The following is a 57199-nucleotide window of genomic DNA, read 5'->3' as shown; positions in this document are numbered from 1 at the left end:
GCGCCTGTATTCCAACACGATCAAGTTCAGTCTGAAAGTGTGCCCACGCTCTCTCATCTTTCGACGGCAAGCCTAGATGATCTTCGATGGATCCCTTTTTCCAGAGCCAGATCCCCTGTCCAAGGAGGAGATTGTGAAGCGCGTCGATGTGCGGGGCAGCATCCACCTCCCGTGCAAGAATGGCGTAAGCCTCTGCCGCTTTCACAACCCCTTTCATCGGAAGGCCACTTTGGTCAAGGGTTATTCGATTCGCTGCCGCAAGACGTGCGAGAATTTGCTTAATGGCAGCAACATCTGCATTTCCTTGTGGAACAAATCCATGGATATGGCCACCTTTGAACGCATAGTCAAGATCAACTATTGCCTTCGATGGAAGATCCATTTCTTGAAGTATTTGCATTGATTTCTTGGTGTCGTTTACACCACTCTGCGCAATCAGAGCGATCTTATTCTGCCCAAGCGTTCTATTATTGAGGTGTTCAAATATTACTGGAAGCAGGCGAAGTTCTGTTTTTCCCTCGGTTAGCAAAACCTTATCTGAAAAAAGCATTTGGCTTGCATGCGCAAGCGTGAATAACTGTTCCATAGCATGCGCTGAATCTGGAACCACTATCTGAATAGCGTCACGTAAACGCTGACGCGCAAACGTTCCGTTAGCGGGTGATTTCCGGATAAGTAGAGCATCTTGAGCATCTTTAGCCTTCACCATTTGCGCAGAGTGCGTTGATACGATGATCTGGTATCCATTCTCAGAGAGAGTTTTCAGTGCTTCCCGAATGTGCTCAATTGCAAAAGGATGAAGATATAGCTCAGGCTCATCTATCAGAAGCAGTGTGCTCCCATCCGCCTGCCCAGCGCCACGCTTTACTTCTGCCAAGTGTCTCACTAGCGTCATTTGAATGGCTCTTTGCGCACCATGCCCATACGACGAGAAGCCACGCGCAACCCCCGCGTCTTCATAAACCTTTACGGTTCCGGCCTTGATCAGATCGTCCAAGGTAGGGGTAGGAAAATGCAGCTTTACGCCAACTCCAGGGAACAGATCGTTTATCTTCTGATTTATGGAATCATCAATTGCATTGAACTCTGCAAGCCTTGAGGTCCCGTCTGCTGAGAGCTGTTGCTCGACCTGGCCTAAGTGCTGGTTTATCTCTGCCTCATGAGCCTGCCGGACCGGCTCAATGAATTCAGCGAGTAGCTTTCCAATTGTCGTCGTGGTTTTTGACTTCGCAGAGTCTTCGGCGGCATCTTCCATTGCACCAATTCGGATGGGTTCTGGTAGTAGTGACGAAATTGCGTTATCGATGCCAGTTGGATTTGCCGCCCATTGGGAATTGGTCGGATTTAACACATGCAACTTAATATCTGCCGCCTTGCCTCCGGGGGACGGCTGAACGCGCTTTAGCGTTAGAACCTCATTATCAATGTACGGCCGAATCTTCTGTTGCTGCTCGGCGGTTAAGACGCTTAGCGCTTCCTCAGAGACGCCAACTACTCGCCCGACAACCTCCAAAGGTCGTTCCGTGTCATTGAACGATCCTTCATCCAACACCGATTTTCGTAATAACCACTGGATTGCCGAAATGATATTGGACTTGCCTGAGTTGTTGTATCCAATCAGCGGTGTAAACCGCTCCAGCTGAATCTTTGTTTCCTTGCACGACTTGTAGTTCCGAATTTCTACCATTTCGAGTAGAGCCGACATACGCCCTCCATGGTGGGGTTAACCTTGCTCGTGAAATCTAGCGCCCAGCATCAGCGGCGGCGCGCAGCGCGGTACGCTGGATGCTGTTGTTAGGCGCTATAGGGTGCTCTCTGTCGTAATTCAGGCTCGTGGCTAGGTTTGCCTCGATGGCGATCGACTTCACCGCCGCAGTGGCCGGCAGCTGTCGCTGGGCAAGACGCCCGGCGAGTTCGCGCGAGCGCGAGGGCCATAGATTAAGGTGCAGGGACATCGGTAGCTGGGGAATCGGAGTTGGGGCCCAGTTTACACGCTTGTGTACTAATTGGTCGTCTACGAACCAGCGGATCTCGTCAGGGCCCCACTCAATGGCGAAGCGGTGGGGCGACTCCGACGCGTCAAAACCGAGGCCGATAGTGGTCGGCGAACCTCGGTATCCGTAGTCGAACCTCGCGCCTTCAGCGCCAGGATTATAGAAAACGTTTACCAGGAGACAGTTGGAGCGCTTGCCTACGATCTCCACGTCGATCTCCTGCCTGGGTGAGTCGCGGTGTAAGAAGAACCCAGTTATCACGCCGGGCACCTTTGATGCCTGTAGCGTCGTTTCGAATCTACCGTATAGGAACCGGTCGCGGCTAGAAATTGACGCGGCGCTGAAGTCGCGGACACCAAGCCTCTCGCGCCTCACGCTGAGCACGGCCCCGATCCCATCCCGGCATGCAACATTGGCAGGACGGAAAAGGCCAAGGTTCCCCGGGAAGGTGTCGTCCCTCACCAGCCAGCGCTCGCTGTCAAGGCTCTCCAAGGGGTCATCGAAGACCATGCGCGCAGCTATACTTGCGGGCGAACAAGCGTGGATACCACGCCACATGGAACGAGACTCGATCACCCAGGGCGACATATCGCGCCGCTGCTCGCTCGGCAGTTTTACAGCAGACATCTCTTTGGCATCCTCGTCCAGGAGTGGCCTTTGGCCGAGATCGGCAACCTCGGGGAAGGCGGCTACCGGCGGGGCGCATCTCAGGTGCTCGCAGACGGTCTTCCACTTGTCGACAGCGTTCAGGTGCAGCACGGTGACCTCTGCGTCGCTCAGTTCGCCAGGCAGGCTGCCCCCTTTGTCCTTCGAGGCCGTGTCATTGCAGGTGGTGACGATAAACTTGGCCTCAGGATAGCACTCCCTCAGCGTCGCGGCACTCGCCATCAGAGCCCCAATGTTCACGTAAGCATCAAATACCCGGTCGCTCGATCCCGAGAGGAGTTGCACCCGCTCCTCTTCAGGAAGGTCCTGGAGGTCGGAGCAGCATCGATAACCAAGCATCGAAAGTGCCATCGCAAGCGAAGTTAAGCCCGAGCCCTCCTCGCCGAAGGCAAATACCGGCCTTTGCTGCGGCCGGTTTTGGAATACCGACGGCCCTTCGCAGTCCAAGACGCCGATTCGGGTCAGGGCCGGCAGAATCGAATATGAATTGGCCGAGCCCCAGTCGGATCGCTGACTAACTATTGACCGCCGCGTCGCCCGCACTTCGAGCGCGTCGAACCGGTGGTTTATCCAAAGGTCGACCGGTCCCTGGCAGGGCAGCATTCGAATCAGCTTTCGCGCCCCCTCGCGTGAAAGGACGTAGCCCGAGAGGTACCAGAGACCCCGTACCGGTCGGAACACACTAGCTGAAAGAAGAGTTTTCTGGGCGCCACCCTTCACCTCCTTGTAGGAGAGGTAGAGCAAATCGAAGGGGCCAGTGCTATTGCGGTCGCGCGCAAGTTCATGCCAAGTCTGGTCGGCGTATCGGCCGAACCCACAGTCGAAACAAGCGTCGTCCTCAAGCACAAGCGCGTAGGCGTCTTCACCTGTCGCGATCTGGCGCCATACGGCGACATGGGAGCGGGCGACTGCGACTTCTTGCCAACTCATCTGGATCGGGCGATCGAGGTCGAGCCGGTGCGGCAGTATACGCGGTTGGGGCTCGACGAAGAGCTGATCTCGAAGGGTGTAAATCGGATCTACTTCGTCGTCCGCCTTGGGTGAACCCGCAAAGCTCCTCGCGTCGCAGGCAGGAAAGCGCACGGTCCGCTCCGAGAGAGCGTTCCCCGAGCAGTCCAGTATCTGATCTAGCTCGCGCTTTATAGCGGCCCAGCGGTCGGGCTGGCGATCGAGGTTGATGACGTAAATCCGCTCAACTCGCCCGTCTGGGTGGGCAGGCCCGAAAGCGTGGCACCGCTGCCTCGGCAATAGCCGCCGCGCCTGAAGCTTGAGGCGGTAAAAGAACCTGTTCAATGCGAACATGGGTTTGGTCAGGTTCATGGGCAATCTTGCTTCGGAGGCTGGTATTTCCGGCAGTTCGAGAGCCGCCAGTTCCTCCTGTCGCTTCGGTAGCTGAGAGGCCACCGGCTGCTCGCGACGTTCTCCCAGTCATGTAGCACGTGGAGTGTGCTCACCGTTGTTGACACCGTCCCATCGTCCTGCTGCGCAAGATCGAAGATGGAGCGGGTAAGGTTGCCCGGGCCTGTTGTAGATTGGATCTCTGGCAGCTCACCGTCAGTCATTCGCTCGATTGCTGTGGTCGCGTTCGCAAGGGCTTGCTCGATGATGGGGTGCCCGGGGGCTGCCAGCAACGGGTTGTTGTTGAAATAGAAGATCCAAGTCGGAGCGTCTGCTCCCGGCTTGGTAAATATCTCGGGCGGGACCATTCGGTCGGTCGCGACGTCATAGCAAAGCGGCTGGATCTTCAACCGACCGTCATCGAATAGGCTCTCGACACTAGGGCCGTTGTGGGCATCGTCCGCGTCAATGTAACAGCCGCCTTCCACAAGGATGTAGCAGAGCCGGAAGTAATCAGATTGCATCGCGGGATGATAGCACTTCCGGTATACGTTCTCGTGACGCCGACCCAGATGGTTTGCAATGAACTCTATGGCTCCGTTGCTATCGAATAGGAAAACGTCGAAGCCCTTCGTCTGCAGCGGTTTCCACGACTCAATACACTCACCAACATCAACGGGAAGGCGCTCTAGGTCGTCCCAAAACATTACGATTGACCGTCGCGGTCTGCTAGAGAACGCCAGGGGCAAGGAATCGGGCTCTCCAGTGCGTTGTATCAATTGCCGCACAAAGGCGGAGCGCGCCCGGTGGTCTTCTACATCGGATTCTCTCGCCGTCATTCTCACTCTCCAGATCCCAGCACCCAACTTCGACTACTCATCCTCGTTCGCCTAACGCGGAGCCCACCGGTAGCCTTTACAGTGCGAAGCGGCGTAACGGCCACCTGAGTGACACAAATTGTTAGCCCTTTTTCCACCATCGCTTCGTCAGTAGGGAATAGCTTTTCATTGGTTCTTCAAAGCAGGGTCGAGTTACAGCATCCAGTCTTTGCTGAATACTCTGAAGTTGTGTTCTTATTTCATCGTTATCATTCATTCGGTCCCAAAATACGCCCTCATGCTCATGCATTTCGTCTAAGTGTCGTCGAAATTCATCATCAGCCATTTGAACTCTGCCTTGGCGCTGCCAATAGTGAGTAGCGAGCATTTGCGCAGAAACAAAGATGCTATTAATAGTTTTCGATGTATCGTTGAAAATCTCTTCCGTCTCTGCTCCAAACGCAGCCATAAAGCGGTATTTTAGGGTGTTGAACTTGACGAAGATTTCTTTCTTCGCGTTGTATCGCTCGTAGACGATATAGCCCCGATCTAATAACTCTGACTCTTCTTTCGTTTCATTTTCGGCTCGTTGCCTTGTCTTACCCTCATTCCCGCTAGAGAATGGGCTTCTCATGTAGGCAATCGCATCTTTAACCTCAAAAAACGAAGCTAAGACTTCTTCCGCCAGTTCAATTTTGCGTTTTCCTATGAACTCACGCTTCCAAGCTCCAACGCCGGAAATGATTGCCCAGCATGCAGCTATAATCGCTACAGCTTCTCCAATTTTTGCTATGTCTTCCATAATCATCTCGTGGGGCTAACACGATTAGGCAGCGCGCTTTATCATTGCAGAAATTTGACTGCGTCATTATCACTGACGTCGAACCATCAATCGCGCTCCACATAAATTAATAAAACAATAGCTTAGCCAAGCATGGCCATCTCTGCCACGTAATCATTCAGCGTCTGCAATTTTCTCCGCCAATCATACTGGATGAAATGGCTGTGATTAGCCGGGAGGCTCTGGAGGCAAGCCCTGACTCGAATGTTCGCTTATGTTTAAGTGCGAACTACATTCCGGGGCCGGCTGCAACCCCCCAACGTACAATGCCCAACAGCAACCCGTCTGTGCGACAGAGCGGTCATATCACAATGATGTGGCGGGTCTGGCTAACATTTTGGTATTACCGGGTTGCCAGTCATCATTATAAGGTCACAGGGCCGTGACCTTTTAAACCCCATCTCAAGCCGAAGCACTTGATAGCCTCTGGTTTTGCTTTCCAACAGGACCATGCATCCATGTTCTCCACGAAACGTGCTTATCTGATTCTCTTACTGGAAGGTCTCGCCAGCAGCGGTGTTCAAATGGTCACGATACGACAGACCGTCGCGTTCGTAGGCAGCTCGGTACTGTGCACGTCGATCATCATCAGTTGTTTCCTGGGTGCGTTGGCCCTTGGCTACTTCTTTGGCGGCAAGACCGCGCCTGAAAAGTTTTCCCGGGCACTGCTTTTCAACCTGGTTGGCGCCATCGCGTTGTTTGGTATTGGCCTCTCCTACCCCTTTGTTAGCATGTTTTTTCTGTCAATTGCCGACATCAGTTTTGGGCTGCCAATCCTGGGGAATCCCCTGGTCCATCTCTTCGCGTTCTGTTTCTTGGTCATGTCGCCATTGGTATTTTTGCTGGGGCAGACGGTCCCCCTGTTGTTGAACACTGCAGATCAGGAGACTCGCAAAAGCGAGGCTGCGGGGAGTGCGACTGCGATCAGTACCGTGGGCAACGTCGTCGGGTGTCTTCTGACTTCACTGGTGCTGATGTATTTCTTGGGCGTCGGGTATTCCATTCTGGTGAACTGCATGATCCTAAGCTTCTGTGTCTTGCTTGTGTTGCGTCCAGAAAAAACCGTCCTGAAGCCAATGCTGCTGAGCATCACGAGTCTGTCACTGGCGGTGGCGTTCGTCGCCAACGTCCGGATGCCAAACCAGCTTTTTGCCGCTACTACCCCATACAGCGATATCCGGGTCGAAGCCACAGACGGGGGTAAAAGGTTGGTGATCAACCGCAGCTCCGCTTCATTCATCGACGCCGAGACACGCCAGGGCTGGCCATACATTGAAATGATGAAATCGGCGATATTTGCAGACGACGTAGCTGGCAAAGACATCCTCGTCCTGGGCGCCGGCGGATTCACCTTGTCTGCCGAAGACACCAAAGGCGCAAACTTCACCTACTTGGACATCGATCCGATGCTGAAATCCGTGGCAGAGGGCGACTTCCTAGGCGAGCCCATCAAAGGAGACTTCGTTACCCAGGATGCAAGAGCGTTCCTGCTCACCAATGAAAAGCGATGGGATGTCATTGTGGTTGATCTCTACACCAATGCGGCCACTATTCCCATGCACACAGCCACCTTTGAATTTTTCAGCTTGGTGTCCGAGCGCCTAACCGAAAACGGGAAAGCTGTTCTGAATATTGCTGCCAATCCGCGGCTTACGGATCGCTATTCCCAGACGATGGATAATACAGTCCGGCTGGCTTTCTCACGGTGTGTCACTGACATCACCAGCTATGACGACTCCCTGCAGAACCTGGTGTATTTGTGCGGAAAGCGGTCGTCCGGCGTGGACAGAGTTGCCCGTGCTTATTTTGATGATACAACAAGGGTAACCGTCGACGGATACCTGTCGGCACTTCATGGATCGGCGAGATAAGCGATGCGCCACGATAAATCAAAGAGAAAATCCGAGTGGATTTCAGCCTCAGACGTAGGCCGGAGCGAGTTTTGCCCGAATTCAGTCGCACTGAAATACGCCGGCGCCAAACCTTCGCGAAGGGCCGTAGCCGCTCAGGATCGGGGCAATCTGAAGCACGAGCAGTTTAATCGCCAGATCAGCATAGACAAACGCTGTTACGTGGCCTCTTACCTCTACGGAATGGAGGATCAGCGCACGGAAACTCTCCGCCAGTTTCGTGACAACACACTGGATTACATGCCCGGCGGCCGGATCCTGATTGCAGTCTATTACCGGCTGTCTCCGATGGTCATCGAAATCAGCAAAAGGTCTTCCTGGATTGACCTGCTGCTGAGGCGGATCGTGGACAGGCTTGTTCTGTGGGTTGAACTGCGAGGAAAAAGCCATGTTTCATGAGCTGCTCATTTTTATTGCGGTAGTGGCTGTACTGGTCATCGTTTGGCGACGGCGCCGTAACAGCCTCGTTGACGAGCTGGGCATTGAGGGCGACTTGATATGGATCGACGACGGCCGCCACACCAAACCCTTCTTCAATGGAGCCTTCAAGGTCTTTGGGAAGCCGGATGCGCTGTATCGGACTCGCACCGGTGTTCTTTCTGTTGAGTACAAGAGCCGAAACGGTCCAGTGTTTGAGAGCGATGTCACCCAAGCCTTTTGCGCGGCCCTGGCTGCCCGGGGAGATGGGTACAGGGTGAATCAGGTACTGATCAAGACCTCCGCCATTCAGGAAGTGTTTAAGCTTCCTTCTTCCGACAAGGCGTTGTTCGATCGGATTCAGCCCGCCGTCGTCCATGCCCGACAAGCAAAGTTCGGTCATGCGGTACCGAGCCGGCCCGAGCTTAAGAAATGTCGCAGCTGTGGCTTCCGCGGGGACTGCGACGATTCGGCAGCCTGAACCCGAGAAAAAGAGGTGCAGCTCTCAAAATCGCTGAGGAAATTCGTTCAACATCAGGTTAATTGATAGCAGATACCTTTAGCCAGGGTGATCCCGCCAATAACCGTCGCGACTTTGCCCTCAACGTTAATCTTAACTCCAACTATCAATAGCGAGAAGTTGATAGCTTCAGGGAAGCAGTGGTTCTGAATTTCAAGGGAAGGACTGATGAAACGATTACTCAACTCAAGCTTGCTTGCCTGCTGTTTGATTGCGCCAATAGCCCAGGCCAGCAATTGCCAGGTTCATTTCACGATCGTAGATGGCAATGTCCAGAGGGCACTAACCATTGGATCAACACTCCCTCAGTGGCAAGCCCGCGAGCAGATGTGCGAACGGCTAAATTCATTCGGTGGTGCGATCAACGTTGCGGGCGGATTCTCCACGGGAGCGGGAACAGTCTCGTACTTCGTCCATTTAACCGTCGGCGAACGAGTGACTGGTTTCAGCATTCCCGACCATGGCATCAATTTCGTCATGTCAGGACGTTTTCCCGACGCGAAAACGGAATCCGAACTCATAGACATCGCAATCCCGGCGTTCAGAGGTACAACAAAAAAGCTGCTACAAAACTGGTACGAATCGGGAGGGTTTGAAAAGGCTGTGGAAGCGTTTTTGAATAGCCGAAACATACTCAATCGACGCTGAAACAATGGAAAATAAGAGGCCATCAACTCCGTTGAGCTACAAGCTCATGACAATACCAATCGTCGTTTTCGCCGGGCCTCAAGTTCTGACCAGCTGGTATTCAATCTCATCGCAATGGCATTGAATTCACCAACTGTCCTCACGTCCCTCAATTTGGTTTGGATATCGCACCTGTCAGATGGGTAGTCACGACCCTCATTGATCGTGGCAACGCCCAGTGCAATTTCAATCGCCCAGGCGAGCTCGGACTTGTCGGAACAGGTGCTGATCAACAGAGGTGACATCAATTGAGCTGCAGCGAACCGGTGAACGTTGTGCACTTGTTCGGTTCTTCGTCCAGGCATGCCACATAGAGCACGTCGGCACTCTTGGGAATCACGTTCAGAAACGCGGAGGTGTCGACGGGCAGATCGTTGATGCCGTTGGTGCGGCCTACGGGAATGCTCGAGCAGGAAATCACATTTTGATTGCCTGGCGCGTAATCACAATCGAACGAGGCAAACTGCCCGCAGGCGTAGTCCGAGTCCGATGGCCACATGCAGGAAATGCTGAAGAGCTCGAGGTCATCTTCTTGTTGGAAAGCACCGTCTTCACTCAGGTAGACCGACGCCGTATACGGAAAGGATTCATTGAATTCCGGGACGGACTGATCATCGTAGTACACCTCCATCTTCCAGGTGATGCTGATCGTCTCGTTCGGTGAAAAATGATCCTCAGGATCACCAGTGCCAGCAGCAATATTGAATACGGTTGGCTCTAACGGGGCCTCAGAGAATTCGAACACCAACTCTCTCTCTTCAACATCCGGTGCCTGCGCCGAGGGACCAGAGCTTGATGAAGATCCCCCTCCCTCGCAAGCAACGAGGGTCGAGCAGGCCAGAATCAGACAGAGCGATTGTTTTGTTTTCATGGTGATATCCGAGTCAAAAACCAGATCTTAGGCCTGGCTCATGCCGCGGATGAGATTTAAAAAGTCAGTGACCTATGACCGTTTAGAATGCGGGAACAAAAAAAAGCCTCCCCGCATGCGGAAAGGCCAACCCTCACTCTCTCTCACCCAGGAGCCACGCTCGCTAGTGATTTCAAGATCTCATGGAAATCTTCGCGGGCAACCCCCGGGAAAGAAGAATTTTCAGGTTTATTTCCGACCCAGAATATCTTTACCAGGTTTCCGTCGAAGCATTGGCTGTTTGCGATCCATCACGCCCAACACTGAGGATGAGTCTCCGAGACAAATGCCCACCATATACACCCCGGGCCCCAGGCGCTGATAAGGTTCAAGCAAGTGGCGGCGCCAAGACTCAATATCCAGAAGTACGGGACGGACCGAAGGTAGCTGCCGAACCACTTCACGATCAGCAATACCGATCCAATTACCTATCTCAATGCCATCAGCCGTGCAAAACCCAATCGGTTCGCAGCTCGCGAAGGCCCCGAGTTCTTTGTATACACAATTGTGGCGGCGTCTGAATTCCATGAAATATATACTGTTTGAATATACAGCATTATTGCAGATGGACTGCCTTCCAGGCTAACCAGAAAAAGATCAACATTTTGTTGCGGACGTGTTTAGAGTCAGGGATGACCCATTACCGGACAACTGAGGAGGTCAACACGATGAATGCAACAACCAAGCAAGGTGAAGTAATCGGCCGGCTCTGCGGAGTCCACATCCGAGACAAAAACGGAGAAGTTCTCTATTCCTTTACGAACATTCGCAATGGTGAAGTTTTCGGGCGAATACCTGCGGATGAGACCCCGTGCGGAAAGCGCGACCTCTGGGTAAGCGCAGGAACTCTGGAAGACGGAACCGCAACAAGCGATGAAGGAGAGGTGCTGTTCAGGCTGGTCTGATTCGCTGACCAGAAAAGGGATCGGTGGTGGGATTTCATGTCCACCGTCGACCCAAAATCGACGTTCAAAAAAGGTATTGCGTATGGCTATGGAATGACTCTATAAAATAGCTATATTATTGTTATAAATAGTGTTTTCAGGGGTTGGCCGTGGCCATTTCCGTGAGATTTTAAGAGTGAACACCAACGATATTCACTCAGAGGAATCACGAAATGGAAACTCAAATCTCTCTCAAGAATCTGACCCTGTCACCGCTCAACGTCCGGAAAGTTAAAACATCAGCGGAAGAAGATGCGCAGCTCCGCGCTCTGATAGAGTCGCAGGGTGTTCTGCAGAATCTCATTGTCATTCCGTCACCCGATGCCGAGGGACGGTATGAGGTTATTGCCGGTGGACGCCGACTCAGCGCCTTAAACCACCTTCTTGCCGAAGGAAAGATCGATGCCGAATTTCCAGTCCGGTGCGTCGTGAAGACGGAATCTGAAGCCATCGAAGCCAGTCTGGCCGAGAACTATCGCTCGGATATGCATCCCGCTGATCGCTTTGTTGCCTACAAGGCCATGCTGGATGCAGGACGATCCATCGAGGACATCGCGAAACGATTCGGTAAGCCTGTCACCGAAGTTAAGAAACTCCTGAAACTTGGGGCTGTCTCCCCGGTGATTCTGGACGCCTTCCGATCACAAGAGATGAACTTTGACATGGTCATGGCCTTTACCGTCACGGACGATCAGAAGGCTCAGGATTCCGTCTTCGCAGAGGTAAAAGAGCAGTATCACCCTTCTCCCCGGTTCGTGCGGCAAAAGCTGCTCAACACCGATGTTACGACTGAGGACACCACCTTTAAATTTGTCGGGCAAGAGGCTTACGAGGCCGCCGGTGGCACGTTGTCCGAAGACTTGTTCGCGGACAGCCAATACGTCAACGACGTCGACCTCCTGAATCGTCTGGCCGATGAAAAGCTCGAAAAGCTACAAGAGTCTTTCAAGGCAGAAGGCTGGGGCTTCGTGGAGGCTACGCTGGATGGCGGATACAGCCACCCACTTCGATTTGCACCGTGTATCGATGGTGAAATCATCACAGCACCAGACTCTGTGGTGCATGAGTTTGAAGCGAAGGAACGGGAGCTTGAGGGACTGATGGAAGCGGTCTCAGACCACGAGGATGAAGAAGCCAATGAACGGTTCCGTCAACTGAACGAGGAATTAAGTGACCTGAAGGAAACTATCGACACCTCACGAGAATTTTCCGACGAGCAGAAGCAGTCAACAGGGGTCCTTCTTTCCGTGGACTTCCGAACAGGTGAGCTGGTGACAAAAGTTGGCATCGCTCTGCCTAAGAAGCAGTCAGAAAAAGCGCAAAACGAAGATGGCACTGTAGTCGAGGCACCCCAACCGACCGAGAGCAACGCGCTTAAAAGCGATCTTGAGGCATACCGGCTCCAGGCTCTTGAGGCTGCGGTGATGCAGAAAGCAGAAATCTGTCTGGACATGACCGTTTTCACAATGGCCAAGACAGTGCTTGCGGGTTCAACGTGGTACCGGAGACCCCTTGGAATCGATCTGGATGTGAACACCTTCTCTGCCACCAAAGACATTGAGGAAACCTCCGCTGCTGCTGAAATTCGGAAGCATCGTGATGCCTTAGAACTGAACTGGCTGGCCCAAGAAGGAGACTTGGAACAGTTCAAAACATTCCAAAAACTATCCAGAGCGAGCAAATTGAACATCCTCGCCCATTGCAGTGCTCAAACGCTCCGCTGCGCGACCAATGAAGTTGAGCAATACGTTGCTGAACAGATCAAGTTCGACCTGAGTAAGCACTGGCAACCGACGAAGGCGAATTACTTCAACAGGATCAGGAAAGGCAAGCTCATCGAAATCCTGAAAGACCTGAAAGGCGATGAGTTCGCTTTGTCTCAGGCTGACGCCAAGAAAGGCGATCTGGCGACGATTCTGGATGAACTGGATGAAACGAAAGGTTGGCTCCCCGACTCACTCACCAAAGCAGCATAGGGGCGCAATCAGAGTGAAAAAAGGGAGCCGGAATCAGGCTCCCTTTTTGTTTCGGGCTTGCCAGTGAAGCATAGTCGTGTATACCTAAGGACTACAGCGGAAAAAAGTCATGACTTGCATAACCATAAACTGGCTTTGCAACCGAATGGATCGGCGACTTTTCCACAAATTCTGTGGATAACCTTATTGATAAAGTGCGCTGTCGGTCGTCCAGCGCAGACCTTACTTGGACCTGTCACAATCGATCATTTTTTGAGCGGGATTCAGCGTCATGGACAAGACAATCGTTCACAACGGAATAGCACGAAAGTGTAGCCTTGGCGCGGGCGTCGCGCTGCTGTTTCTGGTCAGCCTATCTGCCGGTGATGGTGTTTCATTCAAAGAGACTTGGGGATGGATTTGCGGTGGCATACTGTGCGGATTTGCTGCGATTCACCCAATTTCAAAGGTCTACGAGCGGTCTGTCCAGAAGTACGGCGAATACTGGTGGTTCAAAGTTATGGTGTGGCTGGTCAGCATGGCTTTTGCCCTCGTTCTGGCTATAATCTCGATTATCTGGCGAATACTGCGCGGTGACGGGTCGGAGCCATATGACGATCACAGAGCGCCTGGCTCTGTATTCAAAGAGCCGCTGCACCCCACCGATGCTGTTTACGACCAGTCTCACGATGTTTACTACGGCAACGAGCCTCCTAGATAGCCTCTTAGCATAGATCGCCGTAACGTAGCCGCCTATAAGAAACAGGGCGGCCAGTCGGCCGCCCTATAGCTCTGGCTCTATGCTTATTTCCTGCCTCGGCTTCCGCCGCCTTGGTTACCGCCTCTGCCTGGTAAAAGACCTCTGGTGTTCCGCATAGTCCCAGCCATGCCGCCAGCAAAGGCCGAGCTTCCGGCAGCCATACCGCCGCCTACACCGCCACCACCCATGCCTCGAAGCATTGAACTTCCGGCCATGGCCATGATGGACAGCCAGATCATTGGCAGAATAAAGATGGAGCTCATGCTGACAATCCGGATCAGAAGGCTATTGGTCATCTCATCAAACCAGCCTGCGTTGGTCGCATAGATCTGTAGGATCCGGTTGTCGAACCAGTAAGCTGCCGCCCAGATGGCATTGATAAATTCCAGGCTGAACCAGGTAACCGCCAATGCGAAAAAGGAGCTGAAGCCATAGCTTCCAAAAATCATTACGAAAGGAGCCGCGATGACCACGATCATCTGGAACATAACCAACAACATGGGCCCGGCCACTTTGAACATCTGCTGTATAGCGTTGGCCTGCAGAAATTCGTTGGCTGACGTCAGAACGTTGCCCAGCTGAGTCGCGTTATCCCACATCTGGGACCAGAAGCCTTTATTCGCGTCAAAGTTATTGCTCATGTCCAGCTGAGTAGCTGCTGACAGATCACTGTGGTTATTTTCAAGAATCAGCTTCAGGATCATGTCTTCTTTGACCTGGTCCGGCTCGGTCTGTTTGCTGAAAACGCCAGCACCCCAAGTCTTCCAGTCATCAACAATGTCCCCGACTTCATCGTCAGGAATGTCGTCAAGAATCCTCTCTCGCAACCCATCGCCGCCATTGTTGAACCATCCCGCAGCATTTCTCTCGCCAAGCCAGACTTCTTCGCAATATGGATAGACACCGGTTTGATGGGCTGCGTCAGAATCTCGCCATGTAGGTTGTCGGGAGAATCCCTTGTTCTCATAGTTCGCAACGTATAGCTCTTTGTCCCGGTAATAGGCATCGGCGTAGCCCAACAGAATGCGACTGCCCATCCAATCAATATCCTCCCAGGGTTCAACGTTGGTCAAAACCATGGGATTGCCTGTCACCGGATCGACCGGCGGATTGGCCTTGTACTTGTTCACGGCCGGCTTATAGCAGGCTTCGTAGAAGTTCTGGATGTCCTTACGTAGGGTTTCATCCTGGATGGTGATATTGGATATGCGCATCAACATGAACTCGTAGTTGTTCACGCAGGTCATGGATTTGATGGAAGTGTGCGTAATGGCCGTTGAAACGGTTTCGACCAGCGTCCAGGCAACCGGTTTGTGAACCTGCCACGTCTGGAGATCACTCATAGCAGAATCAAAGCCCGTTTGGGTATTGTCTCCGGTCCCTGACGCAGTGCTGGAGGGTGTATTGGTGTTCGAGGCCGTTCCACAATCCTGAACCGTCACCTCGTAGCGAACGCCAGAAAGCGTCGTGGACATGCTTTTATAGGGAATGACGCACAACATGAGCACCAGGATCATTCCGAGCAGCGTTGTTTCCATGCTCTTGATCGTCTCACTGGCATTGCCGGCGGAATAGTTTTCCTTAAATGTACTCACGACAGCAACAATGAAAGGAATCAGAGCCACCCCGGTTCCGACGAGGACATCCCAAATGGCCTCGTACATATTCCACCCAAACATCATTGTGTAAATTTCGAGGTAGGTATTGGCGACCATTCCGGCTATCTCCCTATGCCGAACTGTTGGATAAGTACGATCTCGACAAACGCCAGCAACAGAGCAATTTTCCACCACTGCGATCGCATGAACTTAAAGTCCGCGGCATGCTTTTTTTCCAGCGCAAGCCACTTTTCGTTCGACGTTTCGCCGCGATGCGGCAAACGGGTGGCGTAGCGAGAAATCGCTGGCCACGCGGCCACTATGGCGACAAAAAACGCGACTCTGTACCAGGTCAATTCGGCTATTAAGTCGAGGGATTTCACCTCCTCTGCCGAAGTATCCGTCAAAGCCGCGACAACCATGCCGATGATCATCAGGGCAGCGACGCCGCCCATAGAAACCATCAGAAACTTCCGGGTTTTTTGCATCACTGAACTCCAAAACTGTTCAGGCCGGACGGTTTGTTGCCTGACGGTAGGTTTGTGTTTTGGTAGATCCGCTCTTCGGTGCCCAGCAAATGGCCAATTGTTCTCTCTGCTACCGCCTCGCGGGTCTCAATTTCCTGGTCGAGCTGGGCCAACTCAACGTTCAGGTGATCAATCGCGTTATCGATAATGGCGATCGCGGTGTCCATGTTGGCAACGTTCGGCTCTTTGACGCCCGAACGGAGCATTTGAGTTAGGAAGCGACCCTGCTCAACAAGACGTGTATACGCAATTTCGCTCGACAATTTGCGCAGCATCTCTTCCTGAGCGGTTGGATTGCGCTTTCGGATGGCTTTGATGACAAGATCGGTCACACGGACCCCAGGAGGCGCGGAAACCCGATTCAGGTTTTGCCAACTGAGAGCCGTAGTTCCGTCCACCAAGTCTTCGAGGTCATCGTAAAGATCCTGTTCCATGTCACGATGACGGTAGGCTAGACCTTTGCCAGGGCGGGAAGTGATTTTTTTACAGTTATCGCAGGTTCGGATTTCAGAATCGCCAACCACGGATACTGCCCAATCGGCGGCCTGAATCGGACCGTTCCAGTATTCCCAAAGCGCGTTGCCCTGCCCGTCTGCAACGGACACCGACGCCGAGTCACAGCTGTCGTTGCGATCAAACAGGACGTTGTAGCCCACCATCACAACGTCTCTTAAGGCACGGATTGGCGGCTGTCCGGCTCCACCTTTTTTGCTGTTGCAGACCCATTCTGAGCCCGCATCGCCGTGGTTAGAGCCATCCACGTTCTCTTTTGCTGCCACGGCATCACCACCAGTAGCCCCAATATTCCAGGACCAGTCCGCCACCTTGGCGTTCATCTTGAACTTTTCCCATGGGTAATCGGTGGAATCGCCCATCATCAGATTCGCCATTTCCTGACAGGACGATTCGGCGAATTCAAAGTCCATCTTGCCCTGCAGAATGCCCTGCTGAAGAAGGTCATAGAGTCCAGGATCGGCTTTTTGAATGGCCAACGCCGGCAGGGAGGCAACCGCAGCTGTCGCGCTGTTAATGACGTTGTCCATCATGTTTTTAAAACCGTCCGTGAGCCCGTTCAACTGGTTTTTCACCGTCATTTTTGGATCAAACTCACCACATGCCATGTTCAAATCCCAGCCCGCACCAAAACTCAAAATCGGGATCGAGTGAATTTTGGTTGGCGGTCCAGAAATAAGCCCTCCCCCAATCTGATAGTCCATCAGTGTGTTCAGCCGGGGCGACGTTGTTTCCATCGCATTCGCGCTAGCCGCCAACGATCCCGCAAGCACCACGCCAATCCATTGATTACGATTTTTCATTGCCTTAAATCCTTATAAATCTTTTGATGACGGTCGGTTTGGAACCACTTCAGCCAGAGTGCCAAATCAAAGAGGATCCCCGTCGTTGACAGCACTTGTATGCTCGCCAGAAATTCCAGACATAAGAATCGTCGTCGGAACGCTTACTCGTTGACGGTGTGGCGCCATAGGGAAACTTTTGGCATGAGCTTTCATCCTGCGGATACAACATCTGGAAGACACCGGTATCTTTATCGTTCTGATTCAGTGGACCGGGCGGCCAATATCCGTCTTCACTGGGCTGACCGATGGTGAAATAAAGGTGAGGCTCGTTCGGGCGGGTCACGAAGTGCATGGCGCGAAAAGCGGTAAGAACACCAGATTTAAGACCGTCCGCTTGGGTCAGAAACCCGCTTCTGGGAAATACACCGCCATAACTGTTGTGGCCAGATCCGAGTCTATCCATGCCGACCGACCACGAAATCGGGTAGAAAAATTCCGGCAGGTGCCAGCGCCAGGCGATGGAGTCCAGGTTTGAGATGAAATAGGGATAAAACGGGAAGGTACGTCCTGCACAGACCATTCCAAATAGGCCCTGGGCTAGCGTGTTATAAGCCACCAGCGCAGGATTCCCGTATGAATCCACCAATTTGAAATCGAGGTTTACATGGTCATAACGGGTAGCTTCATTGGAGCGGCCGCCTTCTACCTTGTCGACGTTGTGGTTCGTGACCCATCCAATCATGGTTGTCACCCATGAGGAATCGTTCTCAGCCATTGAGATCTGGTTTATGTCCTGGGATTCGGTCCATGGCTCCCCGGCAGCGCGGTCATAAGACTGCACCACCAGGTCCGGTACAAAGTTTTTGACCTTGATGGACGTGTCTACCCAGCAGACAAAGGCGGCACAGGTCATCCAGATGCAAGCACCACGGATTTCCCAGTCCATACAGCTCAGAGCTGCGGACATGGTCTGATCGACGATTTCAAAGGTATCGATGACGCCATCGTAGGTGTCGTTCAGCTCGCCATGACAGGCGATACATTCCACCTGGCCATCACGTTCTTCCAGGCGGTTCTGGGTGTCCGTAATGGTCGCGTCCCTGACTGCGTCCAAATCGCCCGGGTCGTAGTTCGTCCACTCGCTCGGGTAGGCAAAAGCGTTCCCGGCACTGCCAATCAACACCAGAAACACCAGAGAAATGAACGTCCGCATGTCAGTGGTTCTCCCTGCTATAGACGGCCAGAGCCGCCTTTAATGAACGCTCGCCGTAAACCACTTGGCGGTCGTTGAAAACGATGGCCGGAAGCTTTTCGATGCCAAAGCGCATTGCGGCTTCAATGGCCCGGGCTCCTGCTTGTATTTCCTGATTGATCGCTGGCCAGTGGGAGCTGTTAAGCACCTGGCTGAAAGCGTCCCGATAAGCTTTCTCGACCTTGGAGGGTTGGATCTTCTTCGGGACCAAGGCACGCATCCGTTGATTGAGCTGCTTGGTTGCGCGATTTTTGGAGTCCATGTCGTACACCTCAATCTGCACCCGGTCAGACAAGCGCTTGTCCTGCAGGACAAACTGATCATTGGTTTCAAATATCCGGATGGTCTGTATGGAGTCAGCCGCGAGCGTTGAGGCACTAGCAAGCACTGTAACGACAAAACCCAAGGATTGAAGCAGATGACGATTCATCAGTTGTCCTCCTCCGCAACGGTCGCACGAAGGGTTTCCATGACTTCTTTGGCAACAACCTGCTGGCCCTGCTCACTCTGGAGTTTCTCAAGGCGCTCGAGAGTGACCCGGGCTTGAGACATGGGATTATTCGCCGCCGGTACCGGATCGGCCGGTTTCGGAGCGATGCCACGGTAAAAGTCGATCATCTTGCCGACATACTCCGCAGCTTCCACTTCCGTGATGCCGAACTTGCGCATGTATTTGGCACGCTCGGTTTTTTCATCTTTTTCCGTGCCCGCCAAGGACAGGTAAAGCGAGGGTGGGACGTTCCGAAACAGGGCTTCCATGTTTTCGGACAGAACAACGCCCTCGGTGTACTTCTTGGGCTCTTTCCGAGCAGATAGCATGAGCTGTTTTTGCTCAATACTGAGGTTTTTGAAACGCGCAATTTCCTCGATTTCATCCTGAGGCATGACCAGGGCAATCCACCACTCGATCATGTTAAGCATCTTGCGGGCGGAGTTGGGGAAGTCCCCCATGTTCTGAGTCGCCACCCACCACCAGGCACCAAGCTTTCGCCACATCTTCACGACTTTGACCACGAACGGCGCCAGCAATGGATTTGTGGTGATAATGTGCCCTTCGTCTGTCAGCATCACGATCGGACGCTCGTCGTGCTGATGCTTCTCGGCAAGGTTGTTGATCCGCATCATTATTGAGGTGTAGGCGATGGCCAGCTGAGCGTTGTAGCCCTCCCGGGCGAACGTCGCCAGGTCTACGATTGTCACATCGGTATCCGGCCAGCCGTCTCCATCTGTATTGAAGACCTCTCCCTCGAACCCATCACAGAACATCCGTAGGGATTCCCCCATTTCGAAGGCACGGGACTGACGGTGTTCCGGGTAGGCCGGATCTTTGGTGATCATCCGGAATCCTTCCGAGACATCCGAAGTCATAGTGCGGCGGCCTTCTGACCTGGCGAGCTTCGCGCCATTGAGAATCGCATCCCGGATCATCCGCCGGTCTGCACGGGTTAGCTTTTTCGCCTCCTCCTCTTCACCACCGGTGATCATCAGTGTGGCGACAATTTCCATCTCACCCATAATGTCCCGCTGCTCGTCACCCTCGTCGTCCGAGCCCGAGTCCTCATCCATCATCATGTCGGCCAGAACGTCCATGGCCGCACGGGCGCGAACATCCTTGCGCTCTGCTTCGGTCAGTTCGTCATAGGACTTGGTGATGTCACCGATGCGGATTTTCGCGGGGATGTGTGCGATCAAGTCGTCTTCGCCAACCAATGCAGAATCAGAGACGATTCGCGAACCAAGCAGATCTTCCTCATCTTTGGACAGCATCTGATCGGCGTCGACGAAAGGCGGCAGCGATACCCCTGCCCCGGGCTTGAGCTGAATCTTATTTACAGACAGGCCCTGGGAGGCGAAATAATCAGCCAGCAGACCAAAGCTGTTACCGGCCTCAACAATGAACAGCCGCGGGCGCTGGAGTGCCATGATCTGGGCCGACATGTTGGTGATGTGTGCCGACTTGCCGGCACCCGTCGGGCCAAGAATGAGGCCATGCGCATTCTTCTTGCGGTCATTCCCGTTAAACGGGTCGTAAGACACCGGCTCGCCACCGCGATTAAAGGCGGTCTGCCCCGGATTACCGGTACCGCGATGCCGCCCGAAAAGGGAGGCAAGGTTTGCCAGGTGTTGGGCCCAAACCGGACGGGTCGCCTTGAAATTGGCGTCCATGCTGGGCTCGTAAACCATGGGCAGGTTGTAAATGTACGCATCGAGGCCGAGGGATTCGTCTTCTTCCCGAACCGGCGCGAGCTGATTCGTCAGCAGAATCGTACTGGCCGCGTTGGTTTTTTTGCGCAGGTCTTTCAGGTTTTCGCCACGCAGGTAAACACACATCATCGAGCGATAGATCTTGTGCTTGTTACCCATAAGAGACTTGGCAACTTCGCAGTCTTCGCGCGTCATCGTTGCGTCGACGGACTCACCCTTGGATTTGTCCTGAATCCGGTTGATATGGTTCTGAACTTCGTCCTGAGGCGTGACGATAATGGTCGTTGCGATCATAGTGCCTGGCGGCATCTTATCCATCATGCAGGAAGCTTTGCCGGTTGATAGGCCGTCCGGAGTGGTCGCACTTACTTCGCCGGCGATCTGGCCGATCTTGGGCGTCCGACGAATCTTGTGCACTCGCAAACAGCGGTGTGGGAGGCCATCAAACCACCAGGTTTGTGACGGGGCATCAGACTTTGGCAAAGCAAAGAACAGGCTTTCAGCGAAATCATCACCGGCCGGCAAACTTTCCTCGTCTGGGTAGGAGGCCAGTTCAACGAACTTCTGGCGATCTCCGTCGGTAAGCTCCGGACGCGGATTGAACCACTTCAACAGCCATTCATAGACTTCCTTTCCGCCATTACGAACCAGGCCAATTCCGGCATCCCTGAAAGCAGCATCCAGCTTTTCGATGGTGTCATTGAGCTCTTCTTCCGGCGTCATGCCCGCGTAGGATTTCCACTTCTCGGGCAGTCTCCGGTAGACAGCGAGTTTGATCCGGCGCTGGCCGCCACTCCAGGGCGCATCGAGAACTTCTTTATCCTCGAACAGTCCGCCTTCCTTACAGATTCCGCGCAGATGGGTTTCCATCGTTCTCAGCCATTCCTGAGTGAACGACGAATCCCGGCAGTAGTGCTTCGGGTAGAGACGCAATTTCTGGATGTAATCTTCCAGGTTGTCGTCATCATAGGTGTACTGCTGGATGATCCAGGGCCCTGCCGTCATTTCCTCGAAGCAGTCCTGAAGGGCGTCCTGAATCATATCCCGCCGATTCTGCAACCAGTTGTAGGAACGACCTTCTGTGGCAATCGGGATGATGTCGAAAACAGCACCTACGCTTTTCCCGTCATCTAACAGCATCGTTTGAGACTCGCTTTGGAATTCATACCAAGGCAGTTTCTCAACGAACGATGAGGGGCGGCGGTAAATGCGCTTTACCGCAGTTTTCGTGAGTGGTTTGCGCTGCCCTTCCCCGTCATTACTGGCAGTTTGGATTTCGACGTCCGGTTTCACCGGTTTCTTCGGTGCCGGTACCATAATGTCTTTAATTGCCTTGGCTAGGTCCACGGATTACGCCTCCTGTCCTTGCGCTATCTCGGGTGCAGGGCTATCAGCCGTGGCTGGGAAGGCGGCCTTATCACCTTTCCGATCCCACACCCGTCCCTGAATCAAATATGCGGTTTTCGTTCTGCTTGTCTGCGGAAGACCTGCTTTCACTGTGTTTGGGTTTCCGGCTCTCACCCTTCAGTCTCCGAATCGGTTCCCAAGATCAGAAAGCTCTCCGGGAAGCGCATAATGGTCCTTTTCCCACATCCTGAATTCGGTCAAATAACCCGGAATTGGAACTTCGTCCTGGGTCGCCAGATGCGGACCAACGAACATGTACATTTTCGGGTTCGGCAGCATTCTGAACTTGCTCTGCAATTGGGTTTTCTCGGTGCGAACGTAGTCACTGAGCTCCACATCGCCCTCGATCATCGGGCGGCGAATTAGCGACCGGGTATCAATGAGCTTGCCATTCCCAATTCCGCTCATGTGCTGGCCATAAACGGTTGCCATGTCCCGGTCGGGCTGCGGAATGAAGTTGTCCTTGTTGGCGCAACCTGCCAACGAGAGGCTAATCAAGCTGGTAATCAGAACGGCGCGAGAGGTCTGCATAGTGATTTACCTTTCTTCCTTCAGGGTCATAGTCGATAGCGATTTGCTCAGTCACATGCACAACAATCTCAGTGCCTGGTTCTACATAAATCGCGTCAAAAGAATTGCTCTGGCGCTCGTCCAGCCAGTCCGTGACTTCATCCAGACCGCTGGCAATGGCATCGTTTCGGGCGACAACAGTCGGGTCCCCTGTCAAAGCCTGGGTAGAGCCGCCAAAGGCATTGGTTTGTGTGGCAAATTCGGCGTCAGCTTTCGCCTTTGAGTAGGAACTGGCCGCTGTGAGCCCGATTCGCTGTGCGAGGTAACTGGGTGCGTTTGTGATGCGCTTGCCGGTTACACAGGGGATGCCATACTTGTCAGAGAACCAAGCGATAGGCTCAGCGCCGGAGGCGCCTGCTTCAGGAAAGGTCACCAGAGTGCCGTCCTGAAATGTGAACGTCATGCTCTCGATCTGGCCGCTGACGCAGGATAGAGTCCAGTCGCCCTTGGCAATGCCGGACATTTTGATGCCGTTAAGGCCGGGGATTTTGATTCCGTTCGAGGACAGGTTTTCTGGTCCCACCATGATCTTAAAGGGGTATGGATCAACTACCTGCCCTCCCACCGGAATCCGGCCCAGCATCGCAGTCATGGAAATTGATCCGAGCAGAGTCGCGTTGTCCGGAATCGTGTAAGCCTTGATTGACCGCTCTTCCTTACTCTTTTCAGTTGCGTTCCGCGCGATGCCTGCGGCCGGCGTCGGCAATTCATCTGGGTTCAGCGAGAAATCGGGCAAAGAAATTTTCGACGGATCCGTAGGATCGACTGTTGCTTCGAGCGGGTTCGTCCACACCACCTGGTCATAATCCACCGGGGATCCGGTTTGATCGTATCCCAGGCCCGTCGGGATGCCCGCTGAATTGATGTCATAGCCATTGGCAGAGGTCTGGCTGCTTTCCTCCTGGCCTTGCAACTCTTCAAGACGCTTCTCCAGGCGAGCAACAAGGCCGCGGGTTAGATCTTGTGTGTGCTCAAGCTCACGTTGCTTTGCTTCGGCGTCACGTTCAGCGTTCTGAAACCGATTTTCGATGCGCCCTTTAAGGTTGCCTTCCATCTTGAGCAACTTAGAGATTTCCTGCTTCAGGCGCTCGTTTTCTTTCTGTAGCTTGATCGAATCTTCGCGGACAGCGCGCGTCTCTTTCGTCAGTGTTCTCATGGTTTCAACCGGCGTATCGACGTCCACCCCGAATTCATCTTTCAGGTAATCGTCAGCCAGCGGATCTACTGAAAGCCCGTTGTCGACCATGCCTGGGCCCGATTCAATGGCGGATAGACCGTCCAGTTCAGAAGCTGAGGCAACCGCACCGGCCCGAGCCTCGTCGGATTTACCACCTTTCATGATCACCACGAACAGGACGGCAACAACGACAACCGCAAGACCTTTGATCACAATGTTTGCATTCATGTCGTGTCCTCAGTTCGTTGCGTTGATGATGGCCTGAGTTTCCTGGCGCAAATCCTGGTAATGCGTCCACGGATACAGGGTTTCCTTCAGCGGCCGCTCTGAAATCAGGTAGAGGATGGTGCTGTCTCCCGGAGTACCATTTGGCTCCAGCGAGTGATGCTGGAAGGTGGCATGGGAGAACGGGAGATTCAGATCCAGGTAATCGAGTCCAATGGCACGGTCGGAAATATTGCGGACGTACATCGCGGCGAGGTAATAGCCGCCACCGCTGTAACCAAGGACGGGCTTGGAAACCGTGGCGTAACGCGCGTCACCTTTGAAAATGCGAACCGCTCCTTTCACGCCAAGCGTGGTCTCGGAGATCCCGGCGCGATCCCGGTGTAGTCGAGTCGGACCATAAAGGCGCTGCGCGGCATGGCGTGTCAGATCGATCGGAGTGACTCGCTCCACTGGCTCAGGCATCGCCGCTTCAGCTTCCGGCTCCGGAACCTCGTTGTCCGTTTCCAGAACAATGCGTATTTCCTCAAGCTTTTCCGCGTTTTCGGGCGCTTCGGTCGAGATCAGGTCGAGCAGAATGACCTGACCGTCGGCCATGCGACGGACCTGGACCCGCTGCTTGTCGAATTCCTCATACGGTTTGAAGTGAACAGCACCTTGGGCCGACTGGACGCGGAACAGCTGCTTCATCTGCTGCCCTTTTGTCACTCCAACCTGGACATGTGAACCGAACTGGATCGACCGTTCCTGGCCTTTATGCAGCTCGATCGTGACCGGCAGGTTTTGGTAATGAATGATCTCTGTTGCCGTGACCGACCCGGCCATGAAAAAAAAGATTAGGGATTTCAGGATGTACTTACGCATGTCACTCACCCAATTCTGGAGATGTAGTGTTGGTGTTCTGGACGTCGTCGTTCTCGACAATGGCTCCCTCAAGACGACGCGGTTTTTTGTAGAAACCGTCCAAGGCAAGGCCCCAAAGATTGCATTCGGGGTCAACATCCCAGCGAACCAAGCGGATTGGGTAACGGACAAAGATGTCTTTCACGATTTCTGAACGGAAGGTTTCCTTTACGTTGACGTCGTAGAAGGCCACCCAACTGTCTTTGGATTCGGTGTACACACGCTTGGGCGTGTATGGGCGATCGGGCATTTCCTGCAGTGCCCGGGTGCGGGTCAATTCATGATCGAGCCGGCGTTGCTCATAATCGCGCTCGAGTTCACCTTTAAACCGGGGGGTGATGTAGCAGCTCAGTCGTTCAATCTGCTGCTTGTAATCGTCCTTGCCATCAACAGGCCAGTTATTCATCTGCTGCCAGATGTAATAGCCGAATGCGTAGACGTTGAACGGATGCCGCTCGTTGATGCCACGAGTGGAACCAGAGCGCAGGTCAGGCGGAATATCAATCTTGATCCGCTCCGGGGCTTCTTTCCATCCGAGGATGCTGTAAATCAGGGCGATCGCGAGAATCCCGACAAAGATTCGCAGTGTCAGAATGTGAGCATCCCGTCCGTCGAGAGCCTTTTTTAAACGCGCCACTCTCAGTCCTCCGTTTTGGTTTTAACTTTCACTACCGTTCTCTCGCGGCGTATGTCCCAGGCCTGAGAGGTCTCGATGTAGTCGAAATTGATAAAGCTGAATTTTTGCTGTGCGATCTTTTTGAGATAGACGATGTGCAAACCATCTGGCCGGCGGCGCTTCAGCCCTGTGAGGTATCTACCAACCAGCAAAAGCGAGACGATGGCCATACCAACACCGATACCGACTCCGAAAAGTCCCCATCCAAATGGCAAAAGAAGAAGAACGGAAACGGGGATCCAGAAGACCAGGCCGGCGATTATCAGCACGATCACTTCCGTGTCCGTCAGGCCCCTGAAAACGACCGGCTCTTCAATGAGCCGGTCTGGGATGAAGTCGATTTCCCGACCCTTCATACCGATCTTTTCCATTAGAAAATCACGGTAGCCGCTTGCGTCAGGAGATAGACCACGAAGACGAGCAATAAGACGCCCATGCCACCGTGCATGCCCATGTCGCCCCAAGTCTTCTTGCCTTCGCCGATCTCGTTGTAGGTCGCAATCATATTTTTGGCGACGGCCAGGAACGCGATCGTACCCAGGATCAGACCAAGCACGATGGCGATATCAAAGGCATAACCTTTCAGCAGGCCGATGTAATCGCCCTGAGCCGGTGCGTTGGTGGGGTTAGCGGTAGCCGGCAGAGCTGCCTGAACCTGAGTGCCGAATGACAGGAATGCCATTGCCGCTGCTGCTTTCATTGCCGTGTACTTCTGCGTTGCTTGTTTCATTCTGGATTTCTCCTAGTTTTTGGGGATGGTGCTTTTGGGTACTGCTAGGGTTACTGCACTGGTCAGTTGATGATCAGGAAGAGCATCACGAGTAGAACGAAGACTGCCCGCGCCCAAATGAAGATCATTTGTCCGGATTTAATCTCCTCATTCGCCCAGTTTTCGTAGGCCTGCATGCAGGTCCAGGCGATGAACGTAATCACTGCGACAACGGCAATCATTTGGGCCAAGGTCAGAAGGTTCGCTGCTGTCATCCAGCAAGAGGCGGCACCATTGCAACCAGAGCCATCCTGAAACCATTGATGCTGATCAGGACTCATTGCTTGTGCTCGGTGTAGTTGACGCTGAGAGCGTCGATGGTTGACGGAACCACTGGCTCCATGGGTACTGTCAGGTGATGCGTAATGCCGTGCTGGATCTTTCGCAGGTCACTCAACAGAATCTCGTAGTCAAACTGCGTCCGGTCAGAAGCATTGCTTCGGGCGCGAGCGTTCAGAACCAGCGCCTCCAGAGCCGCCAACTCGGACTGGATGTTTGAGAGCGCTTCACGCTCCGCCCAGACGTCCGCAGCTGCATTTGTGCTGGTCGCAATCAGGCTGGAAAAAAGAATCGTTTTGAAAACTCTCATCGTGATCTCTTATCTGGTGAGTTCTGATGAGAGCGATTTAATCAGGCACACTTGTAAAAAGGCTGATCAAAAGGTCACAGGTTGGTGACCTTTTAAAAGGGGAGGAAACGTGTGTGAACGTTGATCGGAATTGCGCCCATCGATGGGCTAATTGTGCGTATTAAGTGGATCTTCAAAGGTAAGAAACGCTCGATATGAGCGGGAGTTTCGAGAAAAACCCCTCGTAATGAGGGGCGAGGCTTGCAGAGATTCAAACAATACTCAGAGGTACTTTTTGAATTTCGAGCTCATCACCATTAAACACAGTCCAAACAGGACAGCGAATGGTGTGATCATATAGTTCGGATGGATGGAACTGGGAATCGCAAGGTATAGAATCCACGCGAGGGCAAGAGTCGGAATCGCAAACTTTTTCGCCCAGTGATAAACATAGCCAGACTCATTTCCACCGCGCCACCGCCTTAAGTCACGCTGCATCAGTCCGTCACAGACGCCAACGACCCCGAATAGCACGAAAGCCGGCATAGAGAGCATTAGCACCGCAATCCGGACGAAGAACATGATCAGGATATATATGGCCGCCATCAGGTACTCATAATATTCGGCGATCACGCCCTTCATCATCAGAATAATCTGACCGTCGTTGGCGTCGGGTGTTCTCACCGACTGCAAACTGTCCAGCAGGCCAGAATCGACAAATAGAAAGCTGACCACTTTGGTAATGGTCGAGCTTGCGGAATTCAAAGCGCCCTCATTTGTTTGGTCTTTCGAGTTCAGCGATTCACTCAGATAGCCGATCTCCTGGAACATCATCTCTTCCGCATTTTTGTAGGTGGGCTCATCCTGGAAGAAACCCATGTTGACCCACTCTATGACGATCGACATGAACGCACTGAACAACAGCAGGCCAATGACTTTCAGAATCAGATCGATTGATTTGCCGACAAAGCCACGCTTCTGAGCGGGATGTTCCGATTTACCCTCTGGCATTTGTCAGTTCCACCATTGCTCAGCTGTATGATAGTTCCGATCCATTTCCCGGGTCAGAGCCTGCATGTTTTCCGGCATATCATCGTCATCGTCCTCAACGGGTAACGGAAAACGAACCTTCCAGAGTTGACCGCCATCCAGAAGACAAAATGCCTGACCTTTTGGCAGCGCCGTAATGTGACCGGGCTCGAGCATCGGGACCCGCAGCATCGAAATCCGGTCCTGGGTGCTTGAGGTGAAGTCGACGCTTGAGTCTGTGTCGGACGAGTCATTGGCACCAGAGACCGTCATAATCTGGGCAATTTCGACTTCAGGCAGTTGATTCGTCAGCAGCTCGGCCGTGTCCTTTTCCTTTACCCTAAGCATAATCAGGTTGTTGAAGTTGCCCTCAACCTGCCGTGCCTTGGCGACATTTCCGAGTCTAGCTTCGAGGTCTTGCCGAGACTGAGAATAAGCAGTGATCTGCATACCCGATCCACCGGACTTGTTGACCATCGGCAGAAACTCATCTCCTATCAGGTCAGAGAATTCGTCGGCGTGAAGACAAACCTTTGGAAGTGAATTGGCCTGACCCTCAAGCATTCCGTGTTCAAAACCATGCTTGTAGATATGGCCACAGGTGCTTACCAGGTCCGAGAACATGGAATTCCCCACCGCGGAGGAAACTTCCGTATCGCTCATGGCATCCAGCCCAACGTACACGATACCTCGCTTCCGTATGATCTGGGTCCAGTCGAAAATGGGCCGCTCGTCGGTAACGTCGAAATAATCAGGGGCGAGCAGCTTCCCGATTTTGCCGGTCGTCAGCTTTTCGAGAAGCGGCAGAAGACTGGCCACGAGCTTGTCGAAGTAGGTTTTGTCGTACCGCAAGGCGGATAGAAGGCCGTGAAGTACGGGATCGCTGACGTGCAACTGTTCAACGTACTGCCTCAGGGCCTCTGTTCGGGGATTGGCGTGCTTTGCAAGTCGGGGGTTGGCCTTGTATTTCTTCTCGGCGTCGCCTGCCATCGCGTTGATGTCCTCGATCCAGCCTTCTTCACCATTCCTGGGCAACCACCAGTCCATGTATTCGCAGAACAGCGGTTCAATGTCCGTCACGTACCGAAGAATGTTGTTGTAATCCGGACGCTGCCCCAGGCTTACCAATGCCCGGGCGACAATGTTAATGAAGCGCCATGCGAACTCTTTAAACGCGGCACTGTTACCCTCGGCTGAAAGCTGGCCAGAGATACGACCTGCGATCTCAGTGATTCTCGAAAAATTTCCGACTGCGTTGTAACGGGCGGAAGAGTCCGGAAACCCAAGGTGGAACATATAGAAATCGTCTTCCCGACCTGCCCTCTTGGCAGCCATATACATTCGCGTGAGTAGTCCGGCGTCAGATTTCGGATCCAGCAGAATTACTGGCCCGTCGTTCCTGCGAATGTCCTGCTCGATCAGGATTTCAGCCAGCCGACTTTTACCGACTCGCGTGGTTCCCAGGCAAAGGGTGTGTCCCACCCGCTCTGACATCGCCAGCAATACCTGCTTTTCTTCAAGCTCGACGGCGTGGGTTACGGGATTGCCACCCACGGCCGGGTATGGGCGAACAGGATTCAGAGGGTGATCTTTACTGGTCAGATCTGCGATCCATTGGAGCTTCGACCCTTCCAGTTTGCGCTCAAGCTCACGCGCGAAGTTGTTTATCCGGGACGGACGGATGTACTTGGCCGAGATGGGCGCCATGGTGTCCTTCAAACGCTGGGTATGCGTCTGGGTCCAGCGAAAACCTTGTCCGAGGTAAAGGTGGTTTTTGAAGCAAGGGATCTGGTCAGAAGACATGGCGAAACGCGGCAACCGCCTCAGATTCCGCTGATACTTGATGACGCTGGACCCCTGGTAAAAGCGATAGAGTCCAAAGACAACCAGAATGACAGCAGAAGTGTAGGCAACGCTCGGAGTCATCATCAGTAATGAGGGGGCGACCAGGCAAATGCCGGCCGCACATACGCTGACTGTTCCGGAATAGAATTCAACCGGCGGGCGAAGCAAAGCCTCGAGCGTCTGGGTGGCCATCAGCGCATCACTCCATTCTGATCAACAAAGAACGGGTAGTGCCGTAGGTTGATGGCTTTTGCCATCTGCTCGCCATTGGTCGCCTGTAGCAAGATTCCCTCACCTGCAACGGACTGCAAATGATTCATCTCTTCGACAGTCGCTACGTTCACCACCAAGCCAATAGCCCGCTTCTCTTTCAGGAAACGCCGGTTCTGCTTGAGCCAGTTAATGGAAACGGAGTCGTAACCGATAATGAACATGGGCCGGCTCAACATGTCATACCGAATCCCAGCAGCCTCTTGAGGACCCACCCTGCCCACAGTCAATGAGGGTGACGAAACAGGAAGATTCGAGACCAAAAATCTTTTGCCACGGCGTTCATCCTTCAGTTTCTGCAGTTGCTCTTTAAAATCGGAATCTGTAGGAAGGAATGGTTCTGCGGACTGGCCGCCAAAATCACCAATAATCTCGAGTTCATAGAATCCCTTGAGCTGCTCTTTCATGGTTCCAGCATGGACCGGAAGAACAAGTGCTGAGGCCAAGGCAATGCCTATAGCTGCTTTTTTCAGATATTGGCCCATAAGCGTATGACTCTCTCTCTGTATGCATTGGCGATTTGTTTGTCTTTCGGGCGCTGCGCTGGCCGGTGATAGCAACCAATGGCCAACTCCCATGATGAGCATTCCGGTCGTTCGAATTGTTCACGAAGATGTTGAGCCGCTGCCGTGAGATTCAGGTAGGGATCAAAAGCGTCCCAAAGTGAGCGGAACCTTTCTTTATGCCAGCGCCAGTTCATCTGGCCCAAGCCCACGTCAAAGTGGTAATCCCCCGCCTTGACCAGGCCGTCTGCAAATCGGAAAGCCGCTTCGCGTGTTTTGAAGAAGTGCGCCTTTCCACGATGGTTGATCGTCCACGGCCAAGGCAGTGTTCGGTTTGCATGATCAGTCCGAGTTCTGGACTCATTCAAAACTATGGCGAAGAAAAGTTTTGCCGGTACCTTCTGCTCCTGACTGACTAACTGATACATCGGTGGAATTTGGGAGGCATGAACGTCCCCCCACAAACCGGCACCGATCAGAAACGCCAAAAGGTATTTCACCGCCCTACCCTCACTCGCCGTATTCGGTGATGTCGCCCGATGCGACATTGAAGGTTCGAACCGCAGGGAGGTTGTCGAGATCAACGCCAAACTCTTCAGCCTTCCCAGACTCGAAGTTGAGCGTGACTTTCCGCGCTCGGACAATTTCCGGATCGATCTTCATGTGGCGTGCCCACTTGGAAATTGACTCCGCTGAAGCACCATCATTGAAAAAAATGTCCAGACGAGAGTTTCGCGACACAGATTTTCTAACTTCGCTGACCAGGTCTTCGCAATCTTCGAGGCAGAAGTCGTTTACAAACAGAGCAACGTGAGTCGTGGTCGCGTTGTACTTCTCATTCCACTCCTGCTCCCAATGAGGAGCATCAATCACAACGGGGTTTTCGCCGAACAAGTCCTTGGCCGCTTTCATGCGTTCCACTTCGAAGGCCAATTCCAGTTCCATGCGCCGAGATTCGACCTTCATCCAGATCATGGCGTAGCGTTCACGCTCAGCAGGGTCCGTCTCGGAAACGCCGAGAGCCGTGAGTGGATCGAGTCCCGGAGACCAAATGCCTCGCGGACCCGACATGATCTTTCTATACTTGATCCAGTCAGACTCTTTGAGCATCCACTGCTTAGCCAGAGACCGTTCTTCATCCGTCAGTTGCATGCCGGACTTCTGATCGAGACTCGATTGCGCGTGAGAGGAAACATTCCCCATCGAGCGCGTGTCTGTCGGAGTCTGTGCTATCGCAATGTCAGCCGTTACCACGCTGACCAGAAGAGAAGCCAAGAGGGTTTTGCGAATCATGAATTACCCCTCGCAATCGACAATGACTGTCGAGACTTCCCGTACTCCCGTTGATCGGGGCTGACTCAGGTCGGCGACCAGGACCGGCTGATCGCATCCCTCTACTTCCATCGGTTCCGATGAAAGATTCGAAATGTAGTAACCACGATCTGTTGGAATAAAAATGCCCCGGGCAAAACTCGTGCTCTCGGAAGCAACCTCAGGAACGTTTTCGGCTTGTGGTGCTGTGTCCTCATGCATTTGCTGATCAGCAGCGTTGAAATACATACCCCCGCCAACAGCCACAACAAAAAGACCTGCCAATGTGATTGGTTCCATCTCTTAACCCTCCACGCTCAGGCGTCGAACTTTCGAGCCGGCTTTGAAAACCGCCTCACCATTCACTGCACCCTGAAGTTTCCATCCGCGGTAATAGTCACCAACTTTGAGGGGTACCCAACCACCTGATGAGTCTTGAAGAACCACGTAAGGCTCGACACCCCACATGTCGATGCTGGCAACAGTGGCACCTTCCAGTGTCTGGACTTCTGAAATGGGCTGGGGTGCTGGCGCCGGTACTGTCTTAACGACAGTCCTTGCCGGACGCTCACTGAGGGTTTTGACTTCCTTGCTGACGACATCGATATCGAGTCGGTGCTCATCGAGGATTTTCCGATGATCTGACAACGTGGTCTTGATACCGCCCAGTTCGTTTTGGATGCTGTCCAGCACAGTTGACAGGGTTGCAAGGTCAGAACGGAATTGTTCGATGTCGGAGATGCGGGCCGTGTTCTCTGTAACAGCAGACTGTGTCTGGGCCAGACTCTGAGAAATCTCGCCATCCTGAGTCACCAGGTCCGAGATTGATTCTTGAAGGCCAAAAACTGTTTGACGGATCTGACTATCGCTTTCGAGCTGATTAAAGCCAATCACTCCCGCGACGCTGAGAGCCAGCAATGAAACCACCAGAGCTGATCCACCCAGCAATTTTCCACCTCCACCTGCCGTTTTCGGTGCTTTCTTTTTAGAGGTTTTGGACTTCACGGGGATTGGTTCCGGCTCAATTTCTGATTCGCCCTCGGAGCCGACAGCTCCCCTGGACTCGGACACCGGAAGATCCAGATCGAAATTCTCCAGTTCATCTTCGGATTGTTTGGCGCCAGGATCACGAAGTTCATTTGTCGCGACTCCAGCTTCCTCGAATGCGTCATGAGCCTCGCTCAACGCTACTTGCTCAGGCTCCCTGTTCATTGCGGCCGGTGAAATGCTCTGAACGATACCCTTTTGCAGCTTGCTCATGACTCGCCTCCCAGCTTTTCAGACAGCTCGAAGGCAACCTTTCGATGAACAGGATCTACGATCAGCTCGAAGGCTTCGCCAGAGAGCGTGTTCAAAGCGCGGTCCAAGGTCATCGGCCCAATAGTGCGATGAATGGCTGGGAGAGGAAGATCCAGGAGCACCTTAGCCTCTTCACTCAGCACAGAGGCATCAGCCAGAACGTAGCCTGAGCGTGCCAGCAGAAATTCCACGGTTTGTCCGACGGAATTGATTGATTGAGGAACCCGAGTGCGAATCACTACCTTCAATGGATTCAGCTGATCAACTGGCGGGATGTTTTGAACAAACGAATACCGACCAGTTTGCATCCGCTCCACTTGCTCACGTTCTGCCTGGTCAGAAGGGATGACTGATTCTGCGTATGCTGAGACTGAGAGGCAGCACAGCAAAGCAAGGGGTAAAACTTTCATGGCAAAAACCTCTGAATAGAATTCAGGGGTAGCCTATGGGGTTTCCCTATTTAATTGCGGTTTAAAAGGTCACGGGTCGATGACCGTTTATTCGTGCCCTCCGCAGAAAAGAAAAAAGCACCCCAGTGGGTGCTTCGCTGTATTCGAGGACGGGTATAGCGAAACCCGAATTTGAGGCTGATCCGGAAATGGGGCGGTGGGATCGTTGTTCCCCCAATATTTTCGTGCGTGCTTATAGCGATCGCACGGCATGGCTAAAAACCACACAAAAGCCACTCGTCTGGCGTCCTATCATCACTGCAAGATTTGCTTGCCGGCTAACCGAGTCATTAACACAGATGAGGCTAGGCCGTGAACGCTAACCGGAATGCCCTGGAAGTTATCCAAGGCTTTCGGGATAGCGAGCGCGGCCCAAGGTTGGCAAAGAGGAACCCTTACCTGGTCAGCTCACAGTTTCTGAATTGAGGAGTAGAGATTAGCAAAGGGGAAAACTTTGCAGCTGAGCCCGGGGGCTTGGTTATGCTTGAATTCTTGCAGGTCGCCGAGTATTTCGCAACTAGAACTCTGCCACCCTCAAATCGACCAGTTCTGATTCCGATTGCTCGATCGCATCAATAAAACCTTTCAAGAGTCGGAGGTTTGCATTCAGGTAGATCAATTCCTCTTCGATGTCTTTGAGGTGTAGCACCTGGTTCGGATCGAAGACCTTGAGATAGTCCTTCACGGTCTTAGCATGAAGGCGAACGTATTTCCGGTCTCGCTTGGATGACCGAAATCGCCAGAAATATTTGGTAGTGGTTCCATCCGATCTACCAGCAATAGTCAGCTCGAAATCCTCCCCGAAATTTGAAATCAAATCGTCTCTGAGTTCAGCCGCTCTGGCTTCAAGCTGATCGCGAAATCGTTCGATATCCTTGCGGTACAAGTTTCGCCTCGCGCCCTCATTATCCTTAAAAGGTATTAGTAAATTTATATTTAAAGGGATGGTCACCGAAATTCCTCTCCTGATCCAAGCAGTAATAACCGGTTCTGATCCAGCACTGCTGCTGGTTTCGATCCAAGTTTCGGCCGGTTATGATCCATGCGTGAAACAAAAAAAGGGCGCCACCTTGGGCACCCAGTGATGTCGCCTAACACACTCCCCGGGAAATCAGGCTTCTGTTTCCGCTTCTGCTTCGGCTTTTGCCAGCACGCTGTCCAGCTTTGACTCCAGGTCTGCATTTACCTGCTTCGACGAACCGGCCTTTTTCTCTGATTTTGACAGATCTGCGCCCAGGGTATTCAGTCGTGTTTGGGGGAGAGAGGGTGCGTTTGGCGATCTGGTTGTGCCTTCCAAATAACCCTGCTCCAATTCACCCATAAGCTCTTTTGCTTTCTGAGCTCGCTGATTGTTGGCCGCCATGTCGTCGCGGCTGACCCCGGTGTGTCGGTACTTGTAAACCAGGTGCAGAACTCCTCTGACACGTTTCTCTACTCGAGCCAAAGTCTGAAACTTGGTTTTAGTCTCAATAAGGCCGATGTGACTAGCCAGCAAAATCTTCAGAACAATCTGATCCACCTTTAGGAGCTGGTAAACAAGCTGAAAACCGAGACGTGAAGCAAAGCGGACTGGAACTACCACAGGATTTTTCGAAGCCACATTTGGAAGCCTCATCGCTGATGGGACGTTTTCCTTGATGAATTCTTCGATATCAGCCAATTCAGCATCGAGATCCTCAGACAAATGCTCAATGCCCTCTTCAATTTGAGCAAAGTGGAAGTCCGCGTAGGGATCGTCTTCTCGTATTGCCTGTTCGAGCGAGCGTACTCGCGAACAGAATCCAGGAAGCCCAAGAATTCCATGCTTCTTTTCAGTTTTTTCCCGACCTTGCCAAAGCCTTAGCGCAGGTCGTGTTGCCAATTCGATCTCAATGTCCTGTGTAGGAGCAATTGATGCCATTTTTGATGTTTTATCGGTCATTTTCTGCTCCTTAGAATGCGACTTGTAGGTTACGAGTTTGAACTGGAATCGAGGCGTTGTTCTTTGACTGATTCATTACCTGCTCAATTTCTTTGATCTCCCGATAGATCATCGAAAGAGGCAGGTTCGTGCGGCGAGCGACCTCAAGCAAGCGGTGACGAATATCGGTAACCTCAATGAGATTCAGCCATTCTTCATAGATCCGGCATTGTTCTTCATGTGTTGGAACTACCAACCGTCCCCGAACAGTTGGAATACCCAAGATCCGTTTTCTGGTCGAGACGTGGGTTGTCCTCAACCCGAAGAATTCCTTCATGAGATTAAGACACGCTCCACGCATCAACATCTCATCAATCATCGCATGCTGTTCGGACTCGGAAGCCTCTACTTCGAGCAGCTTTGAAATCCTGGCTGCATTGATAGGGAACCAATCCTCCAGCGATTTCCCCGTTGCACAGTAATTCGCTGCGACGCGTGTGATTTGGTCAGGTTTAAGGGATTCAAGGATTCTTAGGGAGTCGATGGACAAGCCAATGTCTTCGACGGAGTCGAAAAAGCCGACTCTGGCATTGCCTAAGGTCTTTACTAGCAGTGCTGAGATGAATTGGGCGCTTTCATATCGGAAGTTTTCGCAGGCTGACACAGCTTATTCTCCTTGCTGAACCTGGTTTATAGCCTGAGGCTGCCTGTGGCGCCTCTTTGCGGAACAACTCAGTCCGTACAATCCCTGCCCGTTCTGCGTCCACACGTGTCCGTTAACACTTTGGCTGTCTGAATTTTCAGACAATCATTTACAAAATGTTACCGTCTGTCAAATTTTTAGTCAGTAATTAGCGCAAAAAAATTTATTTTGTCTGCAATTTCAGACGCAATACTTTATGCTGTAGTCATATGACTACGGTACAATTCGAGCACGAATAACTTTCAGCAATCAACCATGAGCTTTCGCAGGCGACGGCATTGCACACCAAGATACTTGAGGTTAATGCGTGGAAAGGCTCCCAATATTTACTGATGCCACTGAAGCGATAGAGTTCTTCGAAACAACTCCCACTTCCTGGTCTAGCAATCTGATGAAGGCGTGGGTTGTTCGGCATCTCGTTGAAGACGGTTATGCGAATGCTGATATTAGGGATGCTCTGAAAATTCGGAAAAAGTATGTTGTCACACACCTTATTCGTGTTGGCAAATCCTTATCACTAGAAGAGTTCCAGCTTTGGGCCCAGTACCCTGTAAGCATCACATTTGGTCACATGCGGGCAATAGCTTCACTGCCCTACCCCACGCGGCGAGACTTGTTAAAACTTTTGCTTAAAACAAAGACAACGGTCTCTCAACTAGAGCAAATTGCTCGAGGCAAAAAGCTGGACAATGAGACAGATATTCGAAAGCTTGAAAGGGACATCTCAGACCATACTGGCCAGCCAACCAGGATCCGCTTCAACCATAAAAAAAAATCAGGATCGATAACTGTCGATTTCTTTAGCCTGGATGAATTTGACTTCCTCTGTGAAAAGCTTGGCTACAAACCCTCTGATGACTTTTAAGATCACAGCATGTGGAGCCATCAACCTTAATAGCCTGCGACTAAACTCTGCTCTATCGTATCCCGATACCGCTAATACCACCCCAACCAAGTATCTATTTACCTGACCCGGATCACTGATCTGTGTGGGTGCTACACGCCACGGGTAAATCTGAATTCTGGGGGGTTACCCGCCACGGGTAAGTCTGGTTTCTGGGAGGTTACCCGCCACGGGTAAGTCTGGTTTCTGGGAAGTTACCCGCCACGGGTAAGTCTGGTATCTGGGAGGTTACCCGCCACGGGTAAGTCTGGTATCTGGGAGGTTACCCGCGACGGGTAAATCTGAATTCTGAGAGGTTACCCGCGACGGGTAAAATCGAGTCAACTCCTCTGCCAATAGGAAAGGGGCAGCAGCATGCCGCCCTCGCCTATCAACCAGAGATTATCATGATTCATTCATCTTAAATTTCTTATTAAGAAGTTCGACGGCGGCTTCGATATCAGATTCTGAAAGACCCTCAATTTGAATTTTGCAAACACCGTCAGCTGAAACAGTTCGCTTCAGAACCCTTTTTCCATCTTTGCTTGCATAAACTTTTGGCGGAATTGACGAAGTGGGTGTTGATGGAGCCCTGACCGCGCTTTTGAGAGCAGCAACTACCTGATCATAGTTAAGTAATTCGCGACCCTCTTTCAGCGATTCTTTGCGATCCTCAAGAAGTTGCTCCGCCCTAGAAAAAAGCTTCTCAGGGTTTTTCTTCTTGAGTTTCGAAATGATCTCGCCGTAGCTTTGAGCCATATCACTTGGCGCCGGCAGAATTCGAACAAAGATCTCTTCAAGTTCGCAAAGCAATTTGTAACGTGAAGAAGTCGACTGAGAAAACCCTTTGGCCTTACTCAGTTCATTCCAGCTCCTGTATTCACCAAGTTCAATCAAACGCTCATAAGCCTGAGCCTTTTCAAAGAAAGATACATCCTTGCTGTCATTCTCAAGCAGACTCAAAGCTCTAACATCTACGTTGGGAACATCGCCCACAAATGTTTTGAAGTTAACGCCGGCAATACGACATGCAGCCCTACGTCGCGACCCATAAAGTAGCTCAAACCGTCCATCTGGTTTCGGACGCACCATCCCAGGGTACTGATTGCCACCACCAGAGCGAATTGTCGGTAAAATATCCGACAAAGAAATCTCATCAAGGAATTCCTGCTTCCGCTCATTTTCAGGCGATACATCAATGAGTGAAGGATCAATGTCCTGGAGCTCGAAGCTGACACTCTCCTTGCTGACCGGCATATCGAGAACAACTGAGCTACCTGTTGTTGAAGCACCAGCAAGAGCGGCCTTCAATTTCTCGTTGACTGACTCGTACTCACTTTCAAGATGTGCAACCTGCTCCTCAAGTTCATCGGTATAGGTTTTCTTCCGGACCGACTCATTACTAAAGGAATTCAATGCCGGACTTCTTGAACCCTCAAAGTAACTCTCATCGACTGGATCTGGCATCTCAGATTCGTCGTCAAGAATCGATAGCTTTGAAGCACCGTATTTATCTTTGTTAGCCATTTTTCATCTCCTATTCCGCGTGTCCGGCATCACGAATTTCTTTCCTTGCTTCACCTGCCTTGGCAACAATTTCATCGATTTTATCCAGGTGTGAACCTCTCATTGCATCGCCAAAAACTGTCTCAGTAAGGGCGTCGTGCATTTCTGCAAAAAGACGATCGTACATTTCAATCGTGGATTTTAGCTTCTTCCGGTTGTCAGCATCTGAGGGGTTTTTTTCGTAAATCGAGTATGTGGATGCATTAGCTTTTCCAATTTCATCTGATGCGTGTGCTTCAGCAGTCAGAACATCACCACGCTCAACAGTGAATACCTTCCTGATGATCTGGCCAAAGAATTGGGCATAAGATGATCCACTGAACTTCGTTATGAAGTAACGAAGATCTGGCAGGTGAGGTGCCACACCCATATCAATGTAAGAACGGGCAGTATCCGAAATCAGCTTCGAAAACTGTAATGTCGACGCGAAATCCAACAAGGCGGCCGGGGTTGGAACAAAGACGACGTCACAGGCACTGACGACATTCAACGTGGTCATGTTAAGTGAGGGCGTACCATCGATAATGATAAAGTCATAATCTTTCCCGACTTCACGTAAGCCTTCTCTTAGCTTGGCGATGAATTCAATTTTGGGCTTACGACTGGCTTCCATCAACTGAGGAAGTAACAGATCAATCGCCAGGTTCTCCAAACATGACGGAATAATATCAATGTTGTCCCAGTATGTTTTTTGGATAGCGTATCTTAAGTTCTTGGAGGACCCCCTTGGATGTCCCACCTCCCGAAGAGCAGCATCATCCTCAAGAATAAACGGCGCAAAGGTGTTCTCATACTTAATGTCGTAATCCGGACGTTTGCCAAAATAGAAAGACAGCGAACCTTGAGGATCAGTATCAAGAACCAGACACTTATAACCACGCATGGCCAGGTATTGTGAAAACAGGTGACAAGTTGTGGTTTTGTGGCTGCCACCTTTCAGATTTAGAACCCCGCATATTGCCGCCGGCAAATTTTCAGGCTTCGATGGTGACGTCCCAAGAACTCTCTGCATGTGGTTGATATGGTTAACTGTGTAGCCAGCCCGAACCTTTTTTGCTGTATCGGTACGATACTCGGGAGGAGGGAGTCGGCCGTCTTGCTCAGCCGCATACAACGTGCCTACACTGATGCCGACCATCTCTGCTGCTTGAGTAGTGCCGTATCGACGTTGCTGAATCCGGGAGTCTACCTCAGAGGTTTCAACCCACTCGGGATCGTACTTATCTTTTTGTGCGTCCTTAACAAGCTCAGGCATCTGGTCCATAACGCTAAAACCGCGCTTGACCACTTTATGCATCTTAGAAATTGCCGCCTTTAACTTGTCAAAGCGTGAATCATCGTTGATGGACATTGTAATTCCTTCAAATTTGCCAGTTGACAACGGTACGATTGCTAGGATAATCACTGGTAATGTTACCAATTGCGCCAGAAAAAGCTATTTTCATTTCAAAGGATGGTACTTTTGGTCGATTGGTGAAAACACGACGAGTTTTGGCCAGCTGGATACGAAACATCTAACGACAGATAGCGCCGATACCAAAAAAAATATTGCGACCATCCCGGCAGGATGATTGGAAGGGCAAAATGGCAATGAATGCTAACAAGGTTCAAAATGACGTCCAGCTCGCACTGGACTTGTTTGGCCTCGACCCCCTTATCGACCGGGATTTTACTCACACGCTCTCGCTGTATGACGTTATCGGGAAATACATCTATGACAGACGCAGCAAAATCCTCACAGGCGTTACGTCGGCGGCAGATGCAAAATTCCAGCGAAAGATCATTCACGGTAACGCCGAAATTACAGCAACAATCACAGCCGCCAACATTGAACGCATCGGCAAGAATGGTGAGAGAGAAAGTGTCTTCGCATTTCCCGGAACTCGTGAACAAGCGATTGAAGATGTACTACGAAAACTAGCCACTGAAAGAAGAGCGGAAACCTACGAGACCCAGCTGCCAAACAAAAAGAAAAAATTTCATCTCATCGGGCTGCAGTTTTCCCTGTACGAAATTCACCAGGAGTTGGAGAGGCAAGGGAAGAGCTATAACTACGTCGAGATCAGGGAAGGGCTCGAAATTCTCTCCAAAGCAGGGCTGAGTTTCGTATCGGAAGATGGAAGCACACTCGCCAACGCCAACTTTTTCCCAGTTCTATTTTTCGCTGACGCCCCGAAGAAAGGCGATGCCCAAGCGTTCGTCTGCTTTCATCCGCTAGTTACGGATCTCATCACCAACACTAAATATCGCAGATCGAAATACAGCAAACTCTTTGAATTCCAGAGTCAGCGCGCGCGTTTGTTTTACGATCGGCTATGCTGCAGCTGGATTCAAGCCGGACCAGGTCGCCCATACAACATATTGCTTACAACGCTCATTGCCGCATGGAAGGATCCGGCAAACCGGCTCGCTAAAGATAAGGAGATCATCATTGAAGCACTCAACGAGCTGGTAGAGCGCGACATCATAGAAAAGTACGAAGCGGAGCCTAAGAAAAATAAAGGGAAGATCTACGATTGGTTGTTCACATTGCATGCGAGCAACTCATTTGCAAAACAGCAAGCTGCTGCCCAGAAGGTGTTCAACCAAATCACGGCTAAAGCTGAAGGTCGTGCACTGATGTCAGACGAAGGCCAATCGCAAGACAACGAGCATGACAATAGTGAAGGCAAGTCATCACAGATACCTTTTTAAGGTCTGGCCAGAATTTTATCCCTGAAACCCCACCAAAAAGTTTTCTGCCCTCCAAAAAATCCCCCAAACCACACCAATTTTTATCAGCTCCCCGGGAAACATTATCAATAAAAGCCTTTTTTGAACAAAGAATTGACATAGTTGGACAGCAAAAGGCTCATCGATCTCTAAAGCGTCAGAGAAATAGCTAAATACAACGTCTTGCTACGATCTTGGGATGCAAAGAAGGGGAGGGGAGTTGCATCTCTCAGACTGCTATCCAGCAACGTCTAAAAATCCAACAAACAGCTTTATGGCACTGTTTTATAATCTTTTTTACACGACAGCCAAGTGAAATTTGCTTGAGCTTATACGCCAAGGACTCCAAAACATCCCTTAAACCACACCAATAATTATGTTCACCAACGTTTGCCATTTTTTAGTGAATGATCAGCTGGGACGCGGAACACCAGCGGGCCAAGAGGGAAGGGCAGGGCGGTGCAGGGCAGGGAACGCCAAGAGAGGCCAGGACACTTGAACGGACACTGGATCACTAGTCGCTAGCGCGAGCGGTTACCAATCACCGACATAGTCAACAAAACTGTGTTATGGAGAATTTCACATTAGTGGGGTTTGTAGGATCTTTTACTAAGGTTAATGGGATAGAGGATGAAATGGGCTGTATTTTTACTGAGGTTTATCGGATAAAGACGTCATAAACCACTGATTCTGTGGATACTTCTTTGGATAACCTGTTAGTATCCTGTGGAGGAAATGGGGATATGTGGTTTATGGGATTATTTGGATGCGGTTTATGGGATTATTTCAGCTTGGTTAATCGGACCGTATGAGCGTGGTTAATCGGATTACTCAAAAGACCTCCATCCCTACCAGTAAAGGGTTCAAAGCTAATTAACCAATGAAACCTACCGTTATCACCCCGTTTTTAATCCGTCTTTAAAAATAATAATCAGAAATTGCCTGCTGCAATTTTTCATTAGAACGGAAATGCACTGGCGAGAACGCCAGCGCGCAACAAGCTGCATTTTTTTCTACTGAAATGAAAACAACCGCCATTCCTCAACCCAGCGCTCGACAACAAACGTCAGACCAAACAACTATATTTAGAAGGTGTGCGACCTTCAACGATCTCACCGCTTTTATAATCAACCTTCTGTCCAGGATCTAACTCACTTTGAAATTGCCAACCAGAAAGTTTGTGGAAAGCTGTGAAATGTGACCGCTCTTGATAAAGAAAAACCAATACGAGGGGGTTCAGTACGGGGTGTTACCCAGCAGTGGCAGGTAGTAAATTTCGTTCCTGAGACTGATAACGAAGGTAGTGGAATAGGGCGGTATGGACTGCACGCGTCGGATTGCAATTCCAGGATCGTTCAAGGTCAGCAAGCAATGATGCAGAGTTGCCGACATAGAATGATTTTTTGACACCCCCCTTTTGCACCGCAACCGGATGCAACGTCATTCTATTTGCATGAGCCCAGGAAACTGCGGCGTCTAGCAACTCGTATTGAAATTCAATGGTGTCATCGATGGCCGCAAGCAATTTCATCAGCGTGTGATCGTCTTCTTTAAGTCGCAGAGTAAATGGCAAAAGCTTTTGCTGTTGATCGGTCACCGGTAGATTAGCCTTTAAAAGGTAAGTGGAAGTTATTGGCATTTTGTCCAACCAAACTCCTTTTCGCAGTGTTTAAAAGGTCACTGAGCACTGACCTTTTGACTAATCTATTGGCAATTCCTCTGAGCTATCGTCTGGGCTTTGATTGAGGAGCCCGACGTGATTGGCAGATTTCTGAAGAAAAACGAGCCCACCCAGGACACAGGAGTGCCCACTCTCAGACCGATGCACCCAGTTGCTCTTAGTGGTGCAGACCTTTTAAACACGCCATCCCGGCAATCATTGATCTCAAAGATCAAACGATTAGTTTCAGCAACCGATGTTGTGTGGAACAGACATTATCTTTATGCCATTCAACAGTTCGCAGAATTAGCTCAGAACCTGCCCGCGTCCGAGATTCATCATCATTCGGAACAGGGTGGCTTGATTGACCACACCCTGGAAGCTTTGCATGCAGGGGTCAGAATTTCTCATGGATATATCCTGCCTCCAAACGCTGAACCTGAGAACATTGGTCCTGGTGCAGATCGCTGGAGATTCGGAGCATTCATCGCGATTTTGGCTCATGATTTGGGCAAGATCGTTACCGATTTAGAGGTTGTTTACAGAGCCCCTAACTCGACGTTCCAACAGTGGTTCCCTTGGTATGGAAATCTGCCGGCCGGCGTTGAATATCAATATCGATTTCGCAAGAAAATAGAAAATACCCGCCTCGCAAAGACGCTCCACGAAAAATCAGGAATGTCACTGTTGCCCAGATTGCTGACACCGGAGGCGACCAAATGGCTGTTTTCAGATATGGAGCTGGTCTCGCAACTATTCAGTACAGTGTCGCATTCAACTTTTGGAGGCCACGTAATAGCTGAAATTGTGAGGACAGCGGATGGTGCGAGTGTGTCAAAGAACCTCGGAGCAAATACAGGGAAGAAAGCGGACCACTCATTGGCAGTGCCTTTGCACGAAAAATTGGTTGTGTCGTTAAGAAAACTGGTGGCCGATGGGGACCTGATCCGAAATAAGCCTGGCGCGGCACTCTGGGTCACCGATGAGTACACCTGGGTTGTTTCTAAGGCAACAATAGAAGCAGTCCGGGCCCAGTTGCTCAACGAGGGCCACAGTGGTATACCAAAATCAGTCGTGACTATTTTTGGGATCCTCAAAGATCATGAATGCATCGTGGCGACACCAGAAGGTGATAGCGTCTGGTATGCAGAGATAGATGACCCCGCTAAAAACTGGCGTCAAAAGTTGACCTTTCTGTGCTTTAAAAACGAGATCATCTGGCCAACGTCACAACCGGATTTGTTTGATGGCACGGTGACTCCGATAGACCGAAAGGGAAATCCTTTGGCAGAAGATCAGCCGCGGGTAAAAGAGGCCATAGAATCGCAAGTCCCCGCCGATAAAAGCTTGGAGTCAGCTGTCTCTCTGCCATTCCCTGAACCAGCCAGCGTCCCTAAAAAGCCCACGAAAACCTGCAAACCAGATGGAAGTAGGGTAGGGCAGGTAACAAAATCCTGGAACGAAACGGTTGATCCGAAATCCAGCAGTACTACCAGTAATGATGAGGGCAAGTTGGGCCCAGAAAGAGGGCTTACCTCGAAAGATGCTGCCGACAAATGGAAAACTCGCCGACAGATCCAGGAAGAGGTGCTCCGTCAAAACGACTTTATCTCCTGGTTACTTCGCGGTATTGCGACCAAACGTATTCGCGTGAATGAACCCAAGGCGCCTGTCCATGTGCTTGAGAATCACATTGCTCTTGTGACACCAGCGATCTTCAATGATTTCCTTGATAAAAATCGACTTAAAAAGCAGATCTACGAGCGAAGGGCAGGGGATAAACGAGTTTTCACACTGCTTCAGAAAGAAATAGAAGCCCTCGATATTCACCAAAAAGGCATGAACGGAAAGAACATCGTCTCGGTCAGCGTTGAGGGCGTCCGGTCACGGAGTGAGCTTCGCGTTTACCTGCTAAACCGCGACTGCTTCCCATCATTGAACAACTTCAATGCCAACCCAGTAATAAAAATTCATCTCTGAACCCATCCGCTCTGGCGCGAAGCTGAGAACCTGCGCCCAAACTGCTATTTTCATGGAAAATAGATGACAATTTTCTTCGACTTACATGGAGTCCAATGAGCTGCTGTTGCTGCCTGATCACATAGAACGGCAATCGTTAAGTGGTGTCCGTCGTGGACGCTTGTTATATTCCGGCGTATCTTGCAAGTGATGGAACAAGAGACAATAAACGTTTGTCGATTTAACTCACTCCACTTGGCCGGAGACGGCGAGATCAGCGTCGCAAAAATGATAGCTATGCAACAGGAAGAAGTTCAGAGCTTCGATTCCCCCGGCTCGCGTCTATCGCATCTGTTGGATCGGATTGGGTTCAAAGAGCAGCGAGGAAAGATGCAGGGTTTTTATCAATATCTTCGAGAGAAAGATCCGGAAAATTTCGGAGATCTAAGCTACAGCACCGTCCGTGGTTGGTTTTCTTTATATTCGCCTTCCATCAAGAAAATCGCCTTCATCGTAGATGCCCTCAAACAGAACTACAGGATTCCGTGCGATGAGAAACACCTGAAGACCTGGTGGAAACTCGGTGGCATTTATCCGTTTTACCTGCCCGAAGCGGACAGTGGCGAAGAACTGAAAACTCTCGAGCTTGAGAGCAAAGAGACGCAGAACAAGCTGCTCTATCAAATTATGCGATTGATTTCCGAAGAGGATGGTAGTCTTCAGCACAGCCTGACCCAGGAGGAAATTCTATCTGTACTTGGAGCAACAACAGATTTTGCCCGGGACTTTGCAGACCCAAAACAAACCTCAGCGCCACAGCACTATCTCCGCGCAATAATTCGTGACCAAATCGCCAGGCGTGCGGACATCGAATCCTAGTTGATCCATACAAGTTGCGTAAGGCGGACCCACTTCACCCGTCTCCGTGCACGGCGTTATTTCGATTCGTTAGAATTGTCCTCATTTCTCTGGGTGTTGGTTCCCTCCCAATCCATTTCATCTCGGATGCTTTGGAATTTCCTCAAAATGTCCTTTAAAAACTCGACCTCTGCGGCAAGGCTTTGATTCGCGTTCTCTAACGACTGCTTCGACCGCTGCACATCCTCAAAAGAGGATTTTAATTCGCTGAGGGATTCTGCAACGCGTTGGGCTGTTGATTCTGAATCTGTGAGACGCCTCTCCAAGTCCTCAATAATAGAGCTCTGATTGGACAAAGACTCCTGAAGGCTCTTTGCACCCGCCCGGGTGTGAGACAACTCTTGTTCAAGGCGCTGACGCTCAACTGCTTCCAGGTTGGCAATTTCACGCTGCTCTTCCACCTGCTCCAGAAGTCTTGCCTTCTCGGTTCTATGCTCAGCAAATTGATCTTCGGCTTTGTTCCTGTAGCTGGCAAATTCCTCCTTGAGTTCGTCAAACTCGTCTCTTAAACGGGATAGTTGCTGATCGTGACGGTGTTCGAGTGCCGCTTTCTCGGAAGTGGCTTGTTCGAGCTGTTTTTTACGTTCAGTTATTTCTTCGCCCTGAGTGTGAATTTTTTCCTGCAACGCGATTTGCTTTTCCTGGTTGGCGGCCGCGGCAATTCTGAGTTGCTGATTGTCGACCTTGAGACTGTCTCTCTCGCTCTCTAGGTTCGCCAGTTTGGTCTCCAGCGTCTCAACCTCTGACTGTTTACCGGATAGCTTTTCTTCAAGGCCTCTGGCCAGCTCATCGAGTTCTTGACGTTGGGTTTCGAACTTGGCTTTCGCTTCATTAATTGCTGACTGCTGTTCTTCCTCCAGCTGAAAAATCAATGGCCGCACGAGCTTTGCCAGGTACTCCGATCGCTCAGCGTTCAGGTCAATAGCTGCCTGGAACTCTGAGTCTTCGTAGGTGGAGTCGATGTCCAGCCCGTGAAGGTAGTGAGCAATCTTTGCGGTGGAGCCCTTACCAAGAATTTGGCGGACCTGGTATGGGTTTACTGGTTTCCGGCTTTCCTGCAGCTCTTCAACGGCTCTGATGATGTCTGCTTCGCTGATACTGGCTGGCCTACCCATACGTGCACCTTCCTATCTATTAAAACAATGACTTAGACAACTAAGCGCGGACGGCGAGCTGTCTTGGTCAGTTTCTGAGTTTCATTTTATTAATTATAAACTAACGAAACAAAAGAAACACTAAAGAAAATGAGGGAGAATAAAAGCGCGATAATAGGCATTATCCCATCTTATGGGTGTATAATGGTGGGAGAGGGCGTTTTTTGAGGCTTTCTGGAGGGTAAGACTGAAGAAATGCAAATAAGATCGTCAGGCTTGACCAGGAGTAATCTCAACGGTCTGCTCGTGCGGGGCCAATTTCTTCACACCAGGCCTGGAGCAAGTATCAGGCCCAGCCAGTATAGTGATGGGGTCTGAAGACACCAATCCGCAATGTTTTCGAAAAAAATAGCCTGCGGCATTTGGTAAAAAAGCAACCAGACCTTGGCGGCCATGATTTCCAGTGTACTGTGGTCGTAAATGACTGATTGGAGATGTACTGATGGCTCTTGGAAAATTTGAGAATGGAATCGAGGTCCATAAGAACGCAGTGGCGGATGCGATTGAACACCATGGTGTCCATGTTCGACATGTACCAGGCTACGCCTACACGGTGGGGTGCTCAGATATAGGATTGCCAGAGCTGCTTGTCGAAAAGATGCCGCGCGAGCAAAGTGATGAACTGCTGAGGCTTTTGTTTCTCGCGGCTGAGCGGCGGGATACCCCGGCTAGGTCATGGGATGAGGTCGCTGTGGTCACTCCAAAGCCAGGTTTTGAGTCACTTTCGGTTGATCAGGTTAAGACGCGGTTGTTTGATGCCAGAACCCACTATGGGCATTGGAAGATTTCTGCAGTGAAAATATTGGTGCCGGGAGTGCCTCGTGACTGAAGAGCGATTAGTGGATTTTCAATCTGCTAAAGAGGCCAGAGAGCGTCTCCGGGAAATCATCGCTTTTAACAGCCAAAACGGTTTTATCTTTGTTGAAGAAAGCTGGAGAGACATCGGGCTTGCAACGGTGTACGTGGTGGACAGCGACATCAACACTATTCATGTGTTCCCCTGGGCGCCGGAGAAAGTCTCTATAGAAATTCCGGCGGAATCGCTGCCTTGGGAGCTTCTAAATCTCTCCTTTGAGGTAATTGCAGATCCAAAAGTGTATGTGGACAAAACGCACATCCTGCAGAGCGAGGCGATTGCTGCAACTGCGTTGAATGCTGAGCTTTCCCTTGGAAGCGTGAAAGCCGAACTGCGGCGACACATACTTGCCATCATGGACCTGTCTTCTAAGTCGGGTTTGCGGGATCTATATCAGTTAGAAGCTGAGAGTCTGGTGCCGAGGCACCGAATAGAAGCGATCGTGAGAAAAAAGTGTGGAAAAGAAAGTGACCAGTAAAAAGCTGACGACACAACCTCGCCCAACATATGCCGAGGCTTTCGATTCGAAGGTTCTTGCTCAGTATCCGGTTGAAGCGCAAGTAGCGCTTCTGGAGCTTATCCAGTCGGCTGAATCGAAGAATACGAAAAAAGCCACTGCGCAGGCTGTCCGGCACTACGTTGAGGTTTGGAACGGTCCTCTGCCCTGCACGCCAACTGACCTGTCTTTTTATCTCAATGAATACGCCAGAAGGCCCTCCTATGAAGAAAGCCCGGAAAGCGCGGTGCTGGACAAGCGGAGAAATAAAAACCTCAAGGGTTTTTCGATCGCCACGCTGGAACAGCGACGCAGTCTATTCGGGAGCTGGCACAAGCGCACTTTTGGGGATAATCCAAACAATTCAGATGCCGTGCGGGCAACCATGCGGTCCATTAGAGTGTCTTGTGGTGAACCTCAGGAACAGGCGAATGCCCTACCCATGAGGATTTTAAAGAACGCAGAGGAAAAGCTGCGTCGAAACCGACAGATCGCACTGGAACATGATGACCGGCAATCAATGCTCAAATTCTCTCGAAACCGAGCTCTTTTGCTGACGGCTTTCTGGTTCGGATTGCGCGCGTCCGAATTGGTCAATTTGCGCATCAAGGATGTGGAAATGTTCTGGGATGAAGACCCTCCTTGGATGCGAGTTACCATTCGAAGGTCCAAGACCGACAGAGAAGGAAGAGGGCAAAAAAAGCTTTTTGAAGCGTACCCGACTAAACATCTCTGCCCGATTTATGCGATCCGGCAATGGAAGGAGGACCGATTTCAAGGGGTCAGTGACGAGCGAAGTACGGATGGGCTTTTGCCGTTGTTCTCAAAAGTAGATCGTTGGGGCAACGTATGGACAAAAAATATCAACGCAAATTCGATGAATACTCTGATAGAGAAGTTGTTCACAGTTGATACCCAGGCCGCTCACGATCGATACACCAGCCACTCTATGCGTCGGGGATTGGCAAACTGGATGGACCAAGAGTATGGAAATCAAAAGGATATAATGGAGTGGATCGGATGGCGTGATCCACGAACAGCCTTGAGATACCTGGACGCTAGACATAGCTCGCCGACTGCCCTGACCAAGGCAAAGCTAGCAAAAGGACGGAAAGACGAATCTGACGGGTCTTAATCATTATTTATGCAGAGGGGGCCCAGTTCTACATCCATAGATCCACGGTGTTAATGGTCGCTTCAAGCTTGGCCAGAATGACCGGCCACTCATTTGCCAGGCGGCCAGTCTTGCAAGACCTTGCCGACCTGTTTTCTGGATAACAGCCTTCTGACGATGGAGCGCTGGGCGGCCGGCTGTTCTGGTTTCGGCTTTTGGTCGATGATTCTGTTGAAAACTTCTTCCCTGTTGATCGCAACCTCGGGCGGGGCATCAATTGAAAGCTTTACCCTTGAACTGTCCAGTCGCGTAACGGTGATTTTGATGTTGTCGTTGATAATGATGCTCTCGAACAGCATCCTTTCTAATGTCAGTGCCATGGCGAATGACGGCCTTGTGAGATGAATCAGCGGTTACTGTAAATGAGTTCGCTCTTGGCGAAGACTCGTAAAGGTTGAGCTTCCTTAACTCTGTCTTTCCTGAATCCGGCATAGACTTCGATGGCCTCTATACCGGGTATTGAGTTATAGGCTGTTCTCTTTGTGAGCTGCGCGTAAGCATCCAGTGGATTAGTTGAAGGAACATCAAAGCGGTAAACCTTGGATTGGTCAGTAATGATGTCGATGCTGAACGCATGGGCTCGTCCAGGCCGCACCTCGCGGCTTTTTACGTCACGGGCAAAAAGCATGCTAGCAAGGCTTTCAAGATAAAGGCTATCTATGTGGCCGGTCAGGCTAAGTCCTTCCAGGAATCCGGAAAGCCGGTAGCGCCACTCAATCTGGCCCAGTTCCGAGCATGCGGGTTTGAGGTTGTTCAGATACTCCAGTATCAATGAGCTGGCGCCGAGCAAGCGACTCTCGATGTCGCAAAACAAGTCATTGGTCTGTTGTTGATTTAAAACGGTCATCAGGAAGGTTCACTCATGCGCTGGATGCGTTTGGATTGATCAGCTCGTAGGGCAACTCGCTGTTTGTGAGAACCCAGTCCAGCTTCTCTTGATAGGCCGGGTCGCAGACGTCTGGGTACAGATAGACCGCCGTCGGGGTCTCTGTGTCGGTGAGAAGGATCGACGCAAGGACTTCGGTGCTTTTAAGGTTGTAGCGAAGGCATTTAGTGAAGTAGCGGCCCGTTGCACGGTACTTCTCAACCAGGTCCAACTCTTCACGGTTTTCGAAAGGCAGCCACTGAGCATCGACCGTCATCAAGGACAGTGTGTCAGCTTGAAGGTTGCCTGTAGCGGATCGGGTGAATGTGGTGATGCAAAGCAAGTGGATTTGGGCATCCTCAGCAAAGAACGCCAATTCGGTCCCGTAGTTTTTTCCCATGCGCCGGTAAATGTCGTCGGCAAGGTAAATGGGGACGTCCGGCATGTGTTTGATGATCATCCGATGTCCAAACCGGGCTGGTTCGAACGCTTTCACCTCACCTATCATCAAACCCATGGGCTGGTTTTTGGCAGTGGCCTTGAGATCAGAAAAAAATCGCGCTCGCCGGCGAAGGATGTCGTCTTTATGCTCCACTGAAAACGGCTCAGGAATGAGCAGGGAATCGACGATAGCCTTCCGGCCCGAAATTTTCCCTTCGGCGGCCTCAAGCATATATTTGCGAACCACGAACCAATTTCTCTTACCCGCCATTCGGGGAGACCAGCGGTTCAACCCTGCGTCCTCATAGAGAAGGTGCAAAAGCGATCGTACTGATAATTTAGCCGGGTCGGATTTCGTAGTTGGCGCCTGGGTAGATTGGCCCTTTATTGGCGAGGCGATTGGGGCTGTTCCGCGCTTGCTCAAACTGAAGTCCAGCCGAAGCTTGGTAATGCCGCCATCCTGATCTTCTTCAATTGCTTTCTGACCCAGTGCGCCGCGGCCCGATAGCTCGGGTGGAATCTCGTAACAGTCACATTTCGGATCGTGTTGTGGCCCGGTAAACGGCATCCGCTTCACCAAGAAAGAGTCATCGTCCACCTTGGACACATAGAGGGGAAGTCCCGGATCTTTGCAACCACAAAGAGGCCTGGCCCGTGTGCTATAGGCAGAGGCAAGAAGCGCTTGTCGCTCGGGATGGTCCGTCGGTACCAGCTGGTCGTTCAGGATGAATGCCACCTGTGCCATATCAGCCTCGCTTTCCGTATGCGGACAGAATGATCAGCGCTTCTTGATTGGTTAGCCCATTACTGGCTCTATCAAGAAACAGGCTGTTTACGACAGGATCCTTGCGAGCCGCGCTGTAGATAACATTCAAAACTTCTGGAGTTGTTGCAGACTGCGGCGGATTCAGTTGAGCCAGAGAACGCGCCACGCTGATCTTTTCAGCCAATGCATCGGCTTTGATCTGTTGGAAATGCGCGGGCGGGTTGGGGTTGATCGTGTTGGAGCTCAACGTCTGTTCTTCTGATAACAGGTTCTCGAGGCTGAACTTAGGTAAGGGGCCCAGTGTGGAGTAAAACATCGGGAAGGTGAAATACGAGGCCACCACACCAAGAATGAAACCAAAAAGCAGTCTAATCATTGCGTGAGGCCTCTTCCTTTGCCTGTCAGATCTTCAATGCGGTTTTGGTGCGCCCGGCGAGGCTTTCCGCCACGTCGGCCGGCGTGATTGGAGACTGATCGTTCACCCAAACGGTAATCGTTATCTCGCTGGCAGCGGCAGTTTGTTTTGTAATGTTGTGATCAATGACATAAAGCGCATCGCCATGCTGCCGGTGAGCCCGCATATGATAGTAAACGGACGGTTCTGAGTCATAGGCCCAGGCAAATGTCTGCATTTTCGTATTTGCCATTGCCCCCCATTCCTGGCGGATCTCCTGCTCGGACAGATACCCGTACTCTTTCTTGATTCGGATAAACGCCACATCAACGTTTACTGGTGCGGAAAAAGAGGTAGAGAACTCAGTAAAGGTTTTTGCGACGGAAGACGAGCTATCCGTGCCTGAAGAATCTGATTGGGTGGAAGACTGGTCCGAGGGCTTGTATGTGCTGCCCGGGATCGAGCCGTCGTGGTTTAAGGGTTCACCTGTCAGTGGGTTATTGATGCAGGTGACGCATTTCCCGCCAACTAATACGTGTTCAGTTGTTGAGCAGCCAGTTAAGGTCGCTGCCAATCCCAGTGACAAAGCAAGGCACTTTAATTTCACGAGTTTTCTCCACAAGATCGTAACTGTGTTTGCACACCAGGATCAGGGCAGACGGCGTGAAACCAGAGGACAGGAAACCTGTTTGCGACCGCCCATGAAGCTGACATCGATTGTGCCGCTGCTGGTGCGAGAAACCATCAATCAAAAGGTCACAACTTAACGACCTTTTAAATCTGGTGCCGCAAGGAAGTTGCCACGATCATGACAACCAGTGGAGATCTCATCCTTGATTCTTGCCCGAACCACTGGGGTACGGCGCTTCCATGCAATGCAGGAATTCAGGGAGATAGTGCATCGCAAAGGGGGTCGTGGCAACATCTCGACGGCTTTAAGCGTGAAACTCTGAGGGTAATTGTGGCATAGACCATGTTTTTGCGTTTAATTTTCATCCAAAATAATGTCTAATTTGTAACATACTGTAAGCGCCAAGGCAGGTGCTTAAAAAAGTTCTGGCTACGTAACAAGGAAGTATCTCGATGCAGCCGTTTGCAATCCGAACCATCATTTCGGCAGTTATCCCTGCGGTTCTGGTAGTCATCTTGCTAGCCTTACTCATTGCCCAGCAATTCCAAGGGCACCGAATTTCACACTCTCATGATCCACTCGTTCCCCTGTCCGGGACGCCTTTGAGCGCGCTTCCAGACCTCTACCCTGTCAAAAGCACTAACGGTGTTTTGAACCTGGACATCGACAAATTGAACCAGGCGGTAATGCACCTTTTAAGTCAGAACAATCCGAAGGCTGCAGCGGATCTCATCTACATCGTCCAGGCGAACAACACCCTGTTGATGCTAGATCACGACAACAAAGTTCGCTTTTTCGAGCTGGTTGAGAAGTACCACTACGAAGACATATTGGAAATCCGGAAGCACAAGGATGCGGTGTTCAGCGTGTATACGGACATTGTGAATGGGATCGGTCGGACATTTGCCGGCACGGGCGTTGAAATCGTGCTCCATGACACGCGAAATCCGCTGGCCTCAATTATAGCCATCCAGAACCCCATTTCCGGGCGCCGACTGGGCGATTCGACGACTAATTTTGGTTTGGAGCTCATTCGTGAGTACGCAGTCGGTAAGAGCCGTGGCGTGAGTTTCATCAGCTATGGGCTTACGCTCGCGGATGGTCGAGACGTTAAGTCAAGCACGATCCCTATCTACGACCCACGTTTCGGGCTCATTGGCTTCATTTGCATGAACATAGACGTTTCGAAGCTGGATGAACCACAGTCACAGGCCGCTCTGTCATTTCTTGAGAATTTTGCGGCGGTTAATGAAAACACAAAGATCAATGAGCTGATCGATCACTCGAAACGGAATGGCTGACCACGAGGACGGCGATAGTGAATACCGTTAATATCTGCCTCGAACGGACTAAACCCCAGCTCGCACTGAATGGAAGCCAGGGTTTCCTCGGATGATATGATGGTGGCCAACATTGTAGCCGTCTAATCAGCAGCCGAAGGAACGGGTGTCTGTGTCGGACAGCAGGGCGCTGATGCGTTCAAGCAATGTGTGTGAAAAATTTAACCTGGAAATAAAAACGCTTCCCATGTAAGCCCAGAGATTTTGAGCCAAGGATAGGCCTATGTTGTTCGCAGTATTTACATCACTCCTCATCATCGGTATCACCATCACCTCAGTCCGTGCGGTTCAGGGATCTTTTTGGTCCATGGTCTTTAATTGGGTCGTCGCAGGTCTTCTATTGGGACTATACCTGGCAGTGGCCGGCCATTTCCCAATATATCGTTACGTCGACGAGCTGATGATTACTGCTCTCACAATTGCCTTATTCGGGAACCTGGCTCTCGTAATCTGGATTTCCAGCCTGAAACGGAAATATCGCAGTCAGACGAAGGCTATTGCGATGAAGCAGAATTTGCTGGCTATCGCGGCCCATGAGCTCCGAACTCCAATCACAAACCTGCGCTCTCAGGCGGATCTGGCGGTCAATTACGTTGGTCAGAAAGCCTTCAGTGATGCTGAGAGCATTCTGCAAATGTCGCTGGACGATCTCGACATTCTGGACCATCACGTTAAGGCGATTCTTGCCCTGGCCGCCCTGGAAAACGGAACACTGGCCACACATAAAGAATGGTTTGCTGTCAGCAAGATGGTGTTAGAGCTGAACAGTCAGTTTGCGGGCAAGGCCAACGTGGCGCTGATCTGGGAGTGTTGCGACGATGAAAAGCTACGAGCGACGGAGCTCTACACTGACTATGATCTGATCAAGGTGGTGGTCCGAAACGCCATCGAGAATGCATTGAAGCACACAAAGGATGGTTTCGTTCGTCTGTCCATGACGCTTGAGGAGGATTATGTCGAGGTCACGGTACAGGACACTGGTAGCGGGATGTCCACAGACGAGATGAACGACCTTCATTGGCACGGAGACGCCCTTACCCATGGTATTCGGCGGGGCAAAGATGGGTGGGGCATCGGGATGCCTGTCATGAAAGCTTTTACTGAATTTCTGGGTGGCACCATCGCTATTGATTCCAAAGAAGGGTTTGGCACGAAACTGAGCATCAAATTGCCAATTAGCCATCGCCAAGGGACAGTTGACACAAAAAGTCCTGAGGGCGAATACGAGGCGAACGACTTTCACTCTAACCTCGATTACACGATGGTTGATCAGGGTGACAATAAACTGAGGGTATTGCTCATCGACGACAATGAGACATACCTGCAGCAGATGCACCGAATGTTTGCGCCGAAAATCCTTGATACCAGTCAGGTTCAGTTGGTCACTTGCAATGATCCGGTCCTGGGTATCTCGCACTTAGAAGAAGAGCGTTATGACCTGCTGCTGGTTGATTTCCACATGCCGCAAATTGACGGGCTCAAGCTGCTTGAGTGGCTGAAAAATGATGAGGCTCATCCGAACCAGGATATAAGTAAAATTATGGTGACGGCGGATCCGAACATCCCACAGACAACGCGCGGAGCTATTGTTAAGGCCGGCGCTCGAATTGTGTCGAAAGGCATGTCTGTTGAGGACGTGCGGATGTTGGTTTCGGAAGCTATTCGTCAGAAGTTCAATCCTCAGGATTACAGCCGATCAGCTAGCTGACGCTTTCCTACTGATGCTGCTCACGTATTGGAGTTGAAATCGAAGTTATCTACCAATGAGGTGCATGCCGGATGAGTCCCACTGCGCCGATGGGCAATCGGACAGCCTAAGTTCTGACGACGGGGATATCGGACCAACGGGTGGTGTAAGCTGGGGATAAATTTTCCCGGCGCATCTGCCAGTTCGTATTTTTGTGGATCTGACGCCCAAAGCGGACCGTGTTTTTACCCGCAATGCTGTTGATCTTATCCAGGGTCCGCATCAGCTCCTGATCTCGCTTGTCGTCCTCAATTCGACTGAAAAAGTCTGACTGGCATGCACCAGGCGCTCGAAAGTCGGAAAGCACGATGCCTGCCTTGTTGTACTTATATCCATCGCGCCAGAGCGCCCTAGCCAGAGTCACCGCCTGTTTGCATATCTCGCGGGTGTCCGCGGTTGGATACGGCAAAGCAATGCCCTTCTGGTTCGCATAGTGCTCGCTCGACCGGTACCGGCTGGTCGACATGAAAGTTGCCAGATACCCGCATTCACGATTTTCCTTGCGCAGCTTCTCGGTGGCCCGGGTTGCATGGTGTGACACGGCCGCGAGCATGGAGTCCAGGTCGGTCACCGGTGATCCGAACGATTTCGAGCAGAGGATTTGTTTTTTGGCCGGGGCCACTTCCAGAAGGTCGTCGTGGCACGGAACCCCGTTCAGCTCTCTAACGGTGCGCTCGACAACGACCGAAAAATGCTTTCGAATCCATTTGGGATCTGCGTCCGCTAATTGGAGCCCGGTTTCAATCCCAAGATCCGCCAACCTTTTACTCAGTTTGGAGCCGATCCCCCAGATCTCGCTGGCCGAGACCAGCTTCAGCAGTCGGCGCTGTCGGTCGCGATCGGTCAAGTCCACCACGCCTCGGGTTGCCGGATACTTTTTGGCGCCGTGATTCGCCAGCTTTGCCAGTGTGGGACTGGGTGCTACGCCGACGCAAATTGGCAGACCGGTCCACTGCTTCACCACGTTTTTGATTTGATGCCCAAAATCCTCATAGGACATGACCGATTCAATGCCGGTCAGATCGAGAAACGCCTCATCGATGCTGTATGGCATGACCCCGGGCGAAAAGGTCGCCAGAGTCTGGATGAAGCGAAAACTCATGTCGCCGTAGAGCGCATAGTTTGAAGAGCACACCACCAGGCCGTTCTTCTCGACATGCTCCTTCAGCTCGAAGATCGGTTGTCCCAGATCTTGATACCCAGGGCCTTTGCTTCGGCATTGCGCGCCACCGCGCATCCGTCATTATTCGAAGCCACGACAACCGGACGGCCGACTAGTGTGCCTTAACAAAAGTTCGTCTTATTATTCAGCTTATCGGAAAGACGAGCGATTGATGCAATGATTTGATCCGCTGTTTTGCGCCAGATAAAAGGTTTGGGATCGTCGTTGTAT

The 57199-nt window shown here is 51.5% G+C and carries 56 protein-coding genes (1 of these 56 cut by a window edge); 16 read left to right on the top strand and 40 right to left on the bottom strand.

The window, feature by feature from the left end; genetic code table 11:
• From CDH48_RS16340 to CDH48_RS16325, 4 genes are all read right to left on the bottom strand, one after another.
• Positions 1-1705, bottom strand: the 5' portion of a protein-coding gene (locus CDH48_RS16340; protein WP_100689804.1) for an ATP-dependent nuclease. Its footprint begins 53 nt before the window's first position; 1705 of the gene's 1758 nt are visible here — the first part of the coding sequence; the start codon lies at positions 1703-1705; the stop codon falls past the left edge of the window.
• A 37-nt stretch (positions 1706-1742) separates the two neighbouring features.
• Positions 1743-3980, bottom strand: a complete 2238-nt coding sequence (locus CDH48_RS16335; protein ID WP_100689803.1) for a family 16 glycosylhydrolase — start codon at positions 3978-3980, stop codon at positions 1743-1745.
• A complete protein-coding gene (locus tag CDH48_RS16330) occupies positions 3977-4705 on the bottom strand; it encodes a glycosyltransferase family 32 protein (protein WP_198515516.1) in 729 nt (242 codons plus the stop codon). The genes CDH48_RS16335 and CDH48_RS16330 overlap by 4 nt, the downstream gene beginning before the upstream one ends.
• Positions 4706-4958: 253 nt before the next feature.
• On the bottom strand, positions 4959-5618 hold the full coding sequence (locus tag CDH48_RS16325; RefSeq protein WP_100689831.1) for a hypothetical protein: 660 nt from the start codon (positions 5616-5618) through the stop codon (positions 4959-4961).
• A gap of 497 nt (positions 5619-6115) precedes the next feature.
• On the opposite strand from CDH48_RS16325, the gene CDH48_RS16320 reads away from it, so the two are divergent.
• The 4 genes from CDH48_RS16320 to CDH48_RS16305 all read left to right on the top strand — a co-directional run bounded on the left by CDH48_RS16320 (position 6116) and on the right by CDH48_RS16305 (position 9152).
• Positions 6116-7528, top strand: a complete 1413-nt coding sequence (locus tag CDH48_RS16320; RefSeq protein WP_100689801.1) for a fused MFS/spermidine synthase — start codon at positions 6116-6118, stop codon at positions 7526-7528.
• A gap of 3 nt (positions 7529-7531) precedes the next feature.
• A complete protein-coding gene (locus CDH48_RS16315; RefSeq protein WP_100689800.1) occupies positions 7532-7966 on the top strand; it encodes a CFI-box-CTERM domain-containing protein in 435 nt (144 codons plus the stop codon).
• Entirely contained in the window at positions 7956-8465 is a 510-nt protein-coding gene (locus CDH48_RS16310) for a PD-(D/E)XK nuclease family protein (RefSeq protein WP_100689799.1), read from the top strand. The genes CDH48_RS16315 and CDH48_RS16310 overlap by 11 nt, the downstream gene beginning before the upstream one ends.
• A gap of 207 nt (positions 8466-8672) precedes the next feature.
• Positions 8673-9152, top strand: coding sequence for a hypothetical protein (locus CDH48_RS16305; RefSeq protein ID WP_100689798.1), 480 nt, complete (start codon positions 8673-8675; stop codon positions 9150-9152).
• A 283-nt stretch (positions 9153-9435) separates the two neighbouring features.
• Here the strand turns inward: CDH48_RS16305 and CDH48_RS16295 are convergent, their stop codons facing one another.
• A complete protein-coding gene (locus CDH48_RS16295) occupies positions 9436-10062 on the bottom strand; it encodes a hypothetical protein (protein ID WP_157807852.1) in 627 nt (208 codons plus the stop codon).
• A gap of 707 nt (positions 10063-10769) precedes the next feature.
• Here CDH48_RS16295 and CDH48_RS16285 point away from each other — a divergent pair.
• From CDH48_RS16285 to CDH48_RS16275, 3 genes are all read left to right on the top strand, one after another.
• Positions 10770-11006, top strand: a complete 237-nt coding sequence (locus tag CDH48_RS16285; protein WP_100689795.1) for a hypothetical protein — start codon at positions 10770-10772, stop codon at positions 11004-11006.
• Positions 11007-11218: 212 nt separating this feature from the next.
• Complete coding sequence (locus CDH48_RS16280) at positions 11219-13021, top strand: ParB/RepB/Spo0J family partition protein (RefSeq protein ID WP_100689793.1); 1803 nt, start codon at positions 11219-11221, stop codon at positions 13019-13021.
• Positions 13022-13292: 271 nt separating this feature from the next.
• A complete protein-coding gene (locus CDH48_RS16275) occupies positions 13293-13721 on the top strand; it encodes a hypothetical protein (protein ID WP_100689792.1) in 429 nt (142 codons plus the stop codon).
• Positions 13722-13804: 83 nt separating this feature from the next.
• On the opposite strand, the gene CDH48_RS16270 is transcribed toward CDH48_RS16275, so the two are convergent.
• The 25 genes from CDH48_RS16270 to CDH48_RS16150 all read right to left on the bottom strand — a co-directional run bounded on the left by CDH48_RS16270 (position 13805) and on the right by CDH48_RS16150 (position 36205).
• Complete coding sequence (locus CDH48_RS16270; protein WP_100689791.1) at positions 13805-15475, bottom strand: conjugal transfer protein TraG N-terminal domain-containing protein; 1671 nt, start codon at positions 15473-15475, stop codon at positions 13805-13807.
• 5 nt (positions 15476-15480) lie between these two features.
• Entirely contained in the window at positions 15481-15846 is a 366-nt protein-coding gene (locus CDH48_RS16265) for a hypothetical protein (RefSeq protein WP_100689790.1), read from the bottom strand.
• The gene (locus CDH48_RS16260) at positions 15846-17201 is read right to left on the bottom strand and encodes an integrating conjugative element protein (protein WP_100689789.1); all 1356 of its coding nucleotides are present in this window, start codon (positions 17199-17201) and stop codon (positions 15846-15848) included. Before CDH48_RS16260 ends, CDH48_RS16265 begins: the two co-directional genes overlap by 1 nt.
• A 49-nt stretch (positions 17202-17250) precedes the next feature.
• Positions 17251-18396, bottom strand: coding sequence for a TIGR03756 family integrating conjugative element protein (locus tag CDH48_RS16255; protein WP_100689788.1), 1146 nt, complete (start codon positions 18394-18396; stop codon positions 17251-17253).
• A gap of 1 nt (position 18397) precedes the next feature.
• On the bottom strand, positions 18398-18865 hold the full coding sequence (locus CDH48_RS16250) for a DUF1525 domain-containing protein (protein ID WP_100689787.1): 468 nt from the start codon (positions 18863-18865) through the stop codon (positions 18398-18400).
• On the bottom strand, positions 18865-21987 hold the full coding sequence (locus CDH48_RS16245; RefSeq protein WP_100689785.1) for a conjugative transfer ATPase: 3123 nt from the start codon (positions 21985-21987) through the stop codon (positions 18865-18867). Before CDH48_RS16245 ends, CDH48_RS16250 begins: the two co-directional genes overlap by 1 nt.
• Positions 21988-22164: 177 nt before the next feature.
• Entirely contained in the window at positions 22165-22578 is a 414-nt protein-coding gene (locus CDH48_RS16240) for a TIGR03751 family conjugal transfer lipoprotein (RefSeq protein WP_100689784.1), read from the bottom strand.
• Entirely contained in the window at positions 22538-24022 is a 1485-nt protein-coding gene (locus CDH48_RS16235; protein ID WP_100689783.1) for a TIGR03752 family integrating conjugative element protein, read from the bottom strand. The genes CDH48_RS16240 and CDH48_RS16235 overlap by 41 nt, the downstream gene beginning before the upstream one ends.
• A gap of 9 nt (positions 24023-24031) precedes the next feature.
• Complete coding sequence (locus CDH48_RS16230) at positions 24032-24883, bottom strand: TIGR03749 family integrating conjugative element protein (protein WP_100689782.1); 852 nt, start codon at positions 24881-24883, stop codon at positions 24032-24034.
• 1 nt (position 24884) lies between these two features.
• Positions 24885-25559, bottom strand: a complete 675-nt coding sequence (locus CDH48_RS16225; RefSeq protein WP_041335894.1) for a PFL_4703 family integrating conjugative element protein — start codon at positions 25557-25559, stop codon at positions 24885-24887.
• Between the two features lie 2 nt (positions 25560-25561).
• Entirely contained in the window at positions 25562-25969 is a 408-nt protein-coding gene (locus CDH48_RS16220) for a TIGR03750 family conjugal transfer protein (protein ID WP_100689781.1), read from the bottom strand.
• A complete protein-coding gene (locus CDH48_RS16215; protein WP_100689780.1) occupies positions 25969-26328 on the bottom strand; it encodes a TIGR03745 family integrating conjugative element membrane protein in 360 nt (119 codons plus the stop codon). Before CDH48_RS16215 ends, CDH48_RS16220 begins: the two co-directional genes overlap by 1 nt.
• 62 nt (positions 26329-26390) lie before the next feature.
• Entirely contained in the window at positions 26391-26648 is a 258-nt protein-coding gene (locus CDH48_RS16210) for a DUF3262 family protein (protein ID WP_075195089.1), read from the bottom strand.
• A complete protein-coding gene (locus CDH48_RS16205) occupies positions 26645-26956 on the bottom strand; it encodes an integrative conjugative element protein, RAQPRD family (RefSeq protein ID WP_100689779.1) in 312 nt (103 codons plus the stop codon). The genes CDH48_RS16210 and CDH48_RS16205 overlap by 4 nt, the downstream gene beginning before the upstream one ends.
• 261 nt (positions 26957-27217) lie before the next feature.
• Positions 27218-27946: a TIGR03747 family integrating conjugative element membrane protein gene (locus CDH48_RS16200; RefSeq protein ID WP_100689778.1), complete on the bottom strand. Its 729-nt coding sequence runs from the start codon at positions 27944-27946 to the stop codon at positions 27218-27220.
• A gap of 3 nt (positions 27947-27949) precedes the next feature.
• Positions 27950-30001, bottom strand: coding sequence for a type IV conjugative transfer system coupling protein TraD (gene traD / locus CDH48_RS16195; protein WP_100689777.1), 2052 nt, complete (start codon positions 29999-30001; stop codon positions 27950-27952).
• The gene (locus CDH48_RS16190) at positions 30001-30564 is read right to left on the bottom strand and encodes a PFL_4695 family integrating conjugative element protein (protein WP_227521131.1); all 564 of its coding nucleotides are present in this window, start codon (positions 30562-30564) and stop codon (positions 30001-30003) included. Before CDH48_RS16190 ends, traD begins: the two co-directional genes overlap by 1 nt.
• On the bottom strand, positions 30549-31070 hold the full coding sequence (locus CDH48_RS16185) for a transglycosylase SLT domain-containing protein (protein ID WP_227521130.1): 522 nt from the start codon (positions 31068-31070) through the stop codon (positions 30549-30551). The genes CDH48_RS16190 and CDH48_RS16185 overlap by 16 nt, the downstream gene beginning before the upstream one ends.
• Before the next feature lie 22 nt (positions 31071-31092).
• Complete coding sequence (locus CDH48_RS16180; protein ID WP_100689776.1) at positions 31093-31875, bottom strand: TIGR03759 family integrating conjugative element protein; 783 nt, start codon at positions 31873-31875, stop codon at positions 31093-31095.
• 3 nt (positions 31876-31878) lie between these two features.
• Positions 31879-32193, bottom strand: a complete 315-nt coding sequence (locus CDH48_RS16175) for a hypothetical protein (RefSeq protein WP_100689775.1) — start codon at positions 32191-32193, stop codon at positions 31879-31881.
• Positions 32194-32196: 3 nt separating this feature from the next.
• Positions 32197-33153: a hypothetical protein gene (locus CDH48_RS16170; protein WP_100689774.1), complete on the bottom strand. Its 957-nt coding sequence runs from the start codon at positions 33151-33153 to the stop codon at positions 32197-32199.
• Complete coding sequence (gene pilL2, locus CDH48_RS16165; RefSeq protein WP_100689773.1) at positions 33150-33602, bottom strand: PFGI-1 class ICE element type IV pilus protein PilL2; 453 nt, start codon at positions 33600-33602, stop codon at positions 33150-33152. The genes CDH48_RS16170 and pilL2 overlap by 4 nt, the downstream gene beginning before the upstream one ends.
• 556 nt (positions 33603-34158) lie before the next feature.
• On the bottom strand, positions 34159-34593 hold the full coding sequence (locus CDH48_RS16160; protein WP_100689772.1) for a hypothetical protein: 435 nt from the start codon (positions 34591-34593) through the stop codon (positions 34159-34161).
• 159 nt (positions 34594-34752) lie between these two features.
• Positions 34753-35562 (bottom strand): PFL_4669 family integrating conjugative element protein, encoded by an 810-nt coding sequence (locus CDH48_RS16155; RefSeq protein WP_100689771.1) that lies wholly within the window; start codon positions 35560-35562, stop codon positions 34753-34755.
• Positions 35563-35572: 10 nt separating this feature from the next.
• Complete coding sequence (locus CDH48_RS16150) at positions 35573-36205, bottom strand: STY4526/YPO1902 family pathogenicity island replication protein (protein WP_100689770.1); 633 nt, start codon at positions 36203-36205, stop codon at positions 35573-35575.
• Between the two features lie 430 nt (positions 36206-36635).
• Between CDH48_RS16150 and CDH48_RS16145 the strand changes: the two genes are divergently transcribed.
• On the top strand, positions 36636-37109 hold the full coding sequence (locus CDH48_RS16145; RefSeq protein ID WP_157807851.1) for a transcriptional regulator: 474 nt from the start codon (positions 36636-36638) through the stop codon (positions 37107-37109).
• A 423-nt stretch (positions 37110-37532) separates the two neighbouring features.
• Here CDH48_RS16145 and CDH48_RS16140 read toward each other — a convergent pair whose 3' ends face one another.
• On the bottom strand, positions 37533-38654 hold the full coding sequence (locus CDH48_RS16140) for a ParB/RepB/Spo0J family partition protein (RefSeq protein WP_100689768.1): 1122 nt from the start codon (positions 38652-38654) through the stop codon (positions 37533-37535).
• Between the two features lie 10 nt (positions 38655-38664).
• A complete protein-coding gene (locus CDH48_RS16135; protein ID WP_227521129.1) occupies positions 38665-40044 on the bottom strand; it encodes an AAA family ATPase in 1380 nt (459 codons plus the stop codon).
• 233 nt (positions 40045-40277) lie between these two features.
• Here CDH48_RS16135 and repC point away from each other — a divergent pair, with 233 nt between their 5' ends.
• A complete protein-coding gene (gene repC / locus CDH48_RS16130) occupies positions 40278-41387 on the top strand; it encodes a replication protein C, IncQ-type (protein WP_083231806.1) in 1110 nt (369 codons plus the stop codon).
• A gap of 1267 nt (positions 41388-42654) precedes the next feature.
• On the opposite strand, the gene CDH48_RS16125 is transcribed toward repC, so the two are convergent.
• Positions 42655-43044, bottom strand: a complete 390-nt coding sequence (locus CDH48_RS16125) for a hypothetical protein (protein ID WP_100689767.1) — start codon at positions 43042-43044, stop codon at positions 42655-42657.
• 117 nt (positions 43045-43161) lie between these two features.
• Between CDH48_RS16125 and mobH the strand changes: the two genes are divergently transcribed.
• Positions 43162-45045 (top strand): MobH family relaxase, encoded by a 1884-nt coding sequence (gene mobH / locus CDH48_RS16120; protein WP_227521128.1) that lies wholly within the window; start codon positions 43162-43164, stop codon positions 45043-45045.
• 180 nt (positions 45046-45225) lie between these two features.
• On the top strand, positions 45226-45903 hold the full coding sequence (locus CDH48_RS16115; RefSeq protein WP_157807850.1) for a hypothetical protein: 678 nt from the start codon (positions 45226-45228) through the stop codon (positions 45901-45903).
• A gap of 56 nt (positions 45904-45959) precedes the next feature.
• On the opposite strand, the gene CDH48_RS16110 is transcribed toward CDH48_RS16115, so the two are convergent.
• Entirely contained in the window at positions 45960-47057 is a 1098-nt protein-coding gene (locus CDH48_RS16110) for a DNA-binding protein (protein WP_100689765.1), read from the bottom strand.
• A 481-nt stretch (positions 47058-47538) separates the two neighbouring features.
• Between CDH48_RS16110 and CDH48_RS16105 the strand changes: the two genes are divergently transcribed.
• The 3 genes from CDH48_RS16105 to CDH48_RS16095 are packed head-to-tail and all read left to right on the top strand — an operon-like array spanning position 47539 to position 49583.
• Complete coding sequence (locus tag CDH48_RS16105) at positions 47539-47925, top strand: DUF4262 domain-containing protein (RefSeq protein ID WP_100689764.1); 387 nt, start codon at positions 47539-47541, stop codon at positions 47923-47925.
• A complete protein-coding gene (locus CDH48_RS16100; RefSeq protein ID WP_100689763.1) occupies positions 47918-48430 on the top strand; it encodes a hypothetical protein in 513 nt (170 codons plus the stop codon). The genes CDH48_RS16105 and CDH48_RS16100 overlap by 8 nt, the downstream gene beginning before the upstream one ends.
• Positions 48408-49583 carry a tyrosine-type recombinase/integrase gene (locus CDH48_RS16095; RefSeq protein ID WP_157807849.1) on the top strand — a complete coding sequence of 392 codons (1176 nt, stop codon included), beginning with the start codon at positions 48408-48410 and terminating at the stop codon, positions 49581-49583. Before CDH48_RS16100 ends, CDH48_RS16095 begins: the two co-directional genes overlap by 23 nt.
• An 89-nt stretch (positions 49584-49672) precedes the next feature.
• Here CDH48_RS16095 and CDH48_RS16090 read toward each other — a convergent pair whose 3' ends face one another.
• From CDH48_RS16090 to CDH48_RS16070, 5 genes are read right to left on the bottom strand one after another with little or no spacing between them, the layout of a single operon-like run.
• Complete coding sequence (locus CDH48_RS16090) at positions 49673-49942, bottom strand: carbon storage regulator (RefSeq protein ID WP_100689761.1); 270 nt, start codon at positions 49940-49942, stop codon at positions 49673-49675.
• Between the two features lie 26 nt (positions 49943-49968).
• Positions 49969-50469: a hypothetical protein gene (locus CDH48_RS16085; protein WP_100689760.1), complete on the bottom strand. Its 501-nt coding sequence runs from the start codon at positions 50467-50469 to the stop codon at positions 49969-49971.
• A 13-nt stretch (positions 50470-50482) separates the two neighbouring features.
• Positions 50483-51673: a DUF1173 family protein gene (locus CDH48_RS16080; protein ID WP_100689759.1), complete on the bottom strand. Its 1191-nt coding sequence runs from the start codon at positions 51671-51673 to the stop codon at positions 50483-50485.
• Between the two features lies 1 nt (position 51674).
• Positions 51675-52070, bottom strand: coding sequence for a hypothetical protein (locus tag CDH48_RS16075; protein ID WP_100689758.1), 396 nt, complete (start codon positions 52068-52070; stop codon positions 51675-51677).
• A gap of 25 nt (positions 52071-52095) precedes the next feature.
• On the bottom strand, positions 52096-52695 hold the full coding sequence (locus CDH48_RS16070) for a hypothetical protein (protein WP_100689757.1): 600 nt from the start codon (positions 52693-52695) through the stop codon (positions 52096-52098).
• Between the two features lie 476 nt (positions 52696-53171).
• Here CDH48_RS16070 and CDH48_RS16065 point away from each other — a divergent pair, with 476 nt between their 5' ends.
• The gene (locus CDH48_RS16065) at positions 53172-54020 is read left to right on the top strand and encodes a PAS domain-containing protein (RefSeq protein ID WP_100689756.1); all 849 of its coding nucleotides are present in this window, start codon (positions 53172-53174) and stop codon (positions 54018-54020) included.
• 262 nt (positions 54021-54282) lie between these two features.
• A complete protein-coding gene (locus tag CDH48_RS16060; protein ID WP_100689755.1) occupies positions 54283-55767 on the top strand; it encodes an ATP-binding response regulator in 1485 nt (494 codons plus the stop codon).
• Positions 55768-55873: 106 nt separating this feature from the next.
• Here the strand turns inward: CDH48_RS16060 and CDH48_RS16055 are convergent, their stop codons facing one another.
• The gene (locus CDH48_RS16055; protein ID WP_227521127.1) at positions 55874-57043 is read right to left on the bottom strand and encodes a DinB/UmuC family translesion DNA polymerase; all 1170 of its coding nucleotides are present in this window, start codon (positions 57041-57043) and stop codon (positions 55874-55876) included.
• Positions 57044-57199: the final 156 nt, after the last annotated feature.

Origin of the sequence: Marinobacter aromaticivorans, assembly GCF_002806975.1 — a bacterium.
Classification (GTDB): domain Bacteria; phylum Pseudomonadota; class Gammaproteobacteria; order Pseudomonadales; family Oleiphilaceae; genus Marinobacter; species Marinobacter aromaticivorans.
Note: the sequence above shows the minus strand (reverse complement) of the source record. Positions and strands in the feature narration are given on the sequence as shown.

Bases quoted from the DNA above. Each gene is read 5' to 3' on its own strand.
- CDH48_RS16335 (WP_100689803.1), bottom strand. From the start codon at position 3,980: ATGAACCTGACCAAACCCATGTTCGCATTGAACAGGTTCTTTTACCGC.
- CDH48_RS16330 (WP_198515516.1), bottom strand. From the start codon at position 4,705: ATGTTTTGGGACGACCTAGAGCGCCTTCCCGTTGATGTTGGTGAGTGT.
- CDH48_RS16325 (WP_100689831.1), bottom strand. From the start codon at position 5,618: ATGGAAGACATAGCAAAAATTGGAGAAGCTGTAGCGATTATAGCTGCA.
- CDH48_RS16320 (WP_100689801.1), top strand. From the start codon at position 6,116: ATGTTCTCCACGAAACGTGCTTATCTGATTCTCTTACTGGAAGGTCTC.
- CDH48_RS16315 (WP_100689800.1), top strand. From the start codon at position 7,532: ATGCGCCACGATAAATCAAAGAGAAAATCCGAGTGGATTTCAGCCTCA.
- CDH48_RS16310 (WP_100689799.1), top strand. From the start codon at position 7,956: ATGTTTCATGAGCTGCTCATTTTTATTGCGGTAGTGGCTGTACTGGTC.
- CDH48_RS16305 (WP_100689798.1), top strand. From the start codon at position 8,673: ATGAAACGATTACTCAACTCAAGCTTGCTTGCCTGCTGTTTGATTGCG.
- CDH48_RS16295 (WP_157807852.1), bottom strand. From the start codon at position 10,062: ATGAAAACAAAACAATCGCTCTGTCTGATTCTGGCCTGCTCGACCCTC.
- CDH48_RS16285 (WP_100689795.1), top strand. From the start codon at position 10,770: ATGAATGCAACAACCAAGCAAGGTGAAGTAATCGGCCGGCTCTGCGGA.
- CDH48_RS16280 (WP_100689793.1), top strand. From the start codon at position 11,219: ATGGAAACTCAAATCTCTCTCAAGAATCTGACCCTGTCACCGCTCAAC.
- CDH48_RS16275 (WP_100689792.1), top strand. From the start codon at position 13,293: ATGGACAAGACAATCGTTCACAACGGAATAGCACGAAAGTGTAGCCTT.
- CDH48_RS16270 (WP_100689791.1), bottom strand. From the start codon at position 15,475: ATGGTCGCCAATACCTACCTCGAAATTTACACAATGATGTTTGGGTGG.
- CDH48_RS16265 (WP_100689790.1), bottom strand. From the start codon at position 15,846: ATGCAAAAAACCCGGAAGTTTCTGATGGTTTCTATGGGCGGCGTCGCT.
- CDH48_RS16260 (WP_100689789.1), bottom strand. From the start codon at position 17,201: ATGAAAAATCGTAATCAATGGATTGGCGTGGTGCTTGCGGGATCGTTG.
- CDH48_RS16255 (WP_100689788.1), bottom strand. From the start codon at position 18,396: ATGCGGACGTTCATTTCTCTGGTGTTTCTGGTGTTGATTGGCAGTGCC.
- CDH48_RS16250 (WP_100689787.1), bottom strand. From the start codon at position 18,865: ATGAATCGTCATCTGCTTCAATCCTTGGGTTTTGTCGTTACAGTGCTT.
- CDH48_RS16240 (WP_100689784.1), bottom strand. From the start codon at position 22,578: ATGCAGACCTCTCGCGCCGTTCTGATTACCAGCTTGATTAGCCTCTCG.
- CDH48_RS16235 (WP_100689783.1), bottom strand. From the start codon at position 24,022: ATGAATGCAAACATTGTGATCAAAGGTCTTGCGGTTGTCGTTGTTGCC.
- CDH48_RS16230 (WP_100689782.1), bottom strand. From the start codon at position 24,883: ATGCGTAAGTACATCCTGAAATCCCTAATCTTTTTTTTCATGGCCGGG.
- CDH48_RS16220 (WP_100689781.1), bottom strand. From the start codon at position 25,969: ATGGAAAAGATCGGTATGAAGGGTCGGGAAATCGACTTCATCCCAGAC.
- CDH48_RS16215 (WP_100689780.1), bottom strand. From the start codon at position 26,328: ATGAAACAAGCAACGCAGAAGTACACGGCAATGAAAGCAGCAGCGGCA.
- CDH48_RS16210 (WP_075195089.1), bottom strand. From the start codon at position 26,648: ATGAGTCCTGATCAGCATCAATGGTTTCAGGATGGCTCTGGTTGCAAT.
- CDH48_RS16205 (WP_100689779.1), bottom strand. From the start codon at position 26,956: ATGAGAGTTTTCAAAACGATTCTTTTTTCCAGCCTGATTGCGACCAGC.
- CDH48_RS16200 (WP_100689778.1), bottom strand. From the start codon at position 27,946: ATGCCAGAGGGTAAATCGGAACATCCCGCTCAGAAGCGTGGCTTTGTC.
- traD (WP_100689777.1), bottom strand. From the start codon at position 30,001: ATGGCCACCCAGACGCTCGAGGCTTTGCTTCGCCCGCCGGTTGAATTC.
- CDH48_RS16190 (WP_227521131.1), bottom strand. From the start codon at position 30,564: ATGGGCCAATATCTGAAAAAAGCAGCTATAGGCATTGCCTTGGCCTCA.
- CDH48_RS16180 (WP_100689776.1), bottom strand. From the start codon at position 31,875: ATGATTCGCAAAACCCTCTTGGCTTCTCTTCTGGTCAGCGTGGTAACG.
- CDH48_RS16175 (WP_100689775.1), bottom strand. From the start codon at position 32,193: ATGGAACCAATCACATTGGCAGGTCTTTTTGTTGTGGCTGTTGGCGGG.
- CDH48_RS16170 (WP_100689774.1), bottom strand. From the start codon at position 33,153: ATGAGCAAGCTGCAAAAGGGTATCGTTCAGAGCATTTCACCGGCCGCA.
- pilL2 (WP_100689773.1), bottom strand. From the start codon at position 33,602: ATGAAAGTTTTACCCCTTGCTTTGCTGTGCTGCCTCTCAGTCTCAGCA.
- CDH48_RS16155 (WP_100689771.1), bottom strand. From the start codon at position 35,562: ATGACCGATAAAACATCAAAAATGGCATCAATTGCTCCTACACAGGAC.
- CDH48_RS16145 (WP_157807851.1), top strand. From the start codon at position 36,636: ATGAAGGCGTGGGTTGTTCGGCATCTCGTTGAAGACGGTTATGCGAAT.
- CDH48_RS16140 (WP_100689768.1), bottom strand. From the start codon at position 38,654: ATGGCTAACAAAGATAAATACGGTGCTTCAAAGCTATCGATTCTTGAC.
- CDH48_RS16135 (WP_227521129.1), bottom strand. From the start codon at position 40,044: ATGTCCATCAACGATGATTCACGCTTTGACAAGTTAAAGGCGGCAATT.
- repC (WP_083231806.1), top strand. From the start codon at position 40,278: ATGGCAATGAATGCTAACAAGGTTCAAAATGACGTCCAGCTCGCACTG.
- CDH48_RS16125 (WP_100689767.1), bottom strand. From the start codon at position 43,044: ATGCCAATAACTTCCACTTACCTTTTAAAGGCTAATCTACCGGTGACC.
- CDH48_RS16110 (WP_100689765.1), bottom strand. From the start codon at position 47,057: ATGGGTAGGCCAGCCAGTATCAGCGAAGCAGACATCATCAGAGCCGTT.
- CDH48_RS16105 (WP_100689764.1), top strand. From the start codon at position 47,539: ATGGCTCTTGGAAAATTTGAGAATGGAATCGAGGTCCATAAGAACGCA.
- CDH48_RS16090 (WP_100689761.1), bottom strand. From the start codon at position 49,942: ATGGCACTGACATTAGAAAGGATGCTGTTCGAGAGCATCATTATCAAC.
- CDH48_RS16085 (WP_100689760.1), bottom strand. From the start codon at position 50,469: ATGACCGTTTTAAATCAACAACAGACCAATGACTTGTTTTGCGACATC.
- CDH48_RS16080 (WP_100689759.1), bottom strand. From the start codon at position 51,673: ATGGCACAGGTGGCATTCATCCTGAACGACCAGCTGGTACCGACGGAC.
- CDH48_RS16075 (WP_100689758.1), bottom strand. From the start codon at position 52,070: ATGATTAGACTGCTTTTTGGTTTCATTCTTGGTGTGGTGGCCTCGTAT.
- CDH48_RS16065 (WP_100689756.1), top strand. From the start codon at position 53,172: ATGCAGCCGTTTGCAATCCGAACCATCATTTCGGCAGTTATCCCTGCG.
- CDH48_RS16060 (WP_100689755.1), top strand. From the start codon at position 54,283: ATGTTGTTCGCAGTATTTACATCACTCCTCATCATCGGTATCACCATC.
- CDH48_RS16055 (WP_227521127.1), bottom strand. From the start codon at position 57,043: ATGCGCGGTGGCGCGCAATGCCGAAGCAAAGGCCCTGGGTATCAAGAT.